Source organism: Pseudoalteromonas sp. MMG013 (assembly GCF_018100885.1).
GTDB lineage: Bacteria > Pseudomonadota > Gammaproteobacteria > Enterobacterales > Alteromonadaceae > Pseudoalteromonas > Pseudoalteromonas aurantia.
The window spans coordinates 115,344-173,014 of sequence record NZ_JAGJEE010000008.1; the positions used below are offsets into that span (position 1 = coordinate 115,344).

Annotated in this window: 43 protein-coding genes (2 of these 43 cut by a window edge); 22 read left to right on the forward strand and 21 right to left on the reverse strand. The window is 41.6% G+C overall.

Going from position 1 to position 57,671, the window contains the following annotated elements:
• A protein-coding gene (locus tag J8L98_RS10490; RefSeq protein ID WP_210996353.1) for a DUF2057 family protein crosses the window boundary here: on the reverse strand, nucleotides 1-557 show its 5' portion. It extends 82 nt beyond the left edge of the window; only the first 557 of its 639 coding nucleotides appear in the window; it begins with the start codon at nucleotides 555-557; the stop codon falls past the left edge of the window.
• Nucleotides 558-690: 133 nt separating this feature from the next.
• Here J8L98_RS10490 and J8L98_RS10495 point away from each other — a divergent pair, with 133 nt between their 5' ends.
• From J8L98_RS10495 to J8L98_RS10515, 5 genes are all read left to right on the forward strand, one after another.
• Nucleotides 691-1,062, forward strand: a complete 372-nt coding sequence (locus J8L98_RS10495; protein WP_210996354.1) for a histidine triad nucleotide-binding protein — start codon at nucleotides 691-693, stop codon at nucleotides 1,060-1,062.
• Between the two features lie 229 nt (nucleotides 1,063-1,291).
• Nucleotides 1,292-1,948, forward strand: a complete 657-nt coding sequence (locus J8L98_RS10500; RefSeq protein ID WP_192509057.1) for a response regulator transcription factor — start codon at nucleotides 1,292-1,294, stop codon at nucleotides 1,946-1,948.
• Between the two features lie 106 nt (nucleotides 1,949-2,054).
• Complete coding sequence (locus J8L98_RS10505) at nucleotides 2,055-4,214, forward strand: ATP-binding protein (RefSeq protein ID WP_210996355.1); 2,160 nt, start codon at nucleotides 2,055-2,057, stop codon at nucleotides 4,212-4,214.
• Between the two features lie 176 nt (nucleotides 4,215-4,390).
• Nucleotides 4,391-7,729 (forward strand): amidohydrolase family protein, encoded by a 3,339-nt coding sequence (locus J8L98_RS10510; RefSeq protein WP_210996356.1) that lies wholly within the window; start codon nucleotides 4,391-4,393, stop codon nucleotides 7,727-7,729.
• Between the two features lie 186 nt (nucleotides 7,730-7,915).
• Complete coding sequence (locus J8L98_RS10515) at nucleotides 7,916-11,206, forward strand: methyl-accepting chemotaxis protein (protein WP_210996357.1); 3,291 nt, start codon at nucleotides 7,916-7,918, stop codon at nucleotides 11,204-11,206.
• Here the strand turns inward: J8L98_RS10515 and J8L98_RS10520 are convergent.
• From J8L98_RS10520 to J8L98_RS10535, 4 genes are all read right to left on the reverse strand, one after another.
• A complete protein-coding gene (locus J8L98_RS10520; RefSeq protein WP_210996358.1) occupies nucleotides 11,203-12,012 on the reverse strand; it encodes an amidohydrolase in 810 nt (269 codons plus the stop codon). The genes J8L98_RS10515 and J8L98_RS10520 overlap by 4 nt on opposite strands.
• Nucleotides 12,000-13,094 (reverse strand): methionine aminotransferase, encoded by a 1,095-nt coding sequence (locus J8L98_RS10525; RefSeq protein WP_247682513.1) that lies wholly within the window; start codon nucleotides 13,092-13,094, stop codon nucleotides 12,000-12,002. The genes J8L98_RS10520 and J8L98_RS10525 overlap by 13 nt, the downstream gene beginning before the upstream one ends.
• 186 nt (nucleotides 13,095-13,280) lie before the next feature.
• Nucleotides 13,281-15,239 carry a S9 family peptidase gene (locus tag J8L98_RS10530; protein ID WP_210996360.1) on the reverse strand — a complete coding sequence of 653 codons (1,959 nt, stop codon included), beginning with the start codon at nucleotides 15,237-15,239 and terminating at the stop codon, nucleotides 13,281-13,283.
• Nucleotides 15,240-15,657: 418 nt separating this feature from the next.
• Nucleotides 15,658-17,424 (reverse strand): DUF885 domain-containing protein, encoded by a 1,767-nt coding sequence (locus J8L98_RS10535; protein ID WP_210996361.1) that lies wholly within the window; start codon nucleotides 17,422-17,424, stop codon nucleotides 15,658-15,660.
• Nucleotides 17,425-17,747: 323 nt separating this feature from the next.
• On the opposite strand from J8L98_RS10535, the gene J8L98_RS10540 reads away from it, so the two are divergent.
• From J8L98_RS10540 to hemB, 10 genes are all read left to right on the forward strand, one after another.
• A complete protein-coding gene (locus J8L98_RS10540) occupies nucleotides 17,748-18,731 on the forward strand; it encodes a GGDEF domain-containing protein (protein ID WP_210996407.1) in 984 nt (327 codons plus the stop codon).
• 112 nt (nucleotides 18,732-18,843) lie between these two features.
• Nucleotides 18,844-19,599, forward strand: coding sequence for a bifunctional demethylmenaquinone methyltransferase/2-methoxy-6-polyprenyl-1,4-benzoquinol methylase UbiE (ubiE, locus tag J8L98_RS10545; protein ID WP_192509212.1), 756 nt, complete (start codon nucleotides 18,844-18,846; stop codon nucleotides 19,597-19,599).
• 8 nt (nucleotides 19,600-19,607) lie between these two features.
• Nucleotides 19,608-20,210 carry an SCP2 sterol-binding domain-containing protein gene (locus tag J8L98_RS10550; protein ID WP_210996362.1) on the forward strand — a complete coding sequence of 201 codons (603 nt, stop codon included), beginning with the start codon at nucleotides 19,608-19,610 and terminating at the stop codon, nucleotides 20,208-20,210.
• Nucleotides 20,211-20,220: 10 nt separating this feature from the next.
• A complete protein-coding gene (gene ubiB / locus J8L98_RS10555; protein WP_210996408.1) occupies nucleotides 20,221-21,825 on the forward strand; it encodes a ubiquinone biosynthesis regulatory protein kinase UbiB in 1,605 nt (534 codons plus the stop codon).
• Nucleotides 21,826-21,889: 64 nt separating this feature from the next.
• Entirely contained in the window at nucleotides 21,890-22,117 is a 228-nt protein-coding gene (gene tatA / locus J8L98_RS10560) for a Sec-independent protein translocase subunit TatA (RefSeq protein WP_192509066.1), read from the forward strand.
• Nucleotides 22,118-22,122: 5 nt separating this feature from the next.
• The gene (gene tatB / locus J8L98_RS10565) at nucleotides 22,123-22,434 is read left to right on the forward strand and encodes a Sec-independent protein translocase protein TatB (RefSeq protein ID WP_192509067.1); all 312 of its coding nucleotides are present in this window, start codon (nucleotides 22,123-22,125) and stop codon (nucleotides 22,432-22,434) included.
• A 31-nt stretch (nucleotides 22,435-22,465) separates the two neighbouring features.
• Nucleotides 22,466-23,209 carry a twin-arginine translocase subunit TatC gene (gene tatC, locus J8L98_RS10570; protein WP_210996363.1) on the forward strand — a complete coding sequence of 248 codons (744 nt, stop codon included), beginning with the start codon at nucleotides 22,466-22,468 and terminating at the stop codon, nucleotides 23,207-23,209.
• Between the two features lie 73 nt (nucleotides 23,210-23,282).
• Nucleotides 23,283-24,071, forward strand: a complete 789-nt coding sequence (locus tag J8L98_RS10575; protein ID WP_210996364.1) for a TatD family hydrolase — start codon at nucleotides 23,283-23,285, stop codon at nucleotides 24,069-24,071.
• 77 nt (nucleotides 24,072-24,148) lie between these two features.
• Nucleotides 24,149-25,909, forward strand: a complete 1,761-nt coding sequence (locus tag J8L98_RS10580; RefSeq protein WP_247682506.1) for a diguanylate cyclase — start codon at nucleotides 24,149-24,151, stop codon at nucleotides 25,907-25,909.
• A gap of 9 nt (nucleotides 25,910-25,918) precedes the next feature.
• On the forward strand, nucleotides 25,919-26,929 hold the full coding sequence (hemB, locus tag J8L98_RS10585; RefSeq protein WP_210996366.1) for a porphobilinogen synthase: 1,011 nt from the start codon (nucleotides 25,919-25,921) through the stop codon (nucleotides 26,927-26,929).
• A 132-nt stretch (nucleotides 26,930-27,061) separates the two neighbouring features.
• Here the strand turns inward: hemB and J8L98_RS10590 are convergent, their stop codons facing one another.
• The 8 genes from J8L98_RS10590 to ylqF all read right to left on the reverse strand — a co-directional run bounded on the left by J8L98_RS10590 (nucleotide 27,062) and on the right by ylqF (nucleotide 37,638).
• Nucleotides 27,062-27,457 (reverse strand): hypothetical protein, encoded by a 396-nt coding sequence (locus J8L98_RS10590; protein WP_210996367.1) that lies wholly within the window; start codon nucleotides 27,455-27,457, stop codon nucleotides 27,062-27,064.
• A 179-nt stretch (nucleotides 27,458-27,636) separates the two neighbouring features.
• Nucleotides 27,637-29,724, reverse strand: coding sequence for an elongation factor G (gene fusA / locus J8L98_RS10595; RefSeq protein WP_210996368.1), 2,088 nt, complete (start codon nucleotides 29,722-29,724; stop codon nucleotides 27,637-27,639).
• Between the two features lie 287 nt (nucleotides 29,725-30,011).
• The gene (locus J8L98_RS10600) at nucleotides 30,012-31,313 is read right to left on the reverse strand and encodes a GntP family permease (RefSeq protein ID WP_210996409.1); all 1,302 of its coding nucleotides are present in this window, start codon (nucleotides 31,311-31,313) and stop codon (nucleotides 30,012-30,014) included.
• Between the two features lie 243 nt (nucleotides 31,314-31,556).
• Nucleotides 31,557-32,249 (reverse strand): LytTR family DNA-binding domain-containing protein, encoded by a 693-nt coding sequence (locus tag J8L98_RS10605; protein ID WP_210996369.1) that lies wholly within the window; start codon nucleotides 32,247-32,249, stop codon nucleotides 31,557-31,559.
• Complete coding sequence (locus J8L98_RS10610; protein WP_210996370.1) at nucleotides 32,246-33,307, reverse strand: histidine kinase; 1,062 nt, start codon at nucleotides 33,305-33,307, stop codon at nucleotides 32,246-32,248. Before J8L98_RS10610 ends, J8L98_RS10605 begins: the two co-directional genes overlap by 4 nt.
• A 4-nt stretch (nucleotides 33,308-33,311) precedes the next feature.
• Nucleotides 33,312-34,211, reverse strand: a complete 900-nt coding sequence (locus J8L98_RS10615; RefSeq protein ID WP_210996371.1) for a serine hydrolase domain-containing protein — start codon at nucleotides 34,209-34,211, stop codon at nucleotides 33,312-33,314.
• Between the two features lie 56 nt (nucleotides 34,212-34,267).
• On the reverse strand, nucleotides 34,268-34,903 hold the full coding sequence (locus tag J8L98_RS10620) for a hypothetical protein (protein ID WP_210996372.1): 636 nt from the start codon (nucleotides 34,901-34,903) through the stop codon (nucleotides 34,268-34,270).
• A 1,790-nt stretch (nucleotides 34,904-36,693) separates the two neighbouring features.
• Complete coding sequence (ylqF, locus tag J8L98_RS10625) at nucleotides 36,694-37,638, reverse strand: ribosome biogenesis GTPase YlqF (protein ID WP_210996373.1); 945 nt, start codon at nucleotides 37,636-37,638, stop codon at nucleotides 36,694-36,696.
• Nucleotides 37,639-37,805: 167 nt separating this feature from the next.
• Here ylqF and J8L98_RS10630 point away from each other — a divergent pair, with 167 nt between their 5' ends.
• Nucleotides 37,806-38,342 (forward strand): YaeQ family protein, encoded by a 537-nt coding sequence (locus tag J8L98_RS10630; protein ID WP_210996374.1) that lies wholly within the window; start codon nucleotides 37,806-37,808, stop codon nucleotides 38,340-38,342.
• Nucleotides 38,343-38,351: 9 nt separating this feature from the next.
• Nucleotides 38,352-38,960: an alpha/beta fold hydrolase gene (locus J8L98_RS10635; protein ID WP_210996375.1), complete on the forward strand. Its 609-nt coding sequence runs from the start codon at nucleotides 38,352-38,354 to the stop codon at nucleotides 38,958-38,960.
• Here the strand turns inward: J8L98_RS10635 and J8L98_RS10640 are convergent.
• On the reverse strand, nucleotides 38,954-39,163 hold the full coding sequence (locus J8L98_RS10640; RefSeq protein ID WP_192509087.1) for a hypothetical protein: 210 nt from the start codon (nucleotides 39,161-39,163) through the stop codon (nucleotides 38,954-38,956). The two genes, J8L98_RS10635 and J8L98_RS10640, sit on opposite strands and share 7 nt — an antisense overlap.
• A 381-nt stretch (nucleotides 39,164-39,544) precedes the next feature.
• Between J8L98_RS10640 and J8L98_RS10645 the strand changes: the two genes are divergently transcribed.
• Nucleotides 39,545-40,018, forward strand: coding sequence for a Dps family protein (locus J8L98_RS10645; protein WP_210996376.1), 474 nt, complete (start codon nucleotides 39,545-39,547; stop codon nucleotides 40,016-40,018).
• Nucleotides 40,019-40,520: 502 nt separating this feature from the next.
• Here J8L98_RS10645 and J8L98_RS10650 read toward each other — a convergent pair.
• The 4 genes from J8L98_RS10650 to J8L98_RS10665 all read right to left on the reverse strand — a co-directional run bounded on the left by J8L98_RS10650 (nucleotide 40,521) and on the right by J8L98_RS10665 (nucleotide 47,667).
• A complete protein-coding gene (locus tag J8L98_RS10650; protein ID WP_348771901.1) occupies nucleotides 40,521-42,575 on the reverse strand; it encodes a S9 family peptidase in 2,055 nt (684 codons plus the stop codon).
• An 87-nt stretch (nucleotides 42,576-42,662) separates the two neighbouring features.
• Nucleotides 42,663-43,202 (reverse strand): hypothetical protein, encoded by a 540-nt coding sequence (locus J8L98_RS10655; protein WP_210996377.1) that lies wholly within the window; start codon nucleotides 43,200-43,202, stop codon nucleotides 42,663-42,665.
• A gap of 144 nt (nucleotides 43,203-43,346) precedes the next feature.
• Nucleotides 43,347-46,490: an efflux RND transporter permease subunit gene (locus tag J8L98_RS10660; RefSeq protein WP_210996378.1), complete on the reverse strand. Its 3,144-nt coding sequence runs from the start codon at nucleotides 46,488-46,490 to the stop codon at nucleotides 43,347-43,349.
• A gap of 16 nt (nucleotides 46,491-46,506) precedes the next feature.
• Nucleotides 46,507-47,667, reverse strand: coding sequence for an efflux RND transporter periplasmic adaptor subunit (locus tag J8L98_RS10665; protein WP_210996379.1), 1,161 nt, complete (start codon nucleotides 47,665-47,667; stop codon nucleotides 46,507-46,509).
• Nucleotides 47,668-47,946: 279 nt separating this feature from the next.
• Between J8L98_RS10665 and J8L98_RS10670 the strand changes: the two genes are divergently transcribed.
• Both J8L98_RS10670 and J8L98_RS10675 read left to right on the forward strand, forming a co-directional pair.
• A complete protein-coding gene (locus J8L98_RS10670; protein WP_210996380.1) occupies nucleotides 47,947-49,104 on the forward strand; it encodes a hypothetical protein in 1,158 nt (385 codons plus the stop codon).
• Nucleotides 49,105-49,205: 101 nt separating this feature from the next.
• Nucleotides 49,206-50,978, forward strand: a complete 1,773-nt coding sequence (locus J8L98_RS10675) for a PKD domain-containing protein (RefSeq protein ID WP_210996381.1) — start codon at nucleotides 49,206-49,208, stop codon at nucleotides 50,976-50,978.
• Nucleotides 50,979-51,057: 79 nt separating this feature from the next.
• Here the strand turns inward: J8L98_RS10675 and J8L98_RS10680 are convergent, their stop codons facing one another.
• From J8L98_RS10680 to J8L98_RS10690, 3 genes are all read right to left on the reverse strand, one after another.
• Nucleotides 51,058-53,922, reverse strand: a complete 2,865-nt coding sequence (locus J8L98_RS10680) for a hypothetical protein (protein WP_210996382.1) — start codon at nucleotides 53,920-53,922, stop codon at nucleotides 51,058-51,060.
• A 92-nt stretch (nucleotides 53,923-54,014) separates the two neighbouring features.
• Complete coding sequence (locus J8L98_RS10685; RefSeq protein ID WP_192509095.1) at nucleotides 54,015-54,260, reverse strand: hypothetical protein; 246 nt, start codon at nucleotides 54,258-54,260, stop codon at nucleotides 54,015-54,017.
• A gap of 464 nt (nucleotides 54,261-54,724) precedes the next feature.
• The gene (locus J8L98_RS10690; protein ID WP_210996383.1) at nucleotides 54,725-55,576 is read right to left on the reverse strand and encodes a D-hexose-6-phosphate mutarotase; all 852 of its coding nucleotides are present in this window, start codon (nucleotides 55,574-55,576) and stop codon (nucleotides 54,725-54,727) included.
• A gap of 385 nt (nucleotides 55,577-55,961) precedes the next feature.
• On the opposite strand from J8L98_RS10690, the gene J8L98_RS10695 reads away from it, so the two are divergent.
• Together J8L98_RS10695 and J8L98_RS10700 are read left to right on the forward strand one after the other, a co-directional pair.
• Nucleotides 55,962-57,191 carry a porin gene (locus tag J8L98_RS10695; protein ID WP_210996384.1) on the forward strand — a complete coding sequence of 410 codons (1,230 nt, stop codon included), beginning with the start codon at nucleotides 55,962-55,964 and terminating at the stop codon, nucleotides 57,189-57,191.
• Between the two features lie 162 nt (nucleotides 57,192-57,353).
• Nucleotides 57,354-57,671, forward strand: partial view of a carboxymuconolactone decarboxylase family protein gene (locus J8L98_RS10700; protein ID WP_210996385.1) — the 5' portion only. Its footprint extends 222 nt past the window's final position; the window shows 318 of its 540 coding nt (coding positions 1-318); the start codon lies at nucleotides 57,354-57,356; its stop codon lies beyond the right edge, outside the window.

Here is a 57,671-nt window from a genome sequence, read left to right on the forward strand (position 1 = left end):
GCCGCATCAGGGTGAGAAACGCCCTGCACCGGCTTTTGCGAACCCAATGACGGTGTAGTCAGTCTGGCTTTGGGTTGTGGTTTAGTAGACGCAGCACTTTTTTTGTCATGACTATGTTGTGCAGGCATTGCGGCTATCATGCTTGACTGCGCTAAGCCATTGAGCTTCACGGCAAGCTGTGTTTTCGCATGCGGAGTAACAATGCGCACGACAGGGTTTTTAGCAAATATTTTTGCGGCATCAACGTCTTCAGCCCGCTCAAATGTGACCTGATATACCCCTTGTTCTGTTACATTCAATTCTATCCAGAATGCGTCTGAGTCCACCACTTCGTGTTCATCATAATCAAGCTCATATAAATCACTATATTGGAGCTTCAGTGCATATTGTCCTGGTGCGAGTTCTAATTCCGTAACCTTACTAAACAATGAGTGTTCGATAACATCATTATTAACCTGTAGCGGCAGTAGCTCCTCATTGAACTGAATGGTTGCTGCATGGCCATCTTTTAAAAAAGTAGAAAAAAGTAAGATGCATACGTAGCTTTTTATTCTCATATCACGGTTTCCTTATTTACGTATATTTACAGTTGGCTATTTGACAGTTTGCCTAAACTTTGTCATTAGTGTACACCGTAATTTTTAAATTCTCTGCTAAGTCACGAATAACACATTTTATTAAGGATTATCAATGAGCAATAGTACTATTTTTGACAAAATTATTAACAAGGAAATTCCAGCCGATATTTTATATGAAGATGAATACACGTTGGCATTTAGAGATATCAGTCCGCAAGCGCCATTTCATGTACTTGTAATTCCAAAAACGAAAATTGCAACAATCAACGATGTCACTGAACAAAATTCACACTTAGTCGGCCATTTATATGTCGTAGCTGCTAAACTAGCTAAGGAACATGGGTTTGCCGAAGACGGATATCGTGTCGTCATGAACTGCAACGAAGATGGTGGACAAAGCGTATACCACATTCATTTACATGTCTTGGCAGGTAAAGCATTGGGGTGGCCACCATACACAAATACGAAAAAAGAACTACTTTAAAATATTCCCTGTTAAGGAATGTAAACAAGTAAGTTATTATTTCGAAAACATGAAAAGCCAGCTATATCATAAAGTTATAGTTTGAGTGATGTAATTCATTTGTATTCATAGCGTTATATGTCGATTACATATAGCAAAACTATCTATCGCTTGATGAAAATTCTAATACAAAAGGTCTGAGTCACGTGTTAGCATTGAATCATCAGTTGGAATAAGAGTGTTACCAAAAATGAGCAGTTCTGCCTTTTTGTTATTAGATAAAGAGCCTATTAACACCATAGGAATTAACGTTTTACAGCCATTGCTTAAAACGCAAGGACTAGATGTAACCACAGGTACCGATATAGCAGATGTGCCTGAAGGTACACGCCTATTATTTATAGAAACCGCAACCAATGATGCTTGGAATAAATTAAAAGAACAATTAGTCAGGCTGAAAGTAAGTTGCGATATCATACTATTTAACTTGGACGAGAATCCTGAGCTTGCCAATCGTGCATTACTAAGTGGGATCCGTGGTGTTTTTTATACCACTGATAACGCGGATGTATTAATGAAAGGTATTCGTCTCCTAATGGAAGACCAGCTTTGGTATCGCCGCGAGATCATGTGTAATGCGCTTAATCGTATGTTACAGTTTAACAAAGATGCGCTGCACAAGTTAACTGAAGGTGATATTGAGCCCGTTAAACTCACCAAACGCGAAAAAGCAATTATTTCATTGATGAGTAAGGGGGCTAAAAATAAAGAGATAGCTGAAGATCTCAATATCAGTCCGCACACCGTTAAGACACATTTATATAGCGCATTTAGAAAAACCAAGTGCCGCAACCGTATTGAGTTACTCTCTTGGGCTCAGCAAAATATACCTGATGAAATTCGCTAAATACGAGTGTTAAAATTACAGCCGCTATATGCGGCTGTTTTTGTTTCTTTACTCCGCCCCGTACAGTCTCTATCCTTAACCACAAACCTTCAAAACAATAACAAGAATGTTCGACCCTAAAACACTGTATTTTACTAGTGCCATAATGATGGCAATGATGACCCTACTTAATTTTTTGACTTGGCGGACGAATAAAAGTACACCAGGCACCTTGCTGTACATATTTTATCCCATGGTTTTATTTGCCGCCATAATTGGGTTTTTTATCCATAGCGATATCGAGTCATGGCAAACCATCGGCCTCGCTAATACGCTCTTATTTGCCGCATCCATTATTCACTGCCTCGCCATCTGTCAGTTTCTGAACTATAAAGGCTGGGAGCTAAGACTATTTCTTATCGTCACAGCCTTTTTACTTGCCGCACTCGTGTACTTTAGTGCCGTGGATGATGATTTACGCTGTCGTATCTTCGTGTCTGACCTGCAGCATATTTGCGAAGCAATCTTCTTATTATATCTATTCTTGCGTTTTGCTCGCCCACTTTATCCCAATGGTACTATTGTATACGGTATCGTACTAACGCTAGTTTTAAGCGCTTTTTTAGCCCGTACTGTATTGATGGGAGAGGTCACTACTTTTACACTTCTTGAAGACAATTGGTTTGTTATTACGTTGTTTGTTAACGGGGTATTAGCCCCTATTTTTTATGCCACTGGCATGGCCCTTTTATGTAATGAACGCCGTGAAGATCACTTAAATCAGCTTACTGAAAAAGCCAAAAAAGATCTCGAGATCAGAGGGCTATTTCTGTCCACTATCAGTCATGAGATCCGCACACCGCTCAATGGGATTTTAGGCAGTGCTCAATTGGTTTTAAACCGAACCACAAACCACCGCAACAAAGCGTACTGCGAAGCCATCGTCAATTCAGCAGCATCTCTTAACTTACTCATTGATAAAGTGCTCGATTACGCAAGTTTAGATCAAAGTGATGAGTCCCTTTACGAAGAAGATGTTGAACTCAAAAGTTGGCTCAATAACCTCTGTTTACTATTAAGCCCATTAGCCGAACAAAAGAAACTCAGCTTTGAGCTCATTTACGAGCTTCCTGAACAAGCTTGCTATTATTGCGATCAACAAAAACTCCGCCAAATAATTATAAACTTAGTAGGTAATGCTATTAAATTTACCGATAAAGGGTGTGTCAAAATCCGTGTAGAATTACTTGAAGAAGCGCATATGTCGCATATTGTCCGCTTTAGCGTGATAGATTCAGGGCCAGGTATTGATGAGGAAGACATTAGTAAATTAACCGAACCCTATGTGCAAAGTAGCGCCGGTAAAATCAAAGGTGGTACAGGGTTAGGGTTAGCAATAACCAGTCGATTATTAGATAGACTCGACAGTAAACTCGATATTCTCAGTGAACTCAATAAAGGCAGCTCTTTTAGCTTTGATATACCTTTAACCGTCGGCGAACTTAGCCTTGTTGAGCAACGCCACCATAATACAGATTGCATTACAGGTCTAAACATACTTTTGGTAGAAGATTTAGATTTGAATCAGAAGATTGCCATTGAGTTTATGGCAACTGACGAGCATAAGGTAAAGCTCGCAACCGATGGCGCCAGCGCGATTGAGTTACTGACACAACATCAATTTGATGTGGTGTTGCTTGATATGAACTTACCCGATTTCACTGGCCAAGAGGTGCTCCGTCGACTGCAAACAATTGAGCACAAAAACCAACGCACTCCGTTCCTTGCTTTCACCGCCAGTTTAAGTCCTGATGAAGTCAAAGAGTATTTAGCGCTTGGAATAAAAGACATTGTCGGCAAACCCATTAAGCAGGAAAAACTGCGACAAAAATTAAACGACTCACAGTCCGCACAGAAACCAAGTATGAGTGTGGAACTCACCGATACACTTTATGATGAAACGGCGGTTAGTTCACTAAAAAGTAGCTTTAGCGACGACGAAGTCTCTTCTATCTATAATGAATTTGTGCTGTCTGCGCGAAATAAGCTCATACATATTCAACAAATGCTTTCACAAGATAGTGAACAATGCATACGGTTACTTCATCGACAATCAAGTACCGCAATGCAGCTTGGGTTTAATCGATATGGTTTACTGTTAAAGAAAATTGAACGACGTTTACTTGAAAGAAAATCAAGTGATACCGAGCTTACTCAAGCAATGGCATTATGGCAGCAGAGTTTAGAAGCGTACCTTGATTTTGTAAGAAGAAATACCTTGAACTAGTTTGTAGCGACTAACATAACCATGGTAATACGCATGATTTACCCGCTGTTTAACGGTATTTTCTTACCGTTTATCGCGCATAATCGACATAACAGCCAAATTTAGTCATTCTCACTACTATTAAAGGTTTAATGCTGCGTATTAAACCGACCAATAACGATAATATGGAATTCACAATGGCATTTTTCAAAAAACCACTGACGGCCGCAATCAGCCTCGCGATTCTAGGCACAAGCCTACCGAGCTTAGCGGATACCACAAATACTACTGCCCCAGCAGCACAAGAACGTAAAACAGATACTTGGGATGTATTAAATACTCCGGGCGAAAAGCAAACAATCACCATTGACACCAATCAAACCACATGGAGCAACTTAGATGTTAGCCCTGATGGTAAGCACATTGTCTTTGATATGCTCGGTGATATATACATCATGCCTATCAGCGGTGGGAAAGCAACCGCGGTAACGAATGATATGGGGTGGAATATCCAACCTAAATTCTCTCCAGATGGCAGCAAGATTGCTTTTATTTCTGACCGTGCAGGTGGCGATAACCTGTGGGTAATGGATATCAATGGCGAGAATAAGCGACAAGTGTCAAAAGAAACGAATAATATCGTTCACAACCCAGCATGGGCACCTGACGGACAATATATTGCCGTAAAGCAAGGTCAAGTGACAGGCCGCACTATCCCTGGTGGCTCAATTCGTATGTACCATATCAGTGGTGGTAAAGGCGTGATCGTTCGCGAGCGTTTACATGGTGCTAAATCTCAGAAAAATATCGCAGAGCCTGCGTTCTCAACTGACGGGAAAAAAATATATTACTCTGTTGATGGCACCGCTGGTGTAAGTTGGCAATACAATAAAAATGCACTTGGGACAGTGTTTGAAATCCGTAGCTGGGATTTAGCAACCGCAGAAGAAGAAACGATTGTCAAAGGCGCAGGAGGAGCCATTCGCCCGACACCAAGCCCTGACGGTAAATCTATTGCGTTCGTAAAACGTGTTGATGATGGTAAAGCCATGGCGAGTGCGTTATATGTTAAAAATCTGGAATCTGGGATCGAAACAGAAATTTATGCGGGCTTAGACAGAGATTTACAAGAAGCAAATGGAGCACATGGTAATACCCCTTCTTTTGCATATACGCCTGATGGCAAAGCGCTGGTGTTTTGGGCTGGCGGTGTATTTAGAACGGTAGATATTCAATCTAAAGAAGCACAGGTCATACCCACTCGAATCGTAGCAGAAAAACAAATTACACCTGCATTACGTTTTGCGGTTGATGTTGCTCCTGATAGTTTCAAAATAAAAATGGCTCGTTGGTCACAATTATCACCAAATGGTGAAACGGCACTTTTCCAAGCATTAGGTTATCTATACGTCAAAGATATAGAATCAGGTAAAGTCAGGCGCCTTACAAAACAAACCGATCACTTCGAGTTTTATCCAAGTTATTCACGCGATGGTCAATCGATTGTATACACCGCATGGGATGATAAAACGCTAGGTTCCATTCGCGTTATTTCAGCGAAAGGCGGAAAAGGTAAAGTAATAACCAAGCAACCGGGACATTATATTTCACCGAGCTTTTCACCTGACGGCAAGCATATTTTATATAAGAAAGTAACCGGTGGTTACCTTTTAAATGGTGACTGGTCTATGTCACCTGGAATTTACCTTATTCCAAGTAAAGGCGGTAAAACAAAACGCGTTGTTAAATCCGGTGATAACCCACACTTTGGTGCTGAGTCAGACCGTATTTTCTTCTCTGTTGCAGGTGATACTGACCGAGAACTCAAAAGTGTTAACCTCAATGGGCAAAAAGAGCGCAGCCATTTTAAAGGCGATTACATTTTCGATTTTAAAGTTTCTCCAAATGGCCAATACGTTGCCTTCATTGAACACTTTAATACCTTTGTTGCTCCATTTACCAGCACGGGTAAAACCCTATCTATTAACAAAGGAACCAAATCCTTCCCTGTTAAGCAAGTGTCTAAGTATTCCGGCGATTACCTAAATTGGATAAGTGACAGTAGCGCGCTTACTTGGGCATTCGGCCCAAATTTATATCAGAGAAAACTCACTGATACTTTCGCATTCTTAACGGGCGAAGACATAAAAGCCAAAGAATTAACGGCCCAAGGTATTGATCTCAGTTTTACACAAAAAGCAGATAAACCTCAGGGTACACTGGCACTCGTCGGCGGTACCATAGTCACGATGCGTGATGCTGATAAGCAGCAGGAAATCATCGAAAATGGGGTTGTTGTTATCAAAGAAAACCGCATTGTTGCGGTCGGTAAGCAAGGTGAAGTCACGATTCCAAGCGGTGCAAAAACCCTGGATATCACTGGTAAAACGGTTGTCCCTGGGCTCGTCGATGCTCATGCCCATGGCAGTTACGGAAGCCATGACTTGCAGCCAAAACAAAACTGGAATCAATACTCAAACTTGAGCTTCGGTGTCACAACGATTCACGACCCTTCCAATAATTCATCTGAAGTATTCTCAATGGCTGAGCTGGCCAAAGCAGGTAAAACACTTGCCCCACGTATTTACTCTGTAGGCAGAATTCTTTATGCCGGTAATGCGCCTGGGTATAAAACGCCAATTAGCAACTTAGAAGAAGCGGAGTTCCATGTGAAGCGCTTAAAAGATGCCGGGGCTATCTCAGTGAAAAGCTATAACCACCCTCGCCGTGAAACGCGTCAGCAAGTGCTTGAAGCCGCTAAGAACATGGAAATTATGGTTGTGCCTGAAGGGGGATCTAAGTTCCAGCACAATATGAATATGATTGTGGATGGACATACAGGTGTAGAACACGCCTTACCTATTCCTCATATTTATTCTGATATTGAACAAATGTGGGGGCAAACAGATGTTGGATTTACACCCACTTTTGTGGTGGCTTATGGCGGAATTAAAGGGGAAGACTACTTCTACGAACATACTAATGTATGGGAAAATGAGCGCTTAATGAGCTTCGTACCGGATTATATTGTCAGACCTCGGTCTATTCGACCAGGCCAAGCGCCTGAAAGATTATATAACCACATACTGACAGCTGAAGTTGCAAAACAATTGCGTGACGAAGGTGTCACCGTTCATATTGGCGCTCACGGCCAGCGTGAAGGTTTAGCAGCGCATTGGGAACTTTGGTCAATGGCCCAAGGCGGTTTCACCGCTTGGGAAGCGCTACGAAGTGGTACCATTGATGGTGCAAAATACCTTGGTATGGATCATGACATTGGGACTATCGAAAAAGGCAAACTTGCCGACTTAGCTATCATCGAGGGAGATGTGTTAAGCAATATTCGTCAATCAGAAAACGTGGCATATACGGTTATCAATGGGCGTATTTATGATTCGGCAACGATGAATGAAGTCGGTAACTACGATACTAAACGCGCACCGTTTTTCTTTGAAGGAGGCACTAAAACACAGATGCATCCTGCCACACAAATGTACATGGAAGAAAAAGCACACAAGTATCATTGGAAACACTAATTAATTGTTTCTGAAAATAAAAAGCCACCGATTGGTGGTTTTTTTATGCCATTTAAAAAAGACGCTATTTGCGAAATTAGGCACAAATTTTGTGTGCTTTCACTAGACGTAAACGAGAACTGTTCTACACTTTGCTGCAAAGATACATTTTGTATCAACAAAAATAACGAGAACAAGGAGTGCGCAATGGCCAGTATCAATGCGATTTATCAATCTTTAGACCTGACCAAAAAGCTTATTATTGCATTCTTATTGGTTGCACTTGCTCCCATTGCCGTTGTTATTTCTATGGCGCTATATCACGCCACAGACGCACTTCAGCAACAAGCCTATTCACAACTTGGGGCGGTTGGGGAAATCAAAAAAAGCGCCGTTGAACGCCACTTTAAAGCCGTAAAAAATAAAATGAGTGCGCTTGCACACAACCCATACGCACAAACCGCAGCCCGTGAATTCATTTATGCATTTAGTACACTTGATGGCACCGTTATTATTCCTGACACTTTAACGCAATTTTATCAGAATGAATTCACGACTAAATTTAATACTGAAAACCCGAGTGCAACGTTACCAGATAACTTAATTGATAGTATCAGTGCTGAAGGGCTTATGCTGCAACAACGCTATATTGCAGACAACCCATTTGCACTTGGCGAAAAATCAAAATTGGTAAAAACCGACCATGATGATGATTATGATATGACCCACCAACGTCATCATGAATACTTTTTGAAAGTTGCTGAAATCAATCATTTCTACGATATTTTTATTGTGGATAACGAAACGGGTAACATCGTCTATTCTGTATACAAAGAACTCGATTTTGCCACATCGCTGCTCACAGGGCCTTATGCAAATAGTAACCTTGCTGCTGTATTTCAAAAAGCCCGCTCGTTGAATACCCCCGAACAGTATGCTTTTGTCGACTATCAACAGTACCTCCCCTCATACAATGCCCCAGCAAGCTTTATTGCAGCACCGCTCATCAACACTGGGCATGCACAATCTACACTCATTTTTCAATTATCAATTGATGCGCTGAATGACATCATGACGGAAAGAGAAGGGCTCGGTGAAAGTGGTGAAACTTACTTAGTCGGGCGTGATGGGTTAATGCGTTCAGATTCCTATTTAGACCCTGAAAATCACTCAGTAATAAACTCATTTAAATACCCAAGTAAAGGCGCTATAAATACTGAAGGGTTCCAACGCGCCATCGCAGGAGAGCATGGTCAGAAGCTGATCACCGATTACAACGGACAACCTGTACTTTCCGCTTTCATGCCCATAGATGTGTTAGGATCAGACTGGGCATTGCTTGCTGAAATAGACAAAGCAGAAGCATTTGATGCCGTCACACGATTACGTAATTTGCTCATAGTCGTACTTGTATTCACGATTGCCGTCATCGTGGTTATTGCATTTCTCTTTGCGCGTACGTTAACTCGGCCAGCACATGCTTTAGTTAATACGATGCGCAGAGTTGAACAAGAAGGCGATTTTTCTATTCGTGCCCCCATCGCTTCAAAAGATGAAATTGGGCAATCTGCGCTTGCCTTTAATTCTCTATTAAATGAACTTCAGCAATCAATTTCAGAAACAAACTTAGTCATGAATGAAATGGCATCTGGACGTTTTTCAAAACGAATTAAAGTCCAGTGCAAAGGGGAGTTAGAAACATTAAAGCAAGCAACCAATCATTGTGCAAATAGCTTAGATATTGCGATTGGCGAAATAAATCAAGTTATTAAAGCCATGTCAATCGGACAATTTGACTTGCAACTCACTGCACCTATGTCAGGCGATTTAGATAAACTAAAATCGAATGTAAACCAATCATTGCATTCTCTCAACGGCACTATGAATGCCATTGTGTCTGTTATGGAAAATGTCGAGCATGGTGACTTTAATGGACGCGTCTCTATTGATGCGCAAGGAAAACTCGGTCAGTTAAAAGATTGCGTAAATAACTCTATTTTCAGCGTGTCAGGTGCCATTGATGAAATAAGTACAGTGATGGGCGCTATTCGCCAAGGCGACTTCTCACAACGTATTGATATCCCATTAGAAGGTCAGCTCAATGCTCTAAAAGATAATGTAAACGTCAGTGTCGACAACCTCGCAGTTATCATCAAAGACATTAGTACAATAATGGCTGCAATGAGTAAAGGTGACTTTAAACAAAGTGTACAGTGCCCAGCTCAAGGTCAGTTAGGGCAACTTAAAGACGATATAAATACCTCTATTCACGGCCTTGATAAAGCAGTGAGTGAAATTTCTTCAGTCATGATGGCAATTAGCCACGGTCGCTTTGACCGCACAATCACCTCGGCTATGCCAGGCCAACTTGATACCCTAAAATCCGATATAAATAACTCTGTCGGTAATTTAAACCAAGTTATTGAAGAACTCGCCGCGGTGATGGCAGCAATGTGCAAAGGCAATTTCAACTTAAAGATACAATCGCCGCTACAAGGACAACTGCAACAACTTAAAGAAGATGTAAATACGTCTATTACTACAATTTCTGATGCAATAAGTGAAGTGACGCATGTACTCAGTGCTGTGTCTCAGGGCAAGCTAACCGACTCTATTTCAGGCAATTATGATGGCGTTTTCTTAGTACTAAAACAGGATGTCAATACCACTATCAGTAAGTTAACCGAAGTGATAGAGGGCATACAGTTATCAGCAAGCCACGTATCGCAAAGTGCAGGAGAGATTGCTGCCAGTAATACTGAAATTAGTGCCAGAACAGAAGAGCAAGCCGCTAATTTGGAAGAAGCCAGTGCGAGTACAGGCCACATTCTCAGTGAAATAACGGCTGTAGCCAAACAATCGGGTAATGCCGTAGAACTATCAAACGATGCCCAAAATATAGCACTAGAAGGTGGTGAGCTTTCAAAAGAAACCGTCATAGCAATAGAAGAAGTCAATGGCGCAAGTAAAGACATCAATGAAATTGTGTCGGTCATCGATGGTCTCGCGTTTCAAACCAATTTATTGGCTTTGAACGCGGCAGTTGAAGCCGCTCGAGCTGGTGAACATGGAAGAGGGTTCGCAGTTGTTGCTAACGAAGTCCGAGAGCTTGCTGGGCGAAGCGCAGCATCAGCCAAGCAGATCAAAAACATCATTGCTAATAGTAATCAAAAAGTAGACCAAAGCACCGATATGGCAAATAGCTCTGGTCATAAACTCGAACAAATTGTCGACGCGGTTTCCAAAGTTAATAACACCATTGTCAAAATAAACCAATCAACGATCACACAACAACAAGCAATTAAAGAAGTTGACTTGGTTGTGCAACGACTGACTGATTTAATTCAAGAAAATTCAGCGATAACTGAAGAAACAATGGCGGCAGCGAAACAGATGGCTGATCAAGCAAATCAAATGCGCCGCTTGTTAGGTTACTTCTCGTTAAGTAAGCAAAGTGCAGACAATACGCAATTACTCATCCATCAATATAATCGCTAACTCAACTTAAATTCGTCGGCATCTAAATGGGCAGGGAAAGCTGCCCTAAATGCTTCTAACTGGTTTTTCACTAAGTGAACGAATGCGACCGCAGTCTGATTATCTGGTAATTGCATAATAGCTTCCCCCTTAAAATTATATGCAGCACTGCCCCCACTGTGGGCAACTTGATTACCATCTACACCAACTCGATTACAACCCAAGACATAACATTGATTTTCCATTGCTCTGGCCATCAATAATGTATCCCAAACATGACGCCGTGCTGCAGGCCAGTTTGCGACATTAACCATAACATCGTAGTCATTCCTATTACGTTGGAATACAGGAAACCGCAAGTCGTAACACACTTGGGGTAATATTCTAAAGCCGTTAATAGTAAAAACTTGTCTCGCTTGTCCCGCTTCGACATAGTCTCCTTCGTTACCCAATCGAAACAAATGCCGCTTATCATAATGCATCACAGTACCATCTGGTTTTACCCAATAAAGCCGATTTACCTGCTTGGCACCCATTTGTACTAATACAGACCCCGCAACCACCGCTTGACAGTGCTGAGCACACTGAATTAGCCACTGCAGTATAGGTCCGCCTTTTGGTTCGCTGATCCCTTCATCAACCGCGAAACCCGTTGCAAAAGTCTCTGGCAATAAAATTAAATCAACCTTGTTTTTTGGTTCACTTAAACTTTCTGTTAATAGCGCCTGCAAAGCGGTAAAATTCATTTGTGGCTGTAACCAAACAATATCATGTTGTACCACCGCAACTCGTAATTCAGTGCCCTTTGAATCATTTATAATTGACATAGTTTCTCCGCTGCGATTAATAACGTAGCCGTTTCTTTTGCAAAACACAGTCGGATCACTTTGTCTGACGACCCCTGTGCATAAAATACGCTCAGAGGTATTGCAGCTACCCCCACTTCTTTCACTAAATACTCACAAAATGCCACATCATCTAATGAGGAGATTTCACTGTAATCCAGTAATAAAAAATACGTCCCTTCACTTGGCAGCACACGAAAGCGACTGGTTGATAAGGCATCGATTAAACAGTCTCGTTTTATTTGATAAAACTGGGCCAATTCATCAACATGTTGACCTTGCTCCGCGAGCATATCGGTTAAAGCCAATTGTGCAGGCGTAAAGCTTGAAAACGTCACATACTGATGAATTTTTCTAAATTCATCCGTTAAGTGCGTAGGTGCAATACAGTAGCCCATTTTCCAACCAGTACAATGGAACGTCTTGCCAAAGCTAGAGACCACAAAACTGCGACTTAACAACTCAGGATCACGTAACACACTCAAATGAGGCTGATTATCAAAGGTAATATGCTCATATACTTCATCACTTATCAGATAAAGTTCATATTGCATAACCAGCTTTTTCAACTGGGTGAGATCTGCCAACTTGAGTGTTTTAGCACTCGGGTTATGGGGGGTATTAATCACTATTGCACGAGTTTTTTCACTCATGAGCTGATGTACCTGTGACCAATCAATTGCATAATCCGGCGCATGTGTTGCCACATGTACCGCTTTACCTCCTGCTAACTCAATGGCAGGTTGGTAAGAATCGTAAGCAGGGTCAAAGACGATCACTTCATCACCTGGATGTATAATCGTTTGAATTGCAACAAATAGTGCTTCCGTTGCCCCTGACGTAATGGTTACCATCTGCTCAGCATCTATCTTTGTATGATAACGCCGCTTCACCAATTCACCTATTTGCAGTTGCAGTGGCTTTATACCTGGCGAAGGCGAATATTGATTAAACCCCTGTGCACTATAATCCGCTAGTTTCGCTTTTAATAATTCAGGGGTATCAAACTCGGGAAAACCTTGAGACAAATTAATGGCTGAATACTGGTTAGCCAACCCTGTCATTTTACTAAAAATACTTATTTCAAGATCCGGTAACTTACTCTGCACGGCTCTCTCCAGTTATACTTAATATTGTTATTAAAATAAGGAGTTAGTTACTATAAGTGACAAGTACATTTAAACCAAACAACGTCACACCCCCCTATCTAGCTATAAATAAAGGCGACCTAAGTCGCCTTTATTTATATATCATAATTTTAGATGCGCATCTAAAAATGCGAGTATGCGTTCATAGTATTGTGCACGATGCTTCGCTTTATAAAATCCGTGTCCCTCACTTTCTAGTAACATAAACTGGTAAGGATGCTTGGCTTTTTCCAACGCCTCTATCAGTGACTCAGCCTGTTCAATCGGCGCTCTCTTATCTTCACCCCCATGCACTATTAGCACAGGCGCTTTTAGCTTCTCAATATTATGGCTTGGAGAAAAGTCTTTTAATTGCTGCTGATCGTCCCCCAAAACGCGAGCCAAATAGCTTCTCCCTGTTTTACGCCCCGCGACATCCCCCTCTTTAAACGTCAACGGTAAATCATACACACCAACAACACCAATAGCGCACTTGAACAAATCAGGCTCAATAATCGCGCTTTGTAGCGCCGAGTAACCGCCAAAGCTTGCTCCCATAATGCACATATTACTCGCGTCGGCATATCCTTGTTTGATCACATACTGAGTGCCATCAATGATGTCATGTTGTATATCACTTCCCCACTTGCGGTATCCTGCTACTTCAAAATTTCGGCCATATCCACCTGAACCGCGAAAGTTTACTTTCAGTACTGCCATACCTCGACTTGCTAATAACTGACTTTCAACATCAAATCGCCAATAATCTCTTGTCCTATGAGGTCCACCATGTGGCATCACTACCAGTGGCAGATTTTTTGCTTCCTTTCCTTTTGGCAAAGTCAGGTAGCCACGAATTTCAACACCGTCGCGAGCGGTGAATTTTATCGGTTTCGTTTCTGCCATTTTATCAGTAGGTAGCCAGCCCCTTTCGGAAAATAAAAAGCTCAGCTTTTTCTTTTCGCCATCATATAGATAATATTGCCCCGGGTTTTGATCACTCCAAACGTAAGCAATACTGCGCTTACCATCCTTACTGCTACTGATTAAATGTACTTGGCTATTAGGAAACGTCGCCAATAATGACTTTAACGTGCGGCTGCCTTGCGAATTACTATCTGTAAATGCGTAACTCGGATACCCAGACTCTAATTCAATCGCAATGACTTCTTTGCTAATGCTATCAGTCCAAACCGTTGAAGGTGATACCTCATCATCTTGAAACACCTTGGTCGTTACACCCGTTGTTAAATCAAGCTTGTAAATGCCTTGCGGGCCCCCAGATTCAGACGCCCCTATTAACGCGTATTTACCTGATTTATCGAATGACCATGGCGTGACGTCTTGTAAAGAAGTATTACTTAGAGGCAGAGCACGCCATTTATCGCCACGCTTATCTCTAATATGAATAGACTGGTTTATATAATTATCAGTAGAAACGACAACACGTACATTCCCTTGATGGTCGGTTACATAACGGCCCATTTTTGAAGGTGATCCTGCAACACGCTTACGATGTCCATTGTGAATATTGACTCGGTACACGACTGTTTTGGGCTCTTTAACCATACGCCATGGGTACGTCACGATTAGAATATGATCTTCATCATCGGGGAGGCTATCTAATACATAAGAAGTGCCGTTTAAAGGGGGGACTTTTTTAATCGCCGAACCAGTTTGCATTTCACCTTGATACCCAACCACATAACGCTGTCGTTTACCGTCCCAGTTCATAGCATACAGTTCGCCTCGATATTCTGGGTGGGCAGACCAGCCCCTCAAATATTGCTTTTCCGCAACCAGCCTCTTGTTGCTTGCCCAAACATAAGCACCAACTTGTCCATTGCCACTAAAGCTAATTCCGCTAACTATTTTATTATCTTTCAGGTCAAGAATATAAAGGTTATTCTTGCCTTCAACTTTAGAAATAAAACTGAGGTACTTGCCATTGGGAGAAATTTGCACCTGTCGGTACGCAAAATCCTTACTAAAATCTGCCACAGAAATAATTTCGCCAGCATGTGTCCATTTGGCACTACTTAATATCAAAATTAAGCAACATACTTTAAATAATATTTTCATTGTTCATCCATTAATTTATTACAGGCGATCCTATACCAGAGATAACGCATTATTCAATAAATTGCTGACGATAACATCTATTTATTCTGTCGCAACCTCACTAAAAACCAAACTCGTATATTAGCCACTGGTTTTATTACATATCAAGATAAATATAAGACATATTTTTAAGTAGGCAGTGTCATGCACGTTCTGATTGGTTAAATTCAGAATAATTTAGCAGCGTTCAATTAACCTATATATTATGGACAACTCTTATGATGGGTAAAAACTTGATAACGGGATCAGCTCATGGAAATAAGGCATACCGCCCATTTAATCGCAAATTTATTTGGCCAACTTAACCTTGATGAAAAGATGGCCCCTTTCGTGGCCATCTAACAGTATCTAACAGTATCTAACAGTATCTAACAGTGTACTAACCTTGTTGTTTTGCCTGTTCTGCCTGAATATAAAGGCGCACCTGCTCTTCTAAAACAAATAAAGGGACCGAACCGTGGCGCAATACTTGATGATGAAACTCACGAATATCAAACTCTTGACCAAGCGCTTCTTCGGCTTCCTGGCGTAACCGTTTAATCGTTAACTCACCAATTTTGTAAGACAAAGCTTGCCCAGGCCAAGAAATATAACGGTCCGTTTCAGTTTTTATATTGTGTAAAGAGAGCGCGCTATTGTCTTTCATAAAATTCATGGCTTGCTCTCGACTCCAACCAAACATATGCATACCAGTATCAACCACTAGCCGTGCTGCGCGCCACATTTCATACGTTAAACGGCCGAAGTTACTATATGGATCCTTATAAAAACCCGCTTCAAGCCCTAAATATTCAGAATATAATCCCCAACCTTCACCAAAAGCCGAAATATACGTATTGCGACGATAACCTGGTAAATAATCCAATTCAGCATTCAACGCAATTTGTAAATGATGGCCTGGCACCGCTTCATGCAAAGTCAATGCTTCCAGCACATACAAAGGGCGTTTATCTAGTGCATAAGTATTTACCCAATAAAAACCAGCTTCATCATCTTTGCTCGCACCGCTGTATCTACCAGTTGTATATTTAGGCGCAATGCTTGCCGGAACGGGCTCTACACCATACGGCCTGCGAGGTAGTGTATGAAACAGCTTTGGTAATTGTGCATCCATTTTCTTGGCAATAAAAGCGGCTTCTTTTAACAGTTGTTCTGGTGTGGTTGCATAAAATTGTGGATCCGTTCTCAAAAAGTCGACAAATTCAGCAAATGTCCCTTCAAACCCACTCTCCTGAATGACGTTTTGCATTTCAGAACGAATACGAGCAACTTCTTGCAATCCCAATTCATGGATTTCCTTTGCCGTCATGTCTGTCGTTGTATAATGGCGAACACGATTTGCATAATACGACTCGCCATTTTTCGTGGCTGAAATACCAATCTCTTCTCTTGCGGCAGGGCGGTATTCATCCACAAAAAAGCGTAAATAATTTTGATACGCAGGAAGCACCTGTTCAGTAATAATGTCTTGTGCACGTTGTTGCAACTTTTCAAAATCAGCTGCTGGTAGCTTCGCAGAATTCACTAAAAATGGCGCATAAAACTCAGAATCAACGACGTTAGGCACGATGAACGCAGTAATAGACTCTTCATAGCCCGCAAGCACAACTTTAGGCTGGGTCATGCCAACTTGTACACCCTTTTTCATCCACATTATATTTTGTGCAAAATAGCGAGGGATTTGCTGTAATCGACTTAAATACAACTCATAACCAGATAGCTTCGCAAAGTCATGCCCAGCAACCATAGAAGACATGCTGGAATGGAAGCCGTATTCTGACGTCAACGGTATGTAATGGCTATGAAAGCGATACTGATCAACTTGATTTTGAATTTGCGCACGCAAAATGGTGTGATTAATCCGGTTGTCGTCACTCATTTTGGTTAAAGGAAGCTTATCCAACTCATGCAAAAACTGTACATTACGATGATAATTTTTTGCTAAACTTTCAGCAGATAAGTCAGGTAGCAACGGTGCCCCATTTGTCTGCGTTCTCGCATACGCATTGTTACTTTTGCGAGTTGTTTCCACTTCTTGAGCAATATGAGTAAACTGCGCATCAACATTAACAGGCGTTAATTGGCATGCAGACAAACAAAGAGCTAATAACGAAATAGACGTGTAGTTGATTAACGTTTTTCTCACTCGAAAGCCTTATTATATTTTTATCTTCAGTCACTGTAGCTAAGCAAGCTCATTATTCGCAACTAATTTCGACAGACTTCATAATTTACATTAGTGCAAAAATACAACAAACCCAGCCTTTATGATTATAAAATCAGCAAATAAACAAATATAAATCATTTTTCTATTTCCAAAGTGGCCATTTTGCTTTTAAATACGTGATTGACTCAGTAATGTAGTCTTCAATGTAGGGACGCAATTCTGAAGCTCAAGGATATCAAGATTACTTACATACTTTTCGCTGACTTATTATTGCGGTAAATGAAATGATATTCCATGATCCTATGGCTGTTGCACAGGAAAAAATGACCAAAGTCTGCCTCTTTTTAGAGCAACACCATTTACCGCCTACGCCGTTAAATTATCAGGTAACGTACACCTATATTAGCAAGTCTGATACGGAGCTCAATGCAGCACTTGATAGCATCTTAAATAGCGGACAAAAAATAGATAGCATTTACTTAGAGCAACTCTACTTTGAGTACATAAATCAGGGTCATCAAGAAGAAGCAGCCATGCTAAAAAACGTGGATGGGATCCTATCAAGCTTACATAACTCCACCCGTAACTCACAACGTAATATCAATCAGTTTTCTGAACAACTGCACCACTGCGTCCACTCTTTAGATGAGCACAATATTGAAAAGAGTAAGCGTGCGCTGATGCTTTTATCTAAACAAGCTGATGCTTTGCGACAGCAACAGGTGCAATTTAAAGCCACCCTTAAAAATGCCCGTTTAATGCATAAAAAGACGCAACAGCAATTGCTTAAGCTGCGCAAGCAACACATTATCGACACCCAAACTGGCATGTACAAACGCCATTATTTAAATCAGCAAACACAACTGTGGCTACAACAAAATAAGCCTCTGTGTGCTATCGCAATACAAGTAGAAAACATCGACGAGTTCTCGAATAAATACGGCGATGCCATTGCTGAAGTGGTGCTCAATCGTGTTGCTAGGAAAATTCAAAAATATGTCTTTGAAAGCGGTTTACCCGGCAGGACTGGTAAAAATGAGTTTACCGTATTATTACCTGATGTAGAGCCTGAAACGGCACTCGTGATCGCAGACAAAGTACTAAAAGGCGTCGAAAAACTGAAATTTGTGAGCTCAAAAAGCCCGCTTGAGTTACCCAGTGTGCAATTATCTTTGGGTATCGTTAAACAGCAGCAAGAGGCTGACTTTACGACATTAGCCCGTAAGGCAGCACAAGCGGCTCACAAAGCCCTTACCCTTAATCAGGCCTACTATATTCCCTCATAGTCTGAAATTTCTTCGCTATTATAAGATAAAATCCTACCCTTATGAATTGCACGTGAGTCACGCGATCAAGTACACTAAGCGCATCATAATGTTAAGCCTAACTGAGAAAACAATGAAAGAGTCACCACAAGATACTGCTGATTTTGGTTATAAAACCGTTGATCGTGAAGAAAAGGCTTCTCTCGTCGCCGATGTATTCCACTCAGTTGCAGCAAAATATGACATTATGAATGATTTGATGTCGTTTGGAGTCCATCGACTTTGGAAACGTCAAGCAATTGCTTGCTCCGGCGTACGAAAAGGCCATAAAGTATTGGATTTAGCAGGTGGTACCGGTGATTTAACGGCTAAATTCAGTCAGCTAGTGACTGAGTCTGGTCAAGTTATTCTTGGTGACATTAACGATTCAATGCTTAAAGTTGGTCGTGATAAGCTACGTGACTTGGGCTTAGTCGGCAATATCGAATACGTGCAAATGAACGCGGAAGCACTGCCATTTCCTGATAACTCTTTTGATGTGATTACCATTGCTTTTGGGCTGCGTAATGTCACTGATAAAGATGCCGCATTGCGCTCTATGTATAGAATACTCAAACCCGGTGGTCGCTTATTAGTGCTGGAATTCTCAAAAACCAATAATGAAGCGCTCTCTAAGCTCTACGATTTATATTCATTTAACCTACTACCAACTATGGGGAAAATCATCGCTAATGACAGTGAGTCATATCGCTATTTGGCCGAGTCAATTCGTATGCACCCAGATCAAGAAACACTCAAGAGTATGATGGAAGAAGCCGGTTTTGAACAAACCAGTTATCAGAACATGACCGGCGGTATTGTGGCGCTTCATCGCGGCTTTAAATACTAAGGGTACGTATGATTGAGGTCGTTGCAAGTGCCATCGTCGAGTCATGTTTGAATCGCTTGCTCATTTTAGAGCCCGAATTAACAAGGTCTCTGGAAAACTGTAAACATAAAGTGATCGCCGTTGAATTACGCGATTGGCAGCACACCTTCGCGTTCACTTACGTAGGCCATCAATTTATGGTATTCAGTCAATATCAAGAACATGCAGACTGTCATATCAGCGCCAGCTTAGAAACTTTAACCAAGCTCACTAACCCTAGTTTGCTCACGCAACTCATTCGACAAGAGAAACTAGATTTAGAAGGTGATTTGCAACTTGCGCAAAACTATAGCTCAGCCTTTTCAAACATACATATTGACTGGGCAGAACATCTATCTCGCTACATTGGTGATGCACCAGCACAACAGGTGATAAACAGTACCCAAAAAGCCCATGTCCAAGGCAAAACGATTGGCAGCTCATTTAAGTCAACAGTCACACAATTATGCCAAGATGAACTCAAAGTGACCATTCACCCTTTAGAGCTTGAACAATACAAAATGCATACCCGACATATAAAAAATCAAGCAGCTCAATTAGAGCAGCGTATTCAACTCTTACTTAACCGCTGAGGAGCGAATGTTGGCAGTTGCTCGTTTATATCAAATAACTCAAACCTTACTGCAATACGGTTTAGATGATCTCATCCCAAAAAATAAGCAACCTTGGTATGGAAAGCTTGCAAGAAAAAGTTTGTTTTGGTTAAAAAACAAACACCCCGATAAATCCATTGGTCAAAGGTTAAGACTCTCACTGGAAACTCTTGGACCCGTATGGATAAAGTTTGGGCAAATGTTATCGACCAGACGAGATTTACTCCCCCAAGAAATTGCAGAAGAACTAGCGCAGTTGCAAGACAAAGTGCAACCATTCTGTGGCCAACAAGCGCAAAGGTTAATCGAGCAAGCACTACAGATAGATGATATTAGCGAACTATTTAGTGAGTTTGATCAAACCCCACTGGCTTCTGCTTCTATAGCGCAAGTACATACTGCTCGCTTACATACCCACGAGCAGGATAAAGACGTTGTTATCAAGGTCATCCGTCCTAATATCGAACAACAAATTGAAGCGGATCTTGCATTAATGACTCGGTTCGCCAGCATGCTTGTTAAAGTCGTGAGCCAAAGCAGACGCTTACGCCCAGTAGAGGTGGTCAAAGAATACAAAAAAACACTGCTTGATGAGCTTGACTTACTGCGTGAAGGTGCGAATGCATTACAGTTACGTCGTAATTTCTCTGACTCAGATTCTTTATATATCCCAGAGATATACAGTGATCATTCGCGTAAGAACGTCCTCGTTATGGAGCGTATCTACGGCATCCCCGTTTCAGATACTGACGCTCTATTAGCGCAAGGTACTAATATGAAGTTGTTGGCTGAAAGAGGTGTCGAAGTATTCTTTACTCAAGTGTTTAGGGACAGTTTTTTCCATGCAGATATGCACCCAGGTAATATTTTTGTCTCTACACACACACCGCACAACCCTAAGTACATTGGTATTGATTGCGGAATAGTAGGTACACTCAACAAAGAAGATAAACGCTATTTAGCTGAGAACTTTATTGCCTTCTTTAATAGAGATTACCGTCAGGTAGCGCAGCTTCATGTTGATTCGGGCTGGGTCCCCGCCGATACTTGCGTCGAAGAATTTGAGTTTGCCATTCGTACTGTATGTGAACCTATATTTAATAAACCATTGGCTGAGATTTCATTTGGCCATGTATTAGTAAACTTATTTAATACGGCCAGACGTTTCAACATGGAAGTACAACCCCAGTTGGTGCTATTACAAAAAACACTACTGTACGTTGAAGGGTTAGGCCGCCAACTTTATCCTCAACTTGATTTATGGCAAACAGCCAAACCATTTTTAGAACAATGGGTCAAAGACCAGGTAGGACCTTGGTCAGTACTCAAGCAAGTGTATGCTAATTTACCCTTTTGGGCTGAAAAAATGCCTGAATTACCCGATTTGATATATCAAACACTGAGACAAAAGAATCAAAATGTCATGGCAGTAACGCCAAAACAAAATACCAAGCCACTCTTACTTGGTATGCTTGCTTGCAGCGCAGCAATTACCGCAGGTTTGTTCTATCTCGCTCATGACTGGTTTGCGGCGGGCGTCAGTTTATCTATTGCAAGCGTACTATTTCTCAGTGCATGGCGTAAAACAGGATGATATTTTATACACTCTGCGTATAATCATTTTTTAACGAGTTAAATTCATTATCAATGAGGTAAGTATGGGTTTCGGTGGCATCAGTATTTGGCAACTTCTAATCATTTTAGCCATTATAGTACTTTTATTCGGCACTAAAAAACTGCGTGGTATTGGTGGTGACTTGGGTAACGCTGTCAAAGGCTTTAAAAAAGCCGTGTCTGATGACGAAGCACAACCGACTGAACAGTTAAAAGACCAAACACAACAAAAAACACAAGAAGCACAAGAAAAACCAAAGGATAAGGTCTAACCGTTATGGGGATGTGGGAACTTGCCGTCGTATTGATCGTCGGCTTGATTGTACTTGGCCCTGAACGCTTGCCTGTCGCGATTAGAACTGTCAGTCGCTGGATAAAAAGTATAAAGTCTATTGCTAACTCAGTCAAAGCTGAAGTAAATGAAGAACTGCGTGTGCATGAGCTGCATTCAAATTTAAAAAAGGCGGAACAACAGAACATGACTGACCTGAGTGCTTCAGTGAAACACTCTGTTGATGAGCTCAATAAAGCAGCAGCCTCAGTAAAGCATAGCTATAAAGATAATACTAAGCAGTCGGACCAAGAGTAATCTAACCGACGCAATAACGAATGAGTACACCATGTCAGAAACGCTACAGAGCGGCTTTATTGGCCACTTAATTGAGCTGCGTAATCGCTTAATGAAGGCAATATTAAGCATTTTGGTCATTTTTGTCGCATTAGTTTATTTTGCGAATGATATTTATGCGTTCGTTGCTGCACCTTTAATTGCACATCTGCCTGAAAATAGCACAATGATTGCGACAGATGTTACAGCCCCGTTTTTTGCCCCTTTTAAGCTCACCCTTTTTGTCGCATTGTTTGCAGCAGTACCCATGCTATTACATCAAGTATGGAGTTTTATTGCACCGGGCTTATATAAACACGAAAAGCGTATGCTGATACCTATATTATGCTCAAGCGTATTATTATTTTACGCTGGGATTTCATTTTGCTACTTCGTTGTGCTGCCTATTATTTTAGGCTTTTTCACCAGTGTCGGACCTGAAATGATGACACTTTCACCTGATATCAGCAGTTACTTAGCTTTTACGCTGAAATTGTTCTTTGCATTTGGGGTTGCGTTTGAAATCCCGGTCGCCATTATGGTGTTATGCTGGAGCGGTGCAACGACAACAGCGAGCCTCAAAGAAAAGCGCCCTTACGTCGTTGTAGGTGCATTTGTTGTGGCCATGTTCCTTACCCCGCCAGACGTATTATCACAAACATTGCTCGCCCTACCTATGCTACTATTATTTGAGCTGGGTTTAATTCTCGCAAGGTTTTACTCTAAAGACACCAATAGTCAGGAGACGGTAGAGTGAACCAAGCCACTCAGAAGAGCAGCTTTCTGTGCATATTTCATCATCATCGTGTTTTGATTAAATGGGCTAACTAATGCAAACACACTATATCGATGCAGGCGTAAACTTAACCAGCACGCAGTACGATAGTGAACGCGAAGATATAGTAATGCGTGCGACTCAGGCAGGTGTGTCAAACATGCTTCTGATTGGCAGTAATATTAGTGACTCACAACAGAGCCAAGAGTTAGCCAACAAATTTGGTTACGTCAGTACCGCAGGTATTCACCCCCATGATGCCAAAGATGCACCTGATAATTTTAGTGAATCAATTCAACAGTTACTCCAGCGTCCTGAGGTTGTGGCAGTCGGTGAATGTGGCCTAGACTTTAACCGAGACTTTTCCCCCAGATCTATTCAAGAAAGAGTCTGCCAGCAGCAACTCGAATTGGCTAAAAACATGCAAGTTCCGGTCTATTTGCATGAGCGAGATGCCTTTACTAGATTGAAGGCACTGCTTGTAAACACATCTATCACAGGTGTTTTACATTGCTTTACTGGCAATAAAGATGCGCTGTCTTTCTATTTAGAATATGGCCTATACATAGGTATCACGGGTTGGGTCTGCGACGAACGCCGAGGCGCTGAGCTACAATCATTGGTGCCATTGATCCCCGACAATAAATTATTATTAGAAACGGATGCACCCTACTTATTACCTAGAACACTCGCGCCCAAACCAAAATCAAGGCGTAATGAACCTGCATTTATTCATGAAATTGCAAACCAAGTCGCTAAGTTAAGAGGTCAAACCGTGGCTCATGTTGCAAAATTAAGTCAAGATAATTTCGAACGCCTTTTTGACAAAAGGCATATCACATGATGCTGCGATTCTGCCTTCTTGCCCTATTGCTCTTTTGCACATCACCTTATGGTATCGAGTTAGGGAATAACTTTAAGATGCGCTCTGATTTGCCATTCAGTTACACTGTGAACAATAGTCATCATGTGGATGGGTTAATCGCGTCTTCGCCTAAGTGGTTCACAAATACAAGTGGCGCACTGAACTTAGGACCTGTAAGTGGTCATGTCTGGCTAAAGGTTGAGTTGAATAATATAAATGCCATTGAGATCCCCCTTCTGCTCAGCATCGATAATAATTTATTGGATAAAATTACCGCTTATATTCAATTGCACAATAGGTCGTTACTCACGCTTGATTTAGGAGACGCTCTTCCCTTAGTGCAGCGCCCTATTAAACATGAAGCACAATTAGTACCCTTTGACCTTCCTGCGCGTAGTACCGGGGTAATTTACCTGCAAATTCAACATCATGGTGCATTAAACTTACCTTTAAGCTTATGGCACCCCATTGAATACCTAAAATACAAAAGTAAGTTTAATCTGCTGTATGGCATTTTGGCAGGTGTGATCATCGCTATGGCATTGAGTAACTTTACTTTGTATACCTTTACTCGGAAAAAATACTTTTTATCTGGTAGCTTTATTATTATTACCATCTGGCTATTAAATGTTCACCTTTATGGCTTTAGTTACCGATATATTTATGGTAATTGGCAATGGCTACAACAATATGCGCAACCTTTATTAGTGCTGTACAGTTGCTTATTATTTATGCCATTCATCGCCAAAACACTCCTGACACAAAAACAATTAGCCTCCTATCAAAAACCCCTTAAATGGTTATGGCCAACATCGTTAGCCGTTGCATTGCTACTCATCACAATACCAATAGATACAGCACTGCTTATCGCTTACGCTTTGAGTCTAATACTCACAATCGGCTATTTAGTACTCGCAATAATTAAATGGCGCCAAAATACACCACAGCGATATGCGCATGTCAGTATATTTAGCGCATTAACACTGGCACTTGCATACCAATTTAGCTTTGAGCTGGGTTTACTCTCCGGGGCACTATTAGACCGCCCTGTTACTTATTTATGCTACCTCGTTATCAGTATTATTTTGAGCTACACCCTCACACGGAAGTATGTTGATGAGCGAGATAACAAAATCAAAGTTCAGCAATCAAAAATCGCACAAAGTCAGGCCGCCGATGCCTTACTAAAAGAGCGTATCCAGCTACAAGAACAAGCGCAAGAAGATTTAGAATCGAGTATCGATGAACGCACGTTCGAGCTACAAGTCACCTTACGTGAATTAGAAGAGAAAAACCGCGCACTAGAGAAACTCAATATGGAAGATGCGCTGACCAAGGTCAAGAATCGACGCTATTTTGATAAACGTATCATGATGGAAGTCAGGCGATCTCGGCGTGAGCAAACCATACTCAGCGTCGTGATGTTAGATATTGATCACTTCAAAAAGATCAATGATACCTATGGACACTTAGTTGGCGACCAAGCAATCTGCGCCGTTGCGGAGCAAATTCAGCTGCATCTAAAACGCCCTCATGACGAAGTATTTCGCTATGGCGGCGAAGAGTTTGTATTGCTATTACCTAACACCGATTCTCAAGGAGCTGTTGAGCTCGCTGATCTCATACGCTCAGATTTGGAAAAATCCCAACTCAATGTGGGAGAGAATACCGTTACTATGACAATCAGTGCAGGCATACGCAGTGCTATTGCCACTGATAGTAAAAACCCAACATTGTTTACTGACTTTGCTGATAAAGCACTCTATCAAGCAAAACAGCAAGGTCGCAACCGTGTTGTTGTTTATGAAAACACTTAGGAGGCCATTGTGGCTCAATCAGGATTAGACCTTTTTCCATACACTCGTATGCGCCGTATGCGTCGAGATGATTTTTCACGCCGTTTAATGAGTGAAAACCAATTATCCGTCAACGACCTAATTTATCCTGTCTTCGTACTAGAAGGAGAAAATCGTCGTGAAGCCATTGAATCTATGCCTGGTATCGAACGTTTATCAATCGATTTACTGCTTGAAGAAGCCAAAGAACTGGTGACCTTGGGCATTCCTGCTGTCGCTATTTTCCCTGTCACACCAACCGAAAAGAAGTCGTTACATGCAGAAGAAGCATATAACACTGAAGGGTTAGCACAACGCACAACCCGTACACTCAAAGAGGCTTTTCCTGAGCTTGGCGTTATTACTGATGTTGCCCTCGATCCATTTACCACTCACGGACAAGATGGGATCATTGATGACAGTGGCTATGTTGTAAATGATGTCACTACAGAGATACTAGTGCAGCAAGCTTTATCGCATGCTGAAGCAGGTGCTGATATCGTTGCGCCTTCAGACATGATGGATGGTCGAATCGCAGCAATACGTGATGGTTTAGAACAACAGGGACATGTACACACCCGCATTATGGCGTACTCTGCTAAATACGCATCAAGCTACTACGGGCCTTTCCGTGATGCCGTGGGCTCTGCTGGTAACCTTAAAGGGGCAGATAAAAAAACCTATCAAATGGACCCTGCCAATTCTGATGAAGCAATTAGAGAGGTCGCTCTTGACTTACAAGAGGGTGCTGACATGGTCATGGTCAAACCGGGTATGCCATACTTAGATATTGTAAAACGCGTAAAAACAGAGTTTGGCGTGCCAACCTTCGCTTATCAAGTGAGTGGTGAATATGCAATGCATCGCGCAGCAATTGATAATGGCTGGCTAGCAGAGCAACCGACGATTATGGAGTCGCTATTGGCATTTAAGCGCGCTGGTGCCGATGGCATACTCACCTACTTTGCAAAACAAGCCGCACAATGGTTACAACAGAAGTAATTGGTCAGTAAGTAACAAAAAAGCGCCATATGGGCGCTTTTATGCAGTAATAGCGGGCTATTACAAATGAAAGCAACGCCGAAAGTGAGAAAAATAGCTTTATTGAGCAAATTCGCTTATCCAGAGCTGAGGTTACTTACTATTGAGTATACTTCTCGTTCTTTCTAATTCTTCAGCCGATATAGACCAACTATAAAACTGTGTTTTTCTATTATTTGACAGTGAAATTTCAAGAATTTTAATAAACATTATACGAGTAACACGTATATTTTCGATGGTGTCACAGGGAATATATTCCGTTTTTAAACCCAGTGAATAGCTTAGGCCCGCTTTATCTATATGTACGTAACGGCGGTTAACTACTGCTAAATATAATAATAAAATAATTCCCGAGAGCAACAAATACGAAGTAATCATCAAAATATTGGCAAGCGCTGGAAAGGTTTGTGATGCACCATAGATCACAAAGCAGAATAAGAATAACACACCGTAAAATATCCAATTCACAGTTAAGTCGATTGTTTTCATAAAAGCCTCCATTCTTTTTAAGTACCCAAAATAAAACCAATCATTTTATTAAGAATGCAATGATAAGAGGATACTGTTCCTAAATCAAGAAACTCCAGTGCTTTTATTGCGATTTATTCAAGATAAAAAAACCGCTTGTTAAAATAAGCGGTTTTTCGTATTTAATGAAAAAGAACTAATTACTTAGCTGCTTTTTTCTCTTTCTCTGCTGCAATTACTGTCTCAGCTACGTTCTGAGGACATGCTGCATAGTGTGAGAATTCCATTGAGAATTGACCACGGCCAGACGTAATAGTACGTAAGTGACCGATGTAACCAAACATCTCAGAAAGTGGAACATCACCCTTGATACGAACACCAGTCAGACCTGCTTCTTGGTCTTTGATCATACCGCGACGACGGTTAAGGTCACCAATTACGTCACCTACGTTGTCTTCTGGCGTGAATACGTCAACTTTCATGATAGGCTCAAGAAGTTGTGCACCCGCTTTAGGGATAGACTGACGGAAAGCGCCTTTAGCTGCGATTTCGAAAGCGATTGCTGATGAGTCAACTGCGTGGAATCCACCGTCAAATAGCTCAACTTCAACGTCTAGTACTGGGAAGCCAGCTAGAACACCTTCTTCCATCATTGACTTGAAGCCTTTCTCAACTGCAGGCCAGAATTCTTTAGGTACGTTACCACCAACAACCGATGAAGAGAACGTGAAGCCTGAATTCTGCTCGCCTGGCTTGATACGGTAATCGATCTTACCGAACTGACCAGAACCACCTGATTGCTTCTTGTGCGTGTAGCTATCTTCAATTTCTTGAGTGATAGTTTCACGGTATGCAACCTGAGGCTGACCAACGATTAAGTCTACACCGTAAGTACGTTTAAGGATATCTACCTTAATGTCTAGGTGTAATTCACCCATACCTTTAAGGATAGTTTCACCTGAATCTTCGTCAGTTTCAACTTGGAAAGACGGATCTTCTGCAACCATTTTACCGATTGCCACACCCATTTTCTCGTTACCGCCTTTATCTTTAGGCTGTACTGCAATTGAGATTACTGGCTCAGGGAAGATCATCGGCTCAAGTGTACATTCATGCTTAGGTGCACATAAAGTGTGACCAGTTTGAACGTTCTTCATACCTACGACAGCAATGATGTCACCTGCTTGTGCAGACGTTAATTCATTACGGTCATCTGCTTGCATCTCAACCATACGGCCAACACGCTCAGTTTTACCTGTTGCAGAGTTAAGAATTGTATCACCCTTGTTAAGTACACCAGAGTAAATACGGATAAAGGTCAAGGCGCCGAAACGGTCATCCATGATCTTAAACGCAAGTGCACGTAGTGGCTCGTCAACTGATACAGTTGCAACTTCACCAGTAGGTTCACCTGTTTCTTTATCTGTAAGAGGTTGCGCGTCTACTTCTGTTGGAGAAGGTAGATAATCAACAACAGCGTCAAGTACTAGTTGAACACCTTTGTTTTTAAACGCTGAACCACAGTAAGTTGGGAAGAACGCTAGCTCACGAGTACCTTTACGGATACACGCTTTGATTTGGTCAATAGAAGGTACTTCACCTTCCATGTACGCTTCTAGTAGATCATCGTCTTGCTCTACAGCAGTCTCGATAAGCATCTCATGATACTCTTCTACTTTGTCTACCATATCAGCAGGCACGTCTAATACTTCATAGTTTTCTGGAAGACCAGTGTCATCCCAAACGTATGCTTTCTTAGTAAGAACGTCTACAACACCTACAAACTCGTCTTCGATACCAATTGGTAACGTCATAACAAGTGGATTAGCTGCAAGTACGTTAGTTACTTGGTCTACTACGCGGTAGAAGTCAGCACCCATACGGTCTAACTTGTTTACGAAGATACAACGAGCAACTTCTGACTCGTTCGCGTAACGCCAGTTTGTTTCTGATTGTGGCTCAACACCACCAGAACCACAGAATACACCGATACCACCGTCAAGTACTTTCAATGAACGGTAAACTTCAACAGTGAAGTCAACGTGTCCAGGAGTATCGATAACGTTAAAACGGTGATCTTTCCAGAAACAGCTTACTGCAGCTGACTGGATAGTAATACCACGCTCAGCTTCCTGTTCCATGAAGTCAGTTGTTGATTCGCCATCGTGAACTTCACCAGTTTTGTGAATTTGACCAGTTAGCTTTAGGATACGCTCAGTGGTAGTAGTTTTACCCGCATCAACGTGCGCGAAAATACCAATGTTTCTGTATTTCGATAAATCTGCCATTATTTTGCTCTATTTAAAGTAGAAAAATTATTCGGCGGGAGTATATCACCTCTTCTAGCGAACATCATCCTTGATATCGCTTAAAATGCAATCAATTTGGTAAAAAGTTGCTTTTCGCTAGAATATGTAATTCAAAAATGCAAATTCATCAGTAAATTAACTTAAATTATTAATGATCCGTACCTTATTGGATCATACTTAGCTTGCTATTTTTATTTGCCTGACCACGCCAAATTCTATGGATAAAACCTCAATCAAGCGGCGGCTAAACTACTACGCCACTGAAATTAAAACCAAATAAACAACCCTAAGATGACCCCGAGTCCAAGCAGTGGAACCACCACAGTGAGTATTGCCAAAGGCCCATAGGCCGCTTGATGCGTTTCTTTACAAATAGCACGAACGGTTGTCACAACATAACCATTATGCGGTAAAGTATCAATTGCCCCAGAACTAATGGCAACCACCCGATGTAACTCACTATTATTAACGCCTAAATCCAGGTAATGAGGCGCAACGAGTGGCAGCGCAATCGCTTGTCCGCCTGATGCCGACCCCGTTAAACCGGCAATGACACTCACGGCAATTGCAGCCCCTAAGAGTTCATTACCTGGAATTTGGGTCATGAGCGCAACAGCTTCTTGAAACGCGGATGTTTCTTTTGCGATGGCACCAAAACCAACCACTGCAGCAGTATTGCCTATTGCAACTAACGCCCCTGTAGTCGCTGAATTAATAGCATCTGATATATTAAGGAAGAACTTAAAATTAATGATGTAGAGACTCAGAACCCCCCCTAACAACGCCACCATTAACGCACTTTGCTGTAACGTGTCATGTAATGAAAAAGACAGCCCTAATACCACAAGTAACGGAAGCAGCCCCGTGATAGGATGAGGCAGTGTTCTCGCTGCACACTGCTCATCATCTGCGCGCACCTCAAATACTTCACCATTGGCTTGTGCTCTTCTTATCATCCACGTCAACAATAGATAACCTAATACCGCCATAAACACGGCAACCATTAAACTTTCTTGCCATGCCGCATACGGCGAGGTATTTAAATATTTAATTGGGATCCAATTTTGAATTTCAGGCGAGCCCGCTGAGGTCATGGTAAAAGTCACAGAACCAAACGCCAGTGTGGCAGGAATAAATCGCCGGGGTAAATTTGCATCTTTAAATAGGCTCAATGCCATTGGGTAAACTGAAAACGCCACGATAAAAACGCTGACACCACCATAAGTAAGCACGGCACAAGACAAAACAACGGCCAAAACGGCGTACTTCATTCCTAGCTTGCTAACAATGCTCCCCGCTATTGCATCTGCGGCTCCCGTATTTTCCATAAACTTACCAAACAAGGAACCCAATAAAAACATCAGAAACCAAGATTGTACAAACCCAGAAAAACCACGCATGTAACCACTGACAAAATCCACTTCTTCTGCATTTGGGAAGAGTGCAATATCACTTGAAAAAGCGACGGCCAAAGCACACAGAGGTGCTGAAATAAATAAATTAACGCCTCTCAACGTCAGCACGATCAGTGCGATTAAAGCCAATATAAGGCCAACAGAGCTCAGCATAATATCACCCATTGATATCTTTGATATTGCCCCTTACCACCTCACGGTTAATGACTAATACAGTAATTTCATGCGGTGCATCGAGTCCCTATAGCGATGACATCATTCGTTATAAACAAGCCACAACTGCAAAACCTAAACGTCACTCAATAATAAACTCGAGAGCCTGTATGTCTTAATGGTATGAGCTTTCTTATTATAGATAGCACAAACTTATGCTAACAAAATGAAAAAGTACACAATTTAGATTTTGTACCGCTGCTTAAATGCCGTTGTTTGCATACGAGATAGAGTAACATGTAAGTTATTTTGCAGCGTTACTTCAAGTATGCCACCCAGTTCCTGAGTAATTGTCGTAATTTTACCCACATTAAACAGCCAGCTGCGATTAGCCCTGAAAAAAGGCTCCGGTGGTAATCGTTCAGCGATATTGCTCAAGGTTCGATACACGCTGACAGCCCCATTTTCTGTGTGCAAACGCGTATAATTACTCATAGCCTCAAATGCTTGCACTTCATCAAGTGAAATAAAAAAGCAACGTTGCCCGTCTTTGATAAAAAAGCGACTATCAACTTCAAGTGGTGTTTGTAATTTTTTATATTTTTCAATGGCAATAGCTAACCGAGCTTGTGTTACAGGCTTTAACAAGTAATCTAGGGCATTCACTTCAAAAGACTTTACCGCAAAATCGTGATGCGCCGTAACAAAAATAACGTAGGGTACATAACTCAATTGCGCAAGCAGTTCAAAGCCACTGCCACTGGGCATATTGATGTCAAGTAAGAGTAAATCCGGCTGCAGTTGTTCTATAACTGCTTTTGCTTCAATGATATCCGGTGCTTCCCCCACCACATCTAACCCACCGAGTTCATCAAGCTGTGCTCTGAGTTCAAGTCGAGCTAAATGGCTGTCGTCAACAATCACCACTTTATTCATAGTGCTTCCTTTGGTAACTCGATACAAGTCACAACACGCTGTTCACGTACCACCCGTTTGATGGAACCCTCTCCTTTATAGAGCAAGGCTAAACGCTTCTCTATATTTTTGGTTGCCAGCCCTAAGCCACCAGATGGTTTCGCATTTTCAATCAAGGGATTCATCACCTCAATGAATAGTTTTTCATCGCAGCGTACCTTTAAAGAAACCAACCCGCCGGCTCGGTTCTTAGCAATCCCATGTTTAATGGCATTTTCTAAGCATAACTGAAGGACCATCTTTGGCACTTTTAAGGTGACGGCCTCTGCTGCCACATCAATGTCAGTCTGCAACCGCTCAGCTAAACCAATCTTACACAAATTTAGGTAATGTTGTGCATTTTCAAGTTCCTCACCTAGCGCTACTTTGTCATCTTGATTTGTTTGCAGAGAGTATCGCAACATGTCGGCAAGTTCAGCGAGACTCTCTCTTGCTTGGGTCGGTTGCGCTAAAATCAACGCGCGAATATCATTAATAGCATTAAATAAAAAGTGCGGATTCAGTTGGCTATTTAACGCTTGTAACTGGCTCACCGTCAATAACGAATGCGCTTCGCTAAGAGATTTTATTTTACTCAATGCTAAATACCCAAGCGACCATAACATCGCCAACCCAAGCATATTTATACCGTTGCTGAGCCCGACAGTTTCAATAACAAACCCCAATTGCGATGCAGGAATGGGACGCGATATCCCGATATGCGCTATAAAGAAAACTCCGAGCAATAAAATAGTCGTTGCGAACAAGGTCGTCAAACACGACCCCACACATAAAAACATAAACTGAAAGAGGTTACTCCTATGCTGAATATGCTTCTTATACAGGCAACGTATTAGGTAGGTGACTAATGCGCCTGAAAAAATAAAAATGGCCCCGTAGACTGTTTCTATCCAACTGGCATAAGGGTTTTGCATGACAATGAACGTCATCATTAAATAGGTAAACAACCAGCTCATAATATGACAAGCAATAAATGCATATCGCTGGGAAAAGAAATATTGATAATGTAGCGTCATCATTGCCTTATTGACCTTTTTCTTGTAGCTGCTTAAATAATCTCATCGCTAGAGTCCCCGCATCCTGCGGGCCTGCAATCATCACGATAACACCTTGCTGTTTACTTGGATCAAACACCACCATTGATGTAAACCCTGCCGTTTTTCCGCCATGAAAGTAACTGCCATTCAGTCCTTTATTAAAGCCATACACCATGGTGTTATTTAAATGCGTTAAACTATTTTTCAGCATAGGGAACAATTCAGAATCACTCGACTCAACCTGCCAATACGCGCTTATCCAATTCGCCATGTCTTCAGGAGATGCTAATGCACCTCCGGCACCAACTAAGCTATCAAAATACCAGTTTGCTACGGGTTTCCCATCATAACCACGACCTGATAATTGCTGTTTTTTCAACTGACTTAAAGCCAAAGTTGCGTGTGGCATCTTCAATGTATTAAAAAGATAATTATCAACCATTTCTTGCTGTGTTTTATCCCATGCTTTTGCCATTAACCAGCCTAACAATCCATACCCAAAATTAGAATATTCAAAGTCGCCTTTTTTGCCGATAGGCAACGTCAATGCCTGTTTAATATCTGCTGAATCAAAATCCACGTAAGGGTCATCGATGTTCGATGGCATCAAATTTTTCGGTAGTCTCGGTAAACCAGAGCTGTGTGTTAACAATTGCAATAACGTATAGCTGTGGTGTTCAAACCCCTGTCCTAATATATCTGCAATGGGCATATCTAAAGACCAAACTTTATCAACGACTAAGCGACTTGCCAATAATGCAAATAAGGGTTTCGTCAATGAACCAATTTCAAATAAACTATCCGAACTCACCTTATCGCCATGGAAAAAGAACGCTCGCTTATCTTGCTCCAAGATCACCACTGCGGCGGCTGAGTCCTCAAACACAATCGCGAGCTGCTCATCTAAATTATTCAGTGTAATGGCTGGTTTACTGCCATAGGCTAAAGACGTTTTTTTTTCAAAGTTAGTGGCATTTCAAACCCTTGTACAAACTTCCCTTGATAGCCTTCTTTACCAAGCTTTCCACTAAATTGGGCCCCTATCATTTTTGAGCTAAATGTCATTTTCTGGTTATCAATCGTGAATTTATTCAGGGGAATGCCAAAGCTTTGCTGAGCTGGGCTATCTAAAGAACTATAAAAACCTTCTTTTGTTACAGCAACTTGTACTATAACAGGAAGCGGTTTTCCGTTGATATCAAGCTCACCTTTATATGCCCCTTCATATTTGAGTTGCTTAAGATCTTGCTCTGATAATTTGTGTAATGTCAGTGGCATTGTCTGGCCTTGTATAAAAGAGCCGACCAATGTACTACCTTCAATACGACCTTTAAATTCAGCTTGGAGATCGGTATCTTTGAACGATATTACACTGTCTGACACAGTATACTCTGTAGGACTTTTACCGAACTTCCCTTGATTAGGGCTATCTAACGTCATTGTATTTTGTACTGGATCAACATTAAACCCTATGGTTAAGAACACGTGAGGTTGAATTTCTAATAACCCACGCCACTTATCAACCGCAACTGTTTGTGTACACATAAAAACACTGACTAAAACCATAAACCATTTCATTTATTTCTCCTTAAGCACATATAAATTAGTAAATATTTAACCTCAGGTTTGGATAAGGGTTTTGGAACAGAAAATGTTTTGTAAACAAACTTACGTACAATCCAATGATGATATTTTGTTCAATATCAAGGCGCTTTTATGCAGTAATAGCGGGCTATTACAAATGCAAGCAACGCCGAGAGTGAGAAAAATAGCTTTATTGGGCAAATTCACTTATCCAGAGCTGAGGTTATTTAAGTTCAATTAATGATTTTATTAACCAAAACGATCTCCAGTTTACCTAACCTTAATCAAGATGGGCGGACTATTTGTTTCAATGGTGGAAAAACGATGTTAACGACATCAATACGTGGCTAAAGGCCTCAGCCATCAAGTTAATGAGAATTATTTTCAAATAGGAGTTGACAGAGGTTAAGATCTAATTGATAATCAATCTCAACAAGGTAAGTTTGACGGTTTGCTTTGTAATTTTACTCTGATTGTTTCTCGACCCAGAAACACGTGCTGCGCACGTTAACAGCACAGGTTGATATAGATTTAATAACGCCCCTTATTAACTCATATATTAACTTACTCACTATTTTACTTGCTACATTGCTCATATCTGTGACGGTAGATATGAACGCTAGGAAAGCCCTAATCGGGCTTTTTTTATGTCTATAGTTTACCGATAGACGTTCATTAAATAAATGATAATTATTTGTATTTATGTGTTGACAGGGTTAGATATCTAATTGATAATCAATCTCAACAAGGCAAGTTTGACGGTTTGCTTTGTTATTTACTCTAGACTGTTTCACGACCCTGAAACACGTGGTGCACACGTAAATTGCTCTGGTTCATGGTAAACTAGATAACGCCCCTTATTAAGTTTACTGATAACCAACTCACTATTTTACTTGCTACATTGCTCATATCTATGACGGTAGATATGAAACGGAAAAGCCCTTGCAGGGCTTTTTTTATGTCTGAAATTTACGTCACTCTCTCCAATCAAATCAAATGATAATTATTTGCATTTAATCATTGGCAGTAAGCTTAATCTAACTGATAATCAATCTCAACAAGAGTGATGCATACTTAGTCTTGTTACTTGTTTCTGACCCGAAACACGTGCTGCACACGTTAATTGCTCGGTCAGGTGAACCAGACAACGCCCCTTGTTATGTTCACCTTACCAATCCACTATTTTACTTGCTACATTGCTCATATCTGTGACGGTAGATATGAAACGGAAAAGCCCTTGCAGGGCTTTTTTTATGTCTGAAATTTACGTCACTCTCTCCAATTTAATTAAATGATAATTATTTGCATTTAATTATTGACAGCAAGCTTAATCTAACTGATAATCAATCTCAACAAGAGTGATGCATACTTAGTCTTGTTACTTGTTTCTGACCCGAAACACGTGCTGCACACGTTAATTGCTCGGTCAGGTGAACCAGACAACGCCCCTTGTTATGTTCACCTTACCAATCCACTATTTTACTTGCTACATTGCTCATATCTTGACGGTAGATATGAAAAACAAAAAAAGCCCTTTCAGGGCTTTTTTTATGTTTGTTTAAAATTAGACTTTCAACAACCTACGTAACCTCAGGTTTGGATAAGGGTTTTGGAATAGAAAATGTTTTGAAAACAAACTTACGTACAATCCAATGATGATATTTTGTTCAATATCAAGGCGCTTTTATGCAGTAATAGCGGGCTATTACAAATGAAAGCAACGCCGGGAGTGAGAAAAATAGCTTTATTGGGCAAATTCGCTTATCCAGAGCTGAGGTTACGTATTAACGCCTATTTTTTCTGGCTCGTGCACGTCGCTGTTTCTTTTCCTCTTCTTTTGCCGCTTTTTTCGCCTCGGCTTGCGCTCTCAATTGGGCCACAACCACTTCTTCACGCTCACGCATTTCTGGCGTTTCCATGGTTATACGACCGATCACCGCATCACGTAATTCATTAATTAAGATTTCTGACATCTTATGGGTATCGACCTGATTACCACCGCGTATACAACCACGCTTTTTACCCGCCATTTCAATGAACTCCCAATCTTGTTCAGGCAACTCATCTATTTTATAGCGTGATTGAAGTAATCTAGGGTACGCCAATAACAAATACTCTGCGGTATAGCTCGCAACTTCTTCATAGTCAATTGCGGTATCTCTGATAGCACCTGTTGCCGCCAATCGGTATCCTGAGTTTTCATTCTCTACTTTTGGCCAAAGCATGCCTGGTGTGTCATACAGCATAATACCATCGTCAAGTTTAATGCGTTGCTGCGCTTTAGTCACCGCTGGCTCATTGCCCGTTTTAGCAACAATTCGCCCTGCTAGCGTATTTATTAATGTGGATTTACCCACATTTGGGATCCCCATGATCATGGCTTTAAGCTGTTTATCAATACCCACTTTATGCGGCGCTAACTTTTTACATAACTCATTTATTTTATACACTTCTGCCGCTTTATCGTGACCAAATGCCACAGCTTTCACACCACTTTCTTGCTCTAAATATTGCATCCACTGCTCAGTCATCACCGGATCTGCCAAATCCGCCTTATTGAGTATTTTCACCACCGGTTTACCTTCACGTAGTGCAGACACCATTGGGTTTTCACTACTATAGGGAATACGCGCGTCAAGCACCTCAATAATGACATCCATTTGCGGCATAATTTCTTTGATCTCATTGCGCGCTTTGTTCATGTGTCCTGGGAACCACTGGATTGCCATATAGTATTCTCCTGTGTGAAATAGTGATTAGCTCACCATTTTACCTAGATAAACGCACAATTGCTTTAAAACCATAAAAAATTTATTTGATCCGCGCATACACTGCGTATTATCTGAGTGATCTCTTGTATACTGCCCCCCTCTGCTATTTATTAATCAAAAAAACCATGGCGCTCAAATCAACTATAATTAAAACTCACCTATCTATTAGCGACATGGATAGGCATGTATATCAAGACTTATCGCTCACGCTCGCACAACATCCGTCGGAAACTGAGCAACGTTTGATGATCCGAATTTTAGCCTACGTATTACAATTTCAAGAAAGGCTAGAGTTCACCAAAGGGTTATGTGCAGACGACGAGCCTGAAGTATGGCTAAAAAACTATAGTGATGAGATAGAGCTATGGGTTGAACTGGGTTTGCCAGAAGAGAAGCGCGTAAAAAAAGCCTGTAACCGTGCAAAAAGTGTTGTGTTGTATACCTATGGTGAAAATAACCAACCAATATGGTGGCAAAAGAATCAGCAAAAACTGGCCAGTTATCATAACTTATCTGTGATCAGTTTGCCCTATGAAGCAACCGCACAGTTAGCCAATATGGTCAGTCGTGCAATGACGCTTACCATCACCATTCAAGATGGGGAAATTTGGCTCAGCGATGAGCAAACCAGTGTACATATTGTTCCGCAACAATTGAAATAAGAGGCACATATGACAATTCGGCGCATCGTAGTATTACATGGTTTGTATATGTCAGGCTTTGTGATGCGCCCACTGTGCGCCAAACTTAAGAAACGCGGTTTTGATATATTAAACTTTAGCTACAACACCCTAGACCCTGACAAAACAGCGATATTTACCACGCTTGATGATTTTATTGGTCATCAAGACACCGCGCTTGTGTGCCACTCAATGGGCGGGCTCGTCGCGCGTGCATATTTAGAGCAACACTCTGTTGCCAGTCAATCGGTGAAAAAGGTCATTACGCTTGGCACCCCACACAAAGGCAGTGCAATCGCCAAACATATGCACAATAAGGGGCTTAACATGCTACTTAAAAATAGCATTGAGTTCTTACTCACAGATAATCAAGATTGGCCCTTTTCGGCAAAACTCTATAGTATCGCTGGCGACCTGCCTTTAGGTTTTATGCCAATTTTACAAAAAGGCAGTCGTTCCGACGGAACCGTATTGCTTGAGGAAACACAATTACCAGGCATGGCTGAACATAAAATATTTCACGTTAGCCATACCAGTATGATCTACTCTCGACAAGTCACGCAATATATCAATTCCTTGCTGACCGACGATCATCAATGATCGCCTTTCTCAGCAACCTTATAAGCAATAAATGCCAGTACACCAACAATCAAGGGTACCGGTGCCGCGATGTAACCAAACGAATCTGAGTTTGCGATACTGGCACCCGCTAAATGCCCAACTAAACCAACCACAAATACCAACAACGCCATAATCACAACGACTATCTCACTCTTATGTTGAGATGGTGTTTTACCTTGCATAATAATACTCCTAAATTCCATCTTCACTGTTTTCAGCACGCAGTGCTGAAGTTCATTGCTATTATGCGCTTAGGTAATGTGTGATTTTTGACCTAAATCAAATATTGCATCGCCTGCATTTTATGCCTTGCTAGAATTTGAACGAGATCAAGTATTGACACGTTAGCAATCATTTTACAGCAACTTGGCAAGCTCTATTCCAACACGTGATAACGACACTTGCCTTATACCACCTATATCAATGAGCATTATAGTTAAATCAACAAAAACAAATAAAAAGTGAAAATCAATTGATTTTACAGATTGCTCTTATTGATTTAACTCGTTGGGCATTTGCCAGACATTCATCCATACTGAACTCATCGAAATAAGGAGCCTACTATGAAAAACACAAATTCAATCGGTTTAGACAATCAAAAAAGCCAAGCATTAGTTGCGTCATTAAACACTCTATTAAGCAGCTACCAAATTCAATATATGAACGCGCGCGGTTTTCATTGGAACATCAAGGGCCGTAACTTCTTTGAATTGCATTTAAAATTTGAAGAAATTTACAACCTTTTATTAGAGAAGGTTGACGAAATTGCTGAGCGAATTTTAACCATAGAAGGCCAGCCTTTGCATGTGTTTTCTGATTACCTTGAGCAAAGCCAAATACGTGAAGCAAAAGGGATCAGTGATGGTACACAGGCGTTAGAAAACCTCTTGGCTGGTTTCACGACTTTGATTGGCATGCAACGCATCATACTGGCAGAAGCGGGAGAAGCCGAAGATGAAGGTACCGCGGCTCTGATGAGTGATTACATTAAAGAACAAGAAAAGCTAGTCTGGATGCTCAAAGCTTATTTGAACTAAAGCGAATAAAGCACTGTGATGCTACAGCTGGCCTATTGATAGGTCAGCCGTAGCCTCGAAGAAAGACACAGCTCAAATCACCTAGTGTATCCTTTTACAATTAAAACCTTTTGCACTCTGGTACAAATGGTTAGGCCATCAAGATACACCCGCCAACAGCCATGTATCTGACAAATAAACTTTCAGCAAAAGAGCATAGCTGAGCAGGTTATGCTCTTTTCATGCTTCTTGGTAATGCTAGGGGCTGTTGATCTTTGCTGTTCTATTTTTGTTCTCTTTGAGCATGCTTTTATCGCGGCGCTTAATGTGTGGCCTAGTAATCTAAGCGAACATTAAGCAACAAAGAGAAAAGGGGGCTCAAAAGAACCGGTAGGCAGCGCTTGATTGGCTTTTCTACTATGTTATCAGCTGACTCACATGGAATAACCATGCTACGCAGCCTCTGCCTTGTATAAAATCCAATCAAACTGCTGCAAAAATGAACCTGAAAGTTCAACAGCCCCTAGTCAAGTAAGCTTATGAAAAATGCCATTTCAAGGGCCTTTTCATGAAGACTCTTAAAACGACCTGACGCACCACCATGACCTGCATCCATATCTGTTTTAAACAAAAGCAAATTATTATCTGTTTTGTACTCTCGTAATTTAGCAACCCACTTCATCGGTTCCCAGTATTGCACTTGAGAATCATGTAGTCCGGTCGTCACAAGTATATTTGGATAGTCTTTTGCTTCGATATTGTCATACGGAGAATATGCTAAAATACTGTGGTAATCGGGCGCGTTATTGGGGTTGCCCCATTCATCATATTCGTTGGTTGTAAGCGGTATGGTCTCATCTAACATGGTGGTGAGTACGTCCAAAAATGGCACGTGACACCCAATGCCCAGATATAACTCTGGCGCTTGGTTCGCTACCGCTCCCATCAATAAGCCACCAGCACTGCCACCTGATGCAAACACTTTATTTGAATCACCATAACCTTGCTGTGTGAGTGAACGCGTTACATCTACAAAATCATTAAAACTATTTTCTTTAAACGCTTTTTTACCATTTTCATACCAAGTGCGTCCTAGCATTTCTGAACCACGAATATGTGCAATTGCGTATACAAAGCCGCGATTCAACAAACTCAGTGTGGTACTAGAAAAAGTAGGGTCAATGGTAATTCCATACGCCCCGTAGCCATATTGCAGCAGAGGGTTTGTGCCATCTTTTTTAAAGCTCGCTTTTTTATATACCAAAGAAACCGGTATATTTACTCCATCTCGAGACGTCACAAAAACGCGTTCACAACCATAGTCATCGCTGTTAAATTCACCAAGTACTTCTTGTTGTTTACGCAGCACTTTATTGCCACTGACCAAATCACAATCATACACCGAACTTGGGGTCGTTAGGCTTGAATAATAAATGCGTACGGTTGTTGCGCCTGGCTCTGGGTTTTGACCAACTCCTGCATAATAACACGCATCATTGAAAGTAAGCTGATAGCTCCCCCCATGATAATCATGAACAACAAAGCGTATTTGCCCCATCTCTCTTTCCGTCACAACAAAGTGGCTGTCAAACAACTCTAAGCCTTCAAGCAACACATGGTCTCTATGCGCTACCACCTCTTGCCATTGCTGCACGTGCGCTACGCTCTGCTGCGAAGCCGTTAACAAACGAAAGTTCATCGCATTATTATTTGATAATATATAATACGTGTCTCCCAGCTTATCCAAGCCATATTCATGGCCCTTAGTCCTCGGTATTAAGCGCTCAAATTTCCCTTCTGGACGAGCTGCATCTAATACCAACACATCACTTGTTTCCGTTGCTGACAAATAAATATAGATTTGGCTTTCATCACGGCTTTTGCCTAGTCCCATATAAAACTGATGATCATGTTCTTCATAAACCAGCACATCGTCACTTTGTGGTGTGCCTAATATATGCCTATATACTTGAGTACCGAGTAATGTTTGTTCGTCTTTCCTGACATAAAAAACCGTTTTATTGTCATTGCCCCAGACTAATTCGCCTTCGGTGTTGGCTAACACATCATGTAAATACTCCCCCGATGCTATATCTTTAAATCTAAAGGTATAAATACGGCGACCATCTAAGTCTTCACTGTATGCAAGTAACTGATCATTTGGGCTAACAGCCAAATCGCCAACATCATAATATTCATGCTCTCGCGCTAATTCATTGACATCGAGTAACAATGTTTTTTCGTTAAGGTGCTCATCTTTCGCCCGATAGTGACATGCATATTCATTATCCCCACTCACATCACTGACATACCAATAAGTACCATCTTTGACAGGAACGGAACTATCATCTTTGACGACGCGTGCTTTCATCTCCTCGAATAATGACGTTTGCAAACTTTTATGCGGTGCCAATGCCGCTGCCACGTGTTCATTTTCAACATGCAGGTGATTCAAGATCTCGTCATTCTTTCGCTGGTCATCTCGCATCCAATAGTAATTATCGATACGCTGGTGTCCATGATGTGTCATACTATGGGGGATTTTTTTCGCTGTTAAAGCAGAGTTGATGTCGGCCACAGATTGTTCCTAACTTATTGATATTTTACTCAGTCTATCATAGTCAATTCATCTAGCCAGTGCTGTTTTTAGTGTGTCTATTTTTATCTAGATGGCTTCCCAGGCAACTTGCCACAATGCGCCTTCATTGGGTTCAAATTGCGCCGCGCCATTACGGCAATACTCCGTAAAAGGCCATGGCTTACAACGATAACAACGCTGAGATTTCTCATGCCAAACACGGGTACCTTGTTGATATGTTTGCTGCTCTTTTGGAAAAATATAGTCATAGGCAGGTATTGAATGAGCTGGCTTTTTTGGCTGTACTTTACACTTAAACTCGACCTTACACGCTATGATGCCACTGTCTGTATGGGCCATTACTGGCAGTTTTCCTCGCCCTTGTGTATTTATTTGATTCACTCTCACAAGTGGCACATGAACATTTATCGTATTCGCAAGTTCACTGCTCCAAGCATGAGCCGCGCATTGACTGTGGTAGCCAATGACCAATTGAACACACAACGCCTTTACTTCTCCAGTTGAAGTGTAAAACCTCACAGAAACAACATCACCCATATGTAGTTGTCGAAACCGAGCTAGAACACCAATTTCCTTCCAACACGCCAAGTCTTGATGTTGACTCACATACTTTACTCTTTCACTATTCAATTGCGCGCAAGTATAGCGCTGAGCGCAATAAATACAACTTTTCGGCTAGTTTAAAAAAAATAGCAATCCTTTAAGACCAAAAAACCAGCGTGAAGCTGGTTTTTTGGTCGCTCTACTTAATTAAGCAGGTGAAAAACGCATTTTTACAAAACGCACGAGCTTTAAAACAAACTCAGCAGCCTTACTAAACACCTGCTGTATATCGGTCAAAATGATATATAAGCACGGTACCAATAGTAATGTGATCAGGGTAGCAAATAGCACTGCAAACCCTAGAGAGACCGCCATAGGGATCACGAACATTGCCTGTAAACTTGTTTCAAACATGATGGGTAATACACCCATAAAGGTGGTAATTGATGTAAGTGTTATCGCTCTAAAACGCGCACAACCAGCTTCAATAACCGCTTCTTTTAATGCCATACCTTGTTTGCGTACTTGGTTAACAAAGTCCGTCATTACTAGGGAGTCATTAATAACAACGCCGGCGGCAGCAATGATGCCGTAAGCAGACATCATACTCAATTCTAAACCAAAGAATAAATGCCCCCATAGCGCGCCCACTAAGCTAAACGGAATCACTGACATGACAATGAGCGGCTGGGCATAACTTTTTAATGGTATCGCCAATAAAATGTAAACTAACAGCATCCCCATCACAAAGAAAATGGCTTGTTCATTTGCTTGTGCTTGTTGCTCTTCAATTGCACCACTTAGCTTCGTTTTAACGGTTGGAAAATTAGCAAGTAGCTCTGGTAAGATCACATCGTCAATTCGGGTGGTCACGGCTGTGGGTTCAATTGCTTCTTCATCGATATTGCCATATACATAGACTGTGCGATAACCCTCTTCTCGGCGTATTTGGCTGATCCCTGGCTTCTCAACTAACTCAACCACGTCACCGAGCATGACTTCTTTACCCGTCGCGGTAGTGATCAGTGTATGCTTCAATGAAGAATATGCTTCTCGTGTCAATTTTGGATAACGTACCATGACACGTACCTCTTCCCCATTACGAATAACACGTTGCGCTTCGCCACCATAATAGCTAGCGCCAACTTGGTTACCCACATCTCGTAATGTTAGCCCTAGATCATAAGCAACTGGCTTAAGGATAAGCTGAACTTCTTTACTGGCAGGGTCGATAGATGAACTAATATCAAACAACCCTTTTTCTTGCTGCAGCAGGGTGATCAATTGTCGACCAGCCGCATTGAGCGTATCTATATCCGAGCCATATAACAAGTAACCAAAGTCACCGCCACCACCGAGGTTAATGACTTCATCCTCAACTTGAATTGATTTAACCCCAGGAATTTCTGGCATTTGTTCTCGCCAGCGGCGTGTCAGTTCAAAGGTATTAAACGGGCGCAACTCTTCATCCACTAACGGCGCCATCACTTGACCATGTGTGCGGTCGCTATTGAATACCATGACATTTTTGACCATTGCCACACCAAACTCTTGCTCAACTTGTTTGTCTACAGTGAGTACAAGCTGTTCCAATTGTTTGATAGCGCTAATCGTTTGTTCATCAGAGACATTGTCATTCATGGTAATTTTTATTGCTGGAAAATCATGCGGGATCTTCGGTAAAAATAATGTGCGAACGGCACCACTGCTCAATAAAGCGAGACTGATAGCAAACACACCAATGAATGAGAAAAGTACCGTCCAACGCCATTCTACACACGTTGTCACAAAGCGTTTATACGGCCCATTTACAAAACCAAAGAAACGACGATTAAATCCATTACGCCAACTTTTTTCTGCCAGCGGTTTAAACTTAATTTGCGCAATGTGTGCTGGCAAAATCAGTTTCGACTCAACCAAACTGAACACTAGACATAACAATACGACACCCGCAATGGAAATAAAATTCGCACTATCAGGACCGGTCGAAAACATCAAAGGGGCAAACACAGCCATAGTCGTCAGTACACCAAACGTTGCAGGTGTTGCCACGCGCTTTGCACCCCTTATTACGTTTTCAACGCCTGGGCCTTTCTTTTCAACTTCAGTATACGCACTTTCGCCAATGACGATTGCATCGTCAACCACGATTCCCAGCACCATGATAAAGGCAAATAAAGAGGTTACATTTACAGTGATCCCTAATACAGGCATCATCATCATTGCGCCTAAAAAACACACCGGAATACCAATGGTGACCCACATCGCCAACTTAAAGCGTAAAAACAAAAACAGCATCAATGCAACTAAAAACATCCCTTGCAGCAAGTTGGTTTTCATCATGCTCAATCGACCATTTAGGTAATAGGTCATATCAACCAATGGTTTAATCTCAACACCTGCAGGCAGTTCGGTATTTTTAAGTTCGATATAGGCTTTAACGGAATTAGCCACCGGTACCATGTTCTGCTCAGTCGTTGCTTTAACTTGAATATAAACTGCATTTTTACCGTTTAACTTAAAGTAACGTTCACCTTCGGTAAATTCGTCTTTTATTGTTGCCACATCTTTTAGCAAAACTCGCGCACCACTGGCCCCTACTTTGACAGGAAGTTGACGAAACTCATCGCCATTGTAAGATTGGTTTTCCACTCTCACAGAGATAACACCAGCGCTTGTTCTGAGTTCACCTGCTGAAATATTGGCAGAGTAATTGCGGATGGTACTCGCCACATCTTCAATCGTTAAATTGTATTGACGTAACATATCAGGCTTAATTTCTATCGCAATTTCATCTAATGGCACATCAACCGACACCAAAGAAACATTACCCAACAGAAGTAATTCATCTTCTATTTGTTTTGCAATAGGCTTCAGTTGCGTAAGTGGCAAATCAGCGGCCACTGTCATCCCCACCACATCTTGACGAAATTCAGACTGACTGACCGTCAAAGGTTCCATCGCAGCTGGAAATGTCGCGATACTATCAACTCTAAGCTTCACCTTATCCAAGACATCGGTTAATTCAGCATTCGCATCCACCTTCAGTCTCGCACTACCAGTACCTCTCGAAGCTCGGTAAACTGCTTCTTCAACCTCAGTTACATCCTGTAAAGATTCTTCCAACTTGATCAGAATACTTTCTTCAATCTCTTGTGGAGATGCACCAGGATAATTTGCTGTTACCGTGATGTAATTCAGCTCAACATTAGGGAACATTTGTCGTTGGATCGTTGAATAAGTAAAAAAACCAACAAGGATAATAAACCACATTAACAAATTCGCGGCTACGGAGTTATTTGCAAAGTAGGCAATTAGCCCAGTTTGCTTTTGCTGTTCATGAGTACTCACAGTGCACACCTACCTTTTAAAGTTTTTCAGTTGTGTCATGCTGCGATGAATCTGCACCAGCTACTTTTACTGCCATACCTTTTTGTGGATATTCAGGCACTGTCATAACAATTTTCTCATTGTCGTTAAGACCTGCACTCACATAAAAATAGGCTCCCTCTTCTCTAATGACTTTTACTTCTCTTGGCTCTAACTCATTGTCTGCATTAAGCAGCCACACCGTTTGGTTATTGACCAAATCTTGCGGTAATCGGTAAATTTTATTCAGTGTTTTACCGCCAAAGCTGACTTGCACATACGATCCAAATCTAACTTCAGGTTGACGCGTTTCTAACCCATAAGGATCTTCAACACGCACAACGAGATTAACCATACGCGTATCACTGTCTACGACTCCTAAATCACGATGAATCGACGCATGACGCGTAAAACCATTGAGTCCACTTTGCTTAATTGTGGCTGCAATTCCAGTCACTCTTTCAGGTAAAAATGCACTATCAAACCCTGCTATTGGAATAATAATCTCTGCAAATTCAACATTATTTAACGTCGCAACTGGTGATCCTGTGCTCACAAATTGGCCCACACCTACATCTCGAGAAATGACTAACGCATCATAAGGCGCTTTCACTTCACAATTATCTAAGTCTCGCTGTGCTCTTTTTAACGCCGCTTTTGCTGATTTTACACCCGCCTTCGCACTCAGTACTTGTGGTTTACGCAAAAACAAGTCGGTGTGTTTACGGTTTGGAAAGCGCTTCGCTTCATCAGCTGCAACATCCGCCAATGCGCTTTCTTCAATAAGTGATGCTTGAGCGCGCGATAACTCTGCTTCAGCTTGTAGTACTGCCGCCTCATAATTATCTTTTTCTATACGCATCAAGACATCTCCGCGTGCCACAATGCCACCAGAGACAAAGTTCGAGTGCCATTCGATCACTTCTCCAGATACCTGTACTGACAGTTGAGTCGACTCAAATGGCTTAACTTCACCATAACTGTTTATCACAACCTGATGATCTAATGCTGACACCGTTTCAATTTCGACTATCGGCCGACTGTCTACGTGCGCTTTTGCATCTGGCTCTGCTGCTAGCGCATTAATCCCCTTAGAACCGGCTATACCAATTGTTAACGCCACGAAAGGCAAGATCCATTTTAATGTTTTCGTTTGCATGACTAAATTATCCTGTAATAATTTCCTACAGCTATACTATCAAGATTAGTACCGCAATGAACGTGACATTTGTAAGATTCTGTTGCGACATCAGGCATTTTTTATAACAAAACCATTACTTCTAATACCCTATTCGTATACATAGAGGCGTAATCTCCTCACTGCCACACGTCATAAAGCCAGTGATATGTATATTACGAGCCCACATTAAGATCCGATTACACCTTGTACGATAAATTGAAAAACGGTAAATTAAGGTTTTATTTCTTGAGATACGAGATGAAACAAGTCTTTATTATCATACTATTAGCATCATTAATCGGATGTACATCAACCGCACTCCCTTCATCAACCGAGCCTCAAGATCCAAGCTCATTATTCAATCACAGTCTATTCAACGAACAAGCCGTGATTCCAGAAGCTGACATTTTCTTATTGCCAACCGCTGAGCAAGTTCAGTTTCATGCGTATCATCAAGACGCGCTAACAAAAGGGGTAAGAGAAGATAGAATCATTGCGAACTATCTAAATACTAAACTTAATGAGTTTACTTACGATGGGGCGACATTATCTGCAGCGCAAACATTGGTACAAGATGAAGGAAACTGTATTAGTCTTGCTATATTGACGCAGGCATATGCCAACTTAATTGATGTTGAAACAAGCTTCAGAGAAGTGGCATCCATTCCAGTCTACACAAAAACAGAACGCACCTTACTTGTCTCAAATCATTTCAAAACAAAACTCTTTGCGCCAGATGACAATCCCGAAGGATGGATCAGTGCAATACGCCCCGGTACTGTTATCGATTACTTTCCTGCACAAGATATTTACTTTGTCAGTACTGCAACAGTGGATGATCTGACAGCCAAGTTTTACGCAAACCTCGCAACCAATGAGTTACTAAATGAACAGTTTGATAATAGCTACTCTTATTTAAAACAAGCATTTAAACATAAAAACACAGACCCCGAGTTGATCAACCTCGCTGCCATATTACACCGTAGGGCAGGCGATACAGACACGGCAAAAAGACTATTTGAGTATGCTATTAAACACAGCCTTATCAGCAGTAACCTCTTATCGAGTTATACCTATCTAGCAGCAGAGCTCAACGATAAGATATTAGTCAAAAAACTAGAAGCCATGAGTGAAGCCTCAGCAAAAACCCCTTTTGATATCATCAATATTGCTAGAAAAGCCTACATGAATCAGCATTATACCCGAGCAGAAAAATTACTTTCTGAACTGGTACAGGAGTTTCCATATTTGCCAGAACCTTATTTTGAACTTGCCAAACTTCATTACCAAAAAAACAACCTCAGTACCTCCCAACACTTTTTATCTGAAGCATTACTCAAAGCAGAAGACCAGAAAAAAGCTGGAATATATCAAGCTAAATTAAGCTCATTAGAACAATTACTCTCCGAAAGGTAACGCTAAAGTTAACAAAAAACACTTTACAGTTAACAAATTTCTAACTATGTTGGTTGTGTTCGATTTTTATACAAACGACAACTACATGTAAGGAAATTAAAATGAAAGTGCGTTATTTACTACCATTAATTGGTTCAGTATCGTTAACTACAATGGCACAAGCGCCGCTTACAGAAGCGCAAATGCTAAAATATACCAGTAAAACCAGCGAAGCGGTGATCGGTGCAAAAGAAGAAACAAACATTGTCCTGACAACCAAAGCAGGATCGTTTAAACAAACCATAACGCATCCCGATGCCAGCTATATAAAATTACACTTTAAGAACCTCGACCTAAGTGGTGGAGGTAAGTTGGTCGTTAGAAACCTCGATGGCAGTGAGCGTTACGAATACACCATCTCTGATATGAAAAAAGCCACACTCGACGCCAAATTAGGTGACAATGGTACAACCTCATTTTCTACCATGTCGGTATCGAGTGATGCTGTTGTCGTAGAATACACCGCGGGATCGAGTAACGTCACTCCAGTCATTGATCATTATTACTATGGTAAAGAAAACGGCATCAGTATTTTAAATGGCACCGACGTCGATACTCAATCAACTTGTGGTATCAATGAACGTAAAGACGTGCAATGTTGGGCTGAGTCTCACCCTGTTGAATTTGAACGCAGTCGTCCTGTTGCCCGACTCGTTATTGGTGGCCGTAGCTTGTGTACTGGTTGGCGTGTGGGCGCTGATAACCGCATGTTTACCAATAATCACTGCGTTGAAACTGCAGCAGAGCTGGCCTCTACAGAGGTTTGGTTTAACTATCAAAACACCAGCTGTAATGGCTCAACCAGAGAAACGGTTGTTAAAGTCACGGGTAAAGATTTCTTTGCAACCGACTACACATTAGACTACACACTATTTTCAATTAATGACTTTGCTAAAGCAGCACCATTTGGTTACTTTGGATTAGATGTACGTGACGCAACGCAAGGTGAGCGTATCTATATTCCTCAACATGGTTCAGGTAACCCCAAAGAGCTATCGATTGAATCTGATCAAGATAACAACAACCTATGCCAAGTGAATCAAGCTAATGCGAATGGCCGCGGTACTGGCACTGATTTAGGCTATTACTGTGATACCATTGGCGGCTCTTCTGGCTCGCCAGTATTAGCGGCAGCAACCAATAAAGTAATTGCCCTGCATCATTTAGGTGGGTGCACCAACAAAGGGGCTAAAATTAGCCGTATTTGGCCTCAAGTTTCTTCACACTTTAACGGTGTACCTGACGGTGACAATGGCTCGACGGACCCATTACCAACTGCGAGCTTCTCTGCAGACTGTTCAGCACTAAATTGTAACTTTGATGGTACTGCATCAACCTCACCAAATGGCTCGCTTAGCCAATACGAGTGGCAATTCGGTGATAACAGCAGCAATGGGTTTGGTGCAAACACCAGTCATAGCTTTACAGCAGCTGGTGATTACACTGTGTCATTAACGGTAACCGACTCTAGTGGTGCGACAGCAACAACCAGTAAAACAGTCTCAGTCAATGATGGTACAGACCCTGCTCAGTTACAAAATGGCGTCGCTAAGTCAGACTTGCAAGGCAGCAACCGCTCTGAAGAGTTTTTCTATTTTGATGTACCAGCCGGCGCAACTAATATTAAATTTAACCTATATGGTGGCACTGGTGATGCTGATTTATATGTGAAAAAAGACCAGAAGCCGACCACGTCTAATTGGACATGTCGCCCATATAGAAGTGGGAATAGCGAAACATGTACAGTCAATGAAGGAGCTGGTCGATATCACGTCATGATCCGAGCTTATAGAACATTTAGCGGCGTATCTCTAAAAGCTGACTACACTCAATAATCAACATCTTTCTATCTCCTAGTTAGACGGAGGGCGGCTTGTTAAGCAAGCCGCCCTCATATATTCAAGTGCTCATACATTACTTTTGATCGTACCAAACACCAAGCCACACTCTATTTTCATTTTCCAGAAACCTACCGGATACCCGACCCAAGCCTAAATCAATACGTAAATCACTCACACCTGCGGGTGCAAACCTTCCTAACCAACTGCTTTTTTCGATAAACGTAGTGAATTGAAAACCATAACTGTTACCTAAAACCTCATTATCGAGGTGGTGTTGATGATAATATAACCACGGTTTATTCACTCGCCAACTTACTCCTGCACCAAACTGCTGATAGTGCTTTCCTTGCCTACTAGACAACGCCAATTCTGGTATGAACACTTGATTCGCCTCAATATTATTATCCAAAATAGGTGTAACAAATCCCCCTAGTTGCAAGTTACTACCTTGGCGCAACATTTGTTTGGTTTGTATATACCAAGGAATATGAGCAACCTTTCCAGAGATATGCGCTGCGACATCATATCCCTGCCATACATGCTCCCCTATTTCGCCTTCATACCAATGCCACGACATGGCATTCGCAAGCGCAAAATCTTGCTGGTCATCAGACCAACGATAAGCCGCACCAACGCGCAACCAACGCGCGCGTTGGTCTACATATCGATGCTCCAAATCACTGATATGTGCAGCTAATTGGCCCTTAAACGCCCATCTTGAATACGTCAATGTGTTTGAAAGTTGCACGAAGCCTCCTTCCCTTTGTTGCTCGTGAACAAGCTCACTTCCACCCTCATTGTGAGGGCGATGTGCAACATCAAATACTTTCCCCTGCCACTTCACCCCCTTATCTTCATAGTGAATATCCGCAAAATACCCTGATAACTTGGTTGCTGCTGTGTCTTGCACTAGGCCCACTTGCCAACTTAATTGCTCTAAGAAATCAGAACCTTTAACTCCCACGTGAATGAGTGAACTTGATGCGCTATTGTACTGAACTCCAAGTGCTAAGGAGCTTGACTGCTGCCAAATATCATAAGGCAATTTAGGGTGATCGGGCTCGTATATTTGGGCCTCAGGTAAATATCGGGTATGTTTTTGTGTAGTGTTCATTTGCGAGCTTTTAAGGCCGCTCTTTATGTTAACCGCCTGCACCTCATGACCTACATATGTCGAAATAACACGCAACTCAACGCCCTGTGCATTCGTCGATAGAAATAACAGCGTATCATCATCTAAAAAAGTGGGATAACCTACCACCTGCTGGCCTTTGGTGAGCTTTGTTAGTTTTTCTGTTTCAAATTCATAACTGTACATATCTATGTCACCATCAACACCCGCTATAAAGACAATGCTACCATCATCTGGGTGCCATTGCGGATGTGCCACATATTGATAGCCAGCCGGCATTGGCACTTCATATTCAATGCCATTGTCAATGCGTCGAACAATCAATTGCCAATGGCGATTCAAACCCGTTTTTAAATAAGCTAGGGCATGTTCACTGTGGCTTAAAGTTGGAAAATCATACACTTCCCCCAACTGATGTGCTGTGAGTGGGGTAATATGCTGTGGTGAAAGGTGTATCGATACTAAATCAGAATATCCATAGCGAGCTTGTTCTGCATATACATACTTACTTTTTTTGCCCACCGTAAATCGACGAATACTTGCGCCAGTCGTCAGTTGAGTGAGTGTATTGCTGTTTAATGACCAGCGAAATAGCTCACCACTGACGTGATGATCATTGACGTGCTCTTTCACCCCAGACACAAACAATAGGGTGCTATCATCCAACCACTGTGGGTAACGAATGCTTTCGTGATTTCGTGATGGCAATTGGTATTGTCGCTCGCGATGAAATACCTCTGGCGCTTTATCAACAATATCCTGCTCATCGCGTGCTAATACTTGCTGCTGCTCACTGGCAAATTCTTTGGCCGCCTGGGCATTGTCTTCATTTGCATAGACATTCAAATACACAGCGCCTTGAGCATTGCGTTCAACCAACGCGAGTAGTGATTTATTTGGCGACAATGCAGGGCTGTGTGCACTGAAATCTGCTTTCATCCATACTGTGTCATCCAACTTCGGCTCAGCACGTTCTTGTTGCATACTGTGATACGTATATTCTGCAATAAAGCGATGATAAAGCCGTTCGGCTGGCTGCCCAAACACGCCTGTAAATGCGTCTTGAAAACGCCGTTTTTTTACCGCTTGCATTCTCACCCAGACAGCATCGAGTGTTTGCTCTGAGTAGTTTTTTTCGAGCCAAGCAAGAAACCGTCCCCCCAACAAATATGCCATGGTGTTAGATAAATACCGCTCGTCTGCACCATTGAGTTGGCGATAAGTAGGCAAGGCTCCTTGCTGAGCAAACCGAGTTAATATTGCTTCGCTAAAGTTATCGTAGAGGCGCCCACGTCCTGTCATCTTTGATTCTAATAATGTTGCATACCCTTCTGCTACCCAGCGTGGCATTGTTGCTTCATTCAAATCATAGAGATCCCAGCTATTACGAATACGTTGTCGCCATCGGTTACGTGAGGGCTGAGATAAGTGGACCAAATGCACATATTCATGAAGAATAAGTAGTTGCTGCCACCCTCGACTATTAGAAATTACCGTGTCTGATTGCGGTGGCGTGGTAAACAGTGCCATCAATGGCGAATCTGTACTGGGCAACGCAAACCCGTTTGCGCCATGAATAGGATCAAATACAACCACATCTGCAATTGCGGGTAAACTGCGATTTTGTTGCGTTAAAATAAACTGCCGAACTTGCTCTAATTCTTGCGCAGCTGATTGCGCCCATGCATCGTGGCCATCAGTAAAGTGCACATTAAAATGGGCGGTACGTAACGTTGACCACTCAGGCGTCGTCCAACCCGAAAAAGAGAGACCACAAACACTGATCCAGAGTAATAATCGCAGCATAATCAACTCAAAATAATCATCTTATAGTGAGTATCGCAAATAATGGCAATTATTTAATCTAAACACTCAAAGGTAAGTGTAAAAACATATTACTAACTCGGGTGTACCGTTGGGTTTGCCAAAGAAACAAATAAGCTTAAAATACCAGCAGACACAACAAGAACACATATCGCCAGCGATGCACTTAATCCTGCGTAATACATTGCTGCTGCCACCAAAGATGCGGCACTCCACACACCAAGTCGATGTAAATAACGACTGATTGTATTACTTGCTTTAACGTTGATCAGTACAGCAATCACTAATAATAATGCCAACAAACACAGTATCACTAACATATTCACCTCCTGTTAACATCCATTATATGCTAATGATAATTATTATCAAATAAATATCGTAACTTAATTTTAAATATGCTGTTCACACTTCCTATATAACTGATCTGAATTATATGCTCTGTAAGCACTTCACGATTTACAATGAAAGAAGCAAAAAACGATTTTTCTAGAAGCTAAAGCACCAGCGCGAGCGTACAAAAAACATACGACCATTCACTCACATTTATGTGTAGTCTACATGATGATTATGCGCCTACTTTTTGTGAGCCTTGTAAATTATGTCGCACAAGTAGGCCTCCGTACACGTGGGGTACAACCATGAAGAGGGATATTATGTGTCAGCTTTACCAAAAAAACGGTAGGTTGTCGAGACTATCACGGTACCCATTTATCTAAATGGACGAGCTATCGCACCTGAAAGGTATTATCACCGCCTGTGGTGCAATAGCAAAAAATTAGGCCGCTTAAGCCCAGCGAATACGGGTAGCTAAGGTGTGGCTTTCTCCAGGATTAACCACAATAGCATCATCCATTACGTTTGCCGCTTCCAAACAGAGCATCGATAAGTATTCATCATCTTTAAAGTTACTTAAACGCTGCGACTTTTCAACCCAAGGGTTCCATAAAACACACGACTGAGAGTTTTCTCTGCTCACTTCAATACGCCCACCTGGTGTATTAATCATTTGTGTAGCAGGCGCTTGGATATACACCATATCTGTTTCTCGCGCGAAATGTACCACCTCCTCTTGTAAGAACGGCCCCTGACCAAACTCAATATATTGAGCACCTTGTAGGCCGTCAACAGACGTTTCATTAATAGACGAAGTTGGAAAATACGTATGTAAGGCTTGCGTCAATGTAAACGCGTTTTGGCCTAGATTGGTATTGGTTAAGCGCACCTCAATACTTTGGCCAAACAAAAATGTTACCTCTAATTTAGACTGATGCGGCCAGTACGTGTCATCGACCAATGTCATAGGCAAAGATAAACGAACTTCCACATGGGTATCATGCTCAATGACTTCCTCAGCGCGCCATATGAGTTTACGTGCCACCCCATGAATAGGCCATTGTGGATCACTGTGCACGCCAAACCATGGCCAACAAATCGGGATCCCCCCACGTACGGCTTTACCTTCAATGTAATCTTCGTCAGCTGAAACCCAAATCAAATTGCCTTGGCCTTTCGGGGTAAACTCTGTTAATTGTGCGCCTTGTAAAAATACCTTCCCTCGACATAACGCACTATCAACCTGTATATACTCAAGCCCGCTATCTGTACGCTGAATAGACACTGATGCAGAAAGTTCCATACTTCACCTTATTATCGTGTTTAAAAAACATTATCTAGGTTACCCAATTTATCTATCCTGAGTAAATAAATAACCGTCAATATGAAGCATCTTCATACACACCACAACCAATTCATTGCGTATCAAAATCATTACTCTGCTGGGCTTATCATCATTTTCTACCCTTACAAATGACACTCCAAATCATATTAGATTGTGCGTCACACACTGCTGTACCGTCTCCACGCGTGCGTTTTATTGCAACATTTATAACGTCAATAAAATAAGGCTAAGATATTAATAATATACTTAATTATCATATATTTTTATCAGTTAATTGGGATTAGAACACGATATGGTCTACCCTATTACTATTCTTTTTGACAACATCATATGAAGCCTATTCATGTTAAAACTTACCGCTCTTGCATTGGCAATCAGCGTATTGTCATATCCAGTATCTGCCAGCACAGATGAGTTAGCACAACTTAAACAGCAGCTTGCCAAGTTACAACAGCAAATACAAAAAATTGAAGATGACGTGAAAAAAGCGAAAAAAGCGGCGCCATCAGAGTCATCTGGTATCAAAGTAGGCGGTGCTGTGCGAACGAATTACAGCCATACTTCGTATAGCGATGGCAATAAAAATCGCGGCGGAGATTTTGATTTCGATTTATTCCGTATCAATTTCTCTGGTGATATTGGAGACGTTTCACTCAATGCTGAGATCCGCTTTTTCGATTATATGACTGCGGTAAAATACGCCTACCTTGGCTACGACTTCGCCGAACATTGGCAAGTTCAAACCGGTATTACCAAAGTACCGTTTGGCAATTGGCCCTACAATTCGCACAACTACTTCTTCAGTACAAATTACTATATCGGCTTAGAAGACGATCATGACTTAGGCGTGTTATTTAAGCGTAAACTCAGTGACAACTGGCAGTTAGATTTAGGTTTTTTCAAAAATGATGAACTCGGTGGTATTGATGGATATGTGAGTGATCGCGCTGATCGTTACTCTTATGATGTCGTCGGTTATCGTCAAAATAGTGATGGCATTTATGACAATCCTACTCACCCGATTGGCGAATATAATACCTTTGCCGCACGTTATGGATACCATATTCAGCACTCAGGTGGGACGACCGAAATCGGGTTTTCAAGCCAATTTGGTGGGTTACACGATGGCAATGACCGAGTTGGTGATAGTTTGGCTTGGGCATTACATGTGAATAGCAATATAGGGCCATGGAACATTCAGCTACAACATGGCGAATATGACCACGATATTGAAGGGTTTGATCGAATGGCTGTGGGCGCGTATGCGTTTTACGATAGCATTGCAGCGCAAGCTACCACATCCAGTGCCAACCTTGCATATAGCATGCCCGTTAAGTGGGGTGCGGTCACCGGATTACAATTTTACAATGACTTCGGCATTATTTATGACAAATCGGATGCCAGTGCTGACACCTGGATGAATGTCACCGGCATATCGGTTGCTGCTGGTGGGCTATTTACTTACTTTGATTTAGTGCATGCCAAAAATCAACCCTTTGTAGGCGGCTCCATTGCAGGTGATAGCGATGACACGGAGCGTCGCTTTAACATCAATATTGGCTACTATTTCTAATTCTGTACGGGTCTATCTACTTAGTGGTGCGACCCTATTCCGCGTAGAAAACTTTCATAATTAACTAGACGATTTACACACTCTTTATAGCCAAACCTTATTTGAGCAATCATTCAAATAAGTTTAACCTTAAATCTTACTCAATAAAAAAGGGATACCCCCATGGCTCAATTCGATATTCATACGTTAGACAGCGCACCACAAGACAGTAAACCACTACTACAAGACTCTATAAATACATTTGGGATGATCCCAAATTTACACGGTGTCATGGCTGAATCAGCGCCTCACTTACAAGCCTATCAAACATTACACACACTATTTCTACAATCCGCGTTTACCAGTGATGAAAAAACGGTTGTATGGCAAACCATTAATATTGAACATAATTGTCATTATTGCGTACCAGCGCATTCAGCCATTGCCAAATCAATGGGTGTAGATGACACACTCAACCAAGCACTCAGAAATCACACTGCA

Bases quoted from the DNA above. Each gene is read 5' to 3' on its own strand.
- J8L98_RS10665 (WP_210996379.1), bottom strand. From the start codon at position 47,667: ATGCAAACGAAAACATTAAAATGGATCTTGCCTTTCGTGGCGTTAACA.
- J8L98_RS10645 (WP_210996376.1), top strand. From the start codon at position 39,545: ATGAAAAACACAAATTCAATCGGTTTAGACAATCAAAAAAGCCAAGCA.
- J8L98_RS10630 (WP_210996374.1), top strand. From the start codon at position 37,806: ATGGCGCTCAAATCAACTATAATTAAAACTCACCTATCTATTAGCGAC.
- J8L98_RS10510 (WP_210996356.1), top strand. From the start codon at position 4,391: ATGGCATTTTTCAAAAAACCACTGACGGCCGCAATCAGCCTCGCGATT.
- J8L98_RS10640 (WP_192509087.1), bottom strand. From the start codon at position 39,163: ATGCAAGGTAAAACACCATCTCAACATAAGAGTGAGATAGTCGTTGTG.
- J8L98_RS10520 (WP_210996358.1), bottom strand. From the start codon at position 12,012: ATGTCAATTATAAATGATTCAAAGGGCACTGAATTACGAGTTGCGGTG.
- J8L98_RS10695 (WP_210996384.1), top strand. From the start codon at position 55,962: ATGTTAAAACTTACCGCTCTTGCATTGGCAATCAGCGTATTGTCATAT.
- J8L98_RS10620 (WP_210996372.1), bottom strand. From the start codon at position 34,903: ATGAAATGGTTTATGGTTTTAGTCAGTGTTTTTATGTGTACACAAACA.
- J8L98_RS10515 (WP_210996357.1), top strand. From the start codon at position 7,916: ATGGCCAGTATCAATGCGATTTATCAATCTTTAGACCTGACCAAAAAG.
- J8L98_RS10690 (WP_210996383.1), bottom strand. From the start codon at position 55,576: ATGGAACTTTCTGCATCAGTGTCTATTCAGCGTACAGATAGCGGGCTT.
- tatB (WP_192509067.1), top strand. From the start codon at position 22,123: ATGGGGATGTGGGAACTTGCCGTCGTATTGATCGTCGGCTTGATTGTA.
- ylqF (WP_210996373.1), bottom strand. From the start codon at position 37,638: ATGGCAATCCAGTGGTTCCCAGGACACATGAACAAAGCGCGCAATGAG.
- J8L98_RS10635 (WP_210996375.1), top strand. From the start codon at position 38,352: ATGACAATTCGGCGCATCGTAGTATTACATGGTTTGTATATGTCAGGC.
- J8L98_RS10550 (WP_210996362.1), top strand. From the start codon at position 19,608: ATGATTGAGGTCGTTGCAAGTGCCATCGTCGAGTCATGTTTGAATCGC.
- J8L98_RS10500 (WP_192509057.1), top strand. From the start codon at position 1,292: ATGAGCAGTTCTGCCTTTTTGTTATTAGATAAAGAGCCTATTAACACC.
- J8L98_RS10675 (WP_210996381.1), top strand. From the start codon at position 49,206: ATGAAAGTGCGTTATTTACTACCATTAATTGGTTCAGTATCGTTAACT.
- J8L98_RS10670 (WP_210996380.1), top strand. From the start codon at position 47,947: ATGAAACAAGTCTTTATTATCATACTATTAGCATCATTAATCGGATGT.
- J8L98_RS10540 (WP_210996407.1), top strand. From the start codon at position 17,748: ATGGCTGTTGCACAGGAAAAAATGACCAAAGTCTGCCTCTTTTTAGAG.
- J8L98_RS10680 (WP_210996382.1), bottom strand. From the start codon at position 53,922: ATGCTGCGATTATTACTCTGGATCAGTGTTTGTGGTCTCTCTTTTTCG.
- fusA (WP_210996368.1), bottom strand. From the start codon at position 29,724: ATGGCAGATTTATCGAAATACAGAAACATTGGTATTTTCGCGCACGTT.
- J8L98_RS10505 (WP_210996355.1), top strand. From the start codon at position 2,055: ATGTTCGACCCTAAAACACTGTATTTTACTAGTGCCATAATGATGGCA.
- J8L98_RS10600 (WP_210996409.1), bottom strand. From the start codon at position 31,313: ATGCTGAGCTCTGTTGGCCTTATATTGGCTTTAATCGCACTGATCGTG.
- ubiE (WP_192509212.1), top strand. From the start codon at position 18,844: ATGAAAGAGTCACCACAAGATACTGCTGATTTTGGTTATAAAACCGTT.
- J8L98_RS10580 (WP_247682506.1), top strand. From the start codon at position 24,149: ATGCGCTCTGATTTGCCATTCAGTTACACTGTGAACAATAGTCATCAT.
- J8L98_RS10590 (WP_210996367.1), bottom strand. From the start codon at position 27,457: ATGAAAACAATCGACTTAACTGTGAATTGGATATTTTACGGTGTGTTA.
- J8L98_RS10575 (WP_210996364.1), top strand. From the start codon at position 23,283: ATGCAAACACACTATATCGATGCAGGCGTAAACTTAACCAGCACGCAG.
- J8L98_RS10610 (WP_210996370.1), bottom strand. From the start codon at position 33,307: ATGATGACGCTACATTATCAATATTTCTTTTCCCAGCGATATGCATTT.
- J8L98_RS10605 (WP_210996369.1), bottom strand. From the start codon at position 32,249: ATGAATAAAGTGGTGATTGTTGACGACAGCCATTTAGCTCGACTTGAA.
- tatA (WP_192509066.1), top strand. From the start codon at position 21,890: ATGGGTTTCGGTGGCATCAGTATTTGGCAACTTCTAATCATTTTAGCC.
- J8L98_RS10525 (WP_247682513.1), bottom strand. From the start codon at position 13,094: ATGACAGGGTTGGCTAACCAGTATTCAGCCATTAATTTGTCTCAAGGT.
- J8L98_RS10530 (WP_210996360.1), bottom strand. From the start codon at position 15,239: ATGAAAATATTATTTAAAGTATGTTGCTTAATTTTGATATTAAGTAGT.
- J8L98_RS10495 (WP_210996354.1), top strand. From the start codon at position 691: ATGAGCAATAGTACTATTTTTGACAAAATTATTAACAAGGAAATTCCA.
- J8L98_RS10685 (WP_192509095.1), bottom strand. From the start codon at position 54,260: ATGTTAGTGATACTGTGTTTGTTGGCATTATTATTAGTGATTGCTGTA.
- tatC (WP_210996363.1), top strand. From the start codon at position 22,466: ATGTCAGAAACGCTACAGAGCGGCTTTATTGGCCACTTAATTGAGCTG.